The organism is Kitasatospora sp. NPDC005748 (assembly GCF_040630735.1).
GTDB lineage: Bacteria > Actinomycetota > Actinomycetes > Streptomycetales > Streptomycetaceae > Kitasatospora.
This window is the reverse complement of record NZ_JBEXYD010000020.1, coordinates 57,672-110,911: the sequence shown is the minus strand read 5'-3', so window position 1 is coordinate 110,911 and position 53,240 is coordinate 57,672. Positions and strand designations below refer to the sequence as shown.

At 72.9% G+C, this 53,240-nt stretch carries 48 protein-coding genes and 1 pseudogene (1 of these 49 only partly in view); 35 read left to right on the top strand and 14 right to left on the bottom strand.

All coding sequences use genetic code 11. The annotated features are described in order from the left end of the window. Both ABZ495_RS17660 and ABZ495_RS17655 read right to left on the bottom strand, forming a co-directional pair. Positions 1–1,462: DUF1906 domain-containing protein (locus ABZ495_RS17660; protein WP_359836696.1), on the bottom strand; the 1,462-nt coding region annotated here is incomplete at its 3' end. Positions 1,463–2,063: 601 nt separating this feature from the next. Beyond that, positions 2,064–2,267, bottom strand: coding sequence for a cold-shock protein (locus tag ABZ495_RS17655; protein WP_057227626.1), 204 nt, complete (start codon positions 2,265–2,267; stop codon positions 2,064–2,066). Positions 2,268–2,589: 322 nt separating this feature from the next. Here ABZ495_RS17655 and ABZ495_RS17650 point away from each other — a divergent pair, with 322 nt between their 5' ends. The 7 genes from ABZ495_RS17650 (at position 2,590) to ABZ495_RS17620 (ending at position 10,777) form a co-directional block, all read left to right on the top strand. Continuing rightward, positions 2,590–3,489, top strand: coding sequence for a menaquinone biosynthesis protein (locus tag ABZ495_RS17650; protein ID WP_359836694.1), 900 nt, complete (start codon positions 2,590–2,592; stop codon positions 3,487–3,489). A gap of 160 nt (positions 3,490–3,649) precedes the next feature. Then, positions 3,650–5,374 (top strand): serine/threonine-protein kinase, encoded by a 1,725-nt coding sequence (locus ABZ495_RS17645; RefSeq protein ID WP_359836692.1) that lies wholly within the window; start codon positions 3,650–3,652, stop codon positions 5,372–5,374. A 92-nt stretch (positions 5,375–5,466) separates the two neighbouring features. Then, entirely contained in the window at positions 5,467–6,690 is a 1,224-nt protein-coding gene (mqnC, locus tag ABZ495_RS17640; RefSeq protein ID WP_329489229.1) for a cyclic dehypoxanthinyl futalosine synthase, read from the top strand. Positions 6,691–6,753: 63 nt separating this feature from the next. Then, entirely contained in the window at positions 6,754–7,428 is a 675-nt protein-coding gene (locus ABZ495_RS17635) for a hypothetical protein (RefSeq protein WP_359836691.1), read from the top strand. A gap of 231 nt (positions 7,429–7,659) precedes the next feature. After that, positions 7,660–8,247: a hypothetical protein gene (locus ABZ495_RS17630; protein ID WP_329489231.1), complete on the top strand. Its 588-nt coding sequence runs from the start codon at positions 7,660–7,662 to the stop codon at positions 8,245–8,247. A gap of 122 nt (positions 8,248–8,369) precedes the next feature. Further along, positions 8,370–9,065 (top strand): demethylmenaquinone methyltransferase, encoded by a 696-nt coding sequence (locus tag ABZ495_RS17625; protein WP_329489232.1) that lies wholly within the window; start codon positions 8,370–8,372, stop codon positions 9,063–9,065. A gap of 422 nt (positions 9,066–9,487) precedes the next feature. Further along, complete coding sequence (locus ABZ495_RS17620; protein WP_329492213.1) at positions 9,488–10,777, top strand: geranylgeranyl reductase family protein; 1,290 nt, start codon at positions 9,488–9,490, stop codon at positions 10,775–10,777. 84 nt (positions 10,778–10,861) lie between these two features. Here the strand turns inward: ABZ495_RS17620 and ABZ495_RS17615 are convergent, their stop codons facing one another. Next, positions 10,862–11,569: a peptidylprolyl isomerase gene (locus tag ABZ495_RS17615; protein ID WP_329489233.1), complete on the bottom strand. Its 708-nt coding sequence runs from the start codon at positions 11,567–11,569 to the stop codon at positions 10,862–10,864. A gap of 270 nt (positions 11,570–11,839) precedes the next feature. On the opposite strand from ABZ495_RS17615, the gene ABZ495_RS17610 reads away from it, so the two are divergent. From ABZ495_RS17610 to ABZ495_RS17510, 21 genes and pseudogenes are all read left to right on the top strand, one after another. Further along, on the top strand, positions 11,840–12,769 hold the full coding sequence (locus ABZ495_RS17610; protein ID WP_359836689.1) for a DMT family transporter: 930 nt from the start codon (positions 11,840–11,842) through the stop codon (positions 12,767–12,769). A 536-nt stretch (positions 12,770–13,305) separates the two neighbouring features. After that, complete coding sequence (locus tag ABZ495_RS17605) at positions 13,306–13,665, top strand: NADH-quinone oxidoreductase subunit A (RefSeq protein ID WP_014137597.1); 360 nt, start codon at positions 13,306–13,308, stop codon at positions 13,663–13,665. A 116-nt stretch (positions 13,666–13,781) separates the two neighbouring features. After that, complete coding sequence (locus ABZ495_RS17600; RefSeq protein WP_329489235.1) at positions 13,782–14,336, top strand: NADH-quinone oxidoreductase subunit B family protein; 555 nt, start codon at positions 13,782–13,784, stop codon at positions 14,334–14,336. Beyond that, the gene (locus ABZ495_RS17595) at positions 14,333–15,052 is read left to right on the top strand and encodes an NADH-quinone oxidoreductase subunit C (RefSeq protein ID WP_359803772.1); all 720 of its coding nucleotides are present in this window, start codon (positions 14,333–14,335) and stop codon (positions 15,050–15,052) included. The genes ABZ495_RS17600 and ABZ495_RS17595 overlap by 4 nt, the downstream gene beginning before the upstream one ends. After that, positions 15,052–16,407 (top strand): NADH-quinone oxidoreductase subunit D, encoded by a 1,356-nt coding sequence (locus tag ABZ495_RS17590; protein ID WP_329489237.1) that lies wholly within the window; start codon positions 15,052–15,054, stop codon positions 16,405–16,407. Before ABZ495_RS17595 ends, ABZ495_RS17590 begins: the two co-directional genes overlap by 1 nt. After that, entirely contained in the window at positions 16,404–17,144 is a 741-nt protein-coding gene (gene nuoE, locus ABZ495_RS17585; protein ID WP_329489238.1) for an NADH-quinone oxidoreductase subunit NuoE, read from the top strand. The genes ABZ495_RS17590 and nuoE overlap by 4 nt, the downstream gene beginning before the upstream one ends. Next, positions 17,144–18,505, top strand: a complete 1,362-nt coding sequence (gene nuoF / locus ABZ495_RS17580; protein ID WP_329489239.1) for an NADH-quinone oxidoreductase subunit NuoF — start codon at positions 17,144–17,146, stop codon at positions 18,503–18,505. Before nuoE ends, nuoF begins: the two co-directional genes overlap by 1 nt. Further along, a complete protein-coding gene (locus ABZ495_RS17575) occupies positions 18,502–21,111 on the top strand; it encodes an NADH-quinone oxidoreductase subunit G (RefSeq protein ID WP_359836686.1) in 2,610 nt (869 codons plus the stop codon). The genes nuoF and ABZ495_RS17575 overlap by 4 nt, the downstream gene beginning before the upstream one ends. Continuing rightward, entirely contained in the window at positions 21,108–22,451 is a 1,344-nt protein-coding gene (gene nuoH / locus ABZ495_RS17570; RefSeq protein ID WP_329489241.1) for an NADH-quinone oxidoreductase subunit NuoH, read from the top strand. The genes ABZ495_RS17575 and nuoH overlap by 4 nt, the downstream gene beginning before the upstream one ends. A 5-nt stretch (positions 22,452–22,456) precedes the next feature. After that, positions 22,457–23,050: an NADH-quinone oxidoreductase subunit NuoI gene (nuoI, locus tag ABZ495_RS17565; protein WP_329489242.1), complete on the top strand. Its 594-nt coding sequence runs from the start codon at positions 22,457–22,459 to the stop codon at positions 23,048–23,050. 5 nt (positions 23,051–23,055) lie between these two features. Further along, positions 23,056–23,970 (top strand): NADH-quinone oxidoreductase subunit J, encoded by a 915-nt coding sequence (locus tag ABZ495_RS17560; RefSeq protein WP_359836700.1) that lies wholly within the window; start codon positions 23,056–23,058, stop codon positions 23,968–23,970. Next, entirely contained in the window at positions 23,967–24,266 is a 300-nt protein-coding gene (gene nuoK / locus ABZ495_RS17555; protein ID WP_209412994.1) for an NADH-quinone oxidoreductase subunit NuoK, read from the top strand. Before ABZ495_RS17560 ends, nuoK begins: the two co-directional genes overlap by 4 nt. Positions 24,267–24,280: 14 nt before the next feature. After that, a complete protein-coding gene (nuoL, locus tag ABZ495_RS17550) occupies positions 24,281–26,194 on the top strand; it encodes an NADH-quinone oxidoreductase subunit L (RefSeq protein WP_359836684.1) in 1,914 nt (637 codons plus the stop codon). A 37-nt stretch (positions 26,195–26,231) separates the two neighbouring features. Beyond that, positions 26,232–27,860 (top strand): NADH-quinone oxidoreductase subunit M, encoded by a 1,629-nt coding sequence (locus tag ABZ495_RS17545; RefSeq protein ID WP_359803771.1) that lies wholly within the window; start codon positions 26,232–26,234, stop codon positions 27,858–27,860. Beyond that, positions 27,857–29,494: an NADH-quinone oxidoreductase subunit NuoN gene (gene nuoN, locus ABZ495_RS17540; protein ID WP_329489246.1), complete on the top strand. Its 1,638-nt coding sequence runs from the start codon at positions 27,857–27,859 to the stop codon at positions 29,492–29,494. Before ABZ495_RS17545 ends, nuoN begins: the two co-directional genes overlap by 4 nt. 264 nt (positions 29,495–29,758) lie before the next feature. Continuing rightward, complete coding sequence (locus ABZ495_RS17535) at positions 29,759–30,769, top strand: polyprenyl synthetase family protein (RefSeq protein ID WP_329489247.1); 1,011 nt, start codon at positions 29,759–29,761, stop codon at positions 30,767–30,769. Positions 30,770–30,991: 222 nt separating this feature from the next. Then, a complete protein-coding gene (locus tag ABZ495_RS17530) occupies positions 30,992–31,654 on the top strand; it encodes a response regulator transcription factor (RefSeq protein ID WP_329489248.1) in 663 nt (220 codons plus the stop codon). Positions 31,655–31,962: 308 nt separating this feature from the next. Further along, a pseudogene (locus tag ABZ495_RS17525) lies at positions 31,963–33,915 on the top strand (2-oxoacid:acceptor oxidoreductase subunit alpha); the annotation flags it as partial. Positions 33,916–34,034: 119 nt separating this feature from the next. Beyond that, complete coding sequence (locus ABZ495_RS17520) at positions 34,035–35,087, top strand: 2-oxoacid:ferredoxin oxidoreductase subunit beta (RefSeq protein ID WP_359836683.1); 1,053 nt, start codon at positions 34,035–34,037, stop codon at positions 35,085–35,087. A gap of 145 nt (positions 35,088–35,232) precedes the next feature. Next, the gene (locus tag ABZ495_RS17515; RefSeq protein ID WP_359803769.1) at positions 35,233–35,583 is read left to right on the top strand and encodes a hypothetical protein; all 351 of its coding nucleotides are present in this window, start codon (positions 35,233–35,235) and stop codon (positions 35,581–35,583) included. A gap of 111 nt (positions 35,584–35,694) precedes the next feature. Continuing rightward, a complete protein-coding gene (locus ABZ495_RS17510; protein WP_359836681.1) occupies positions 35,695–36,321 on the top strand; it encodes a GNAT family N-acetyltransferase in 627 nt (208 codons plus the stop codon). Here the strand turns inward: ABZ495_RS17510 and ABZ495_RS17505 are convergent. Beyond that, entirely contained in the window at positions 36,290–36,670 is a 381-nt protein-coding gene (locus ABZ495_RS17505; protein WP_329489252.1) for a VOC family protein, read from the bottom strand. The two genes, ABZ495_RS17510 and ABZ495_RS17505, sit on opposite strands and share 32 nt — an antisense overlap. 239 nt (positions 36,671–36,909) lie before the next feature. On the opposite strand from ABZ495_RS17505, the gene ABZ495_RS17500 reads away from it, so the two are divergent. Then, positions 36,910–37,365 (top strand): carboxymuconolactone decarboxylase family protein, encoded by a 456-nt coding sequence (locus tag ABZ495_RS17500; RefSeq protein WP_359836679.1) that lies wholly within the window; start codon positions 36,910–36,912, stop codon positions 37,363–37,365. 44 nt (positions 37,366–37,409) lie between these two features. Here ABZ495_RS17500 and ABZ495_RS17495 read toward each other — a convergent pair whose 3' ends face one another. Both ABZ495_RS17495 and ABZ495_RS17490 read right to left on the bottom strand, forming a co-directional pair. Next, on the bottom strand, positions 37,410–37,613 hold the full coding sequence (locus ABZ495_RS17495) for a hypothetical protein (RefSeq protein WP_359803766.1): 204 nt from the start codon (positions 37,611–37,613) through the stop codon (positions 37,410–37,412). Between the two features lie 128 nt (positions 37,614–37,741). Continuing rightward, a complete protein-coding gene (locus ABZ495_RS17490; RefSeq protein ID WP_359836677.1) occupies positions 37,742–38,455 on the bottom strand; it encodes a hypothetical protein in 714 nt (237 codons plus the stop codon). A 301-nt stretch (positions 38,456–38,756) separates the two neighbouring features. Between ABZ495_RS17490 and ABZ495_RS17485 the strand changes: the two genes are divergently transcribed. Then, positions 38,757–39,617: a hypothetical protein gene (locus ABZ495_RS17485; RefSeq protein WP_359803764.1), complete on the top strand. Its 861-nt coding sequence runs from the start codon at positions 38,757–38,759 to the stop codon at positions 39,615–39,617. Positions 39,618–39,908: 291 nt separating this feature from the next. Here the strand turns inward: ABZ495_RS17485 and ABZ495_RS17480 are convergent, their stop codons facing one another. Further along, the gene (locus ABZ495_RS17480) at positions 39,909–40,118 is read right to left on the bottom strand and encodes a DUF6011 domain-containing protein (protein ID WP_359803763.1); all 210 of its coding nucleotides are present in this window, start codon (positions 40,116–40,118) and stop codon (positions 39,909–39,911) included. A 145-nt stretch (positions 40,119–40,263) separates the two neighbouring features. Here ABZ495_RS17480 and ABZ495_RS17475 point away from each other — a divergent pair, with 145 nt between their 5' ends. Next, positions 40,264–41,031: a TetR/AcrR family transcriptional regulator gene (locus ABZ495_RS17475; RefSeq protein ID WP_359836675.1), complete on the top strand. Its 768-nt coding sequence runs from the start codon at positions 40,264–40,266 to the stop codon at positions 41,029–41,031. A gap of 191 nt (positions 41,032–41,222) precedes the next feature. Here ABZ495_RS17475 and ABZ495_RS17470 read toward each other — a convergent pair whose 3' ends face one another. Then, positions 41,223–41,558 (bottom strand): helix-turn-helix domain-containing protein, encoded by a 336-nt coding sequence (locus ABZ495_RS17470; protein ID WP_352290672.1) that lies wholly within the window; start codon positions 41,556–41,558, stop codon positions 41,223–41,225. A gap of 309 nt (positions 41,559–41,867) precedes the next feature. On the opposite strand from ABZ495_RS17470, the gene ABZ495_RS17465 reads away from it, so the two are divergent. After that, positions 41,868–42,728: an SDR family oxidoreductase gene (locus tag ABZ495_RS17465; protein WP_359836673.1), complete on the top strand. Its 861-nt coding sequence runs from the start codon at positions 41,868–41,870 to the stop codon at positions 42,726–42,728. A 153-nt stretch (positions 42,729–42,881) separates the two neighbouring features. Then, positions 42,882–43,949: an EamA family transporter RarD gene (gene rarD / locus ABZ495_RS17460; protein ID WP_359803761.1), complete on the top strand. Its 1,068-nt coding sequence runs from the start codon at positions 42,882–42,884 to the stop codon at positions 43,947–43,949. A 51-nt stretch (positions 43,950–44,000) separates the two neighbouring features. Here rarD and ABZ495_RS17455 read toward each other — a convergent pair whose 3' ends face one another. The 3 genes from ABZ495_RS17455 to ABZ495_RS17445 all read right to left on the bottom strand — a co-directional run bounded on the left by ABZ495_RS17455 (position 44,001) and on the right by ABZ495_RS17445 (position 47,339). Next, positions 44,001–44,960, bottom strand: coding sequence for an ABC transporter permease (locus ABZ495_RS17455; protein WP_359836671.1), 960 nt, complete (start codon positions 44,958–44,960; stop codon positions 44,001–44,003). Then, the gene (locus tag ABZ495_RS17450) at positions 44,947–45,879 is read right to left on the bottom strand and encodes an ABC transporter ATP-binding protein (protein WP_329489261.1); all 933 of its coding nucleotides are present in this window, start codon (positions 45,877–45,879) and stop codon (positions 44,947–44,949) included. Before ABZ495_RS17450 ends, ABZ495_RS17455 begins: the two co-directional genes overlap by 14 nt. A 221-nt stretch (positions 45,880–46,100) precedes the next feature. Then, positions 46,101–47,339: a DUF2092 domain-containing protein gene (locus tag ABZ495_RS17445; protein WP_359836670.1), complete on the bottom strand. Its 1,239-nt coding sequence runs from the start codon at positions 47,337–47,339 to the stop codon at positions 46,101–46,103. Between the two features lie 179 nt (positions 47,340–47,518). Here ABZ495_RS17445 and ABZ495_RS17440 point away from each other — a divergent pair, with 179 nt between their 5' ends. After that, positions 47,519–50,125: a bifunctional FO biosynthesis protein CofGH gene (locus ABZ495_RS17440; protein ID WP_359836668.1), complete on the top strand. Its 2,607-nt coding sequence runs from the start codon at positions 47,519–47,521 to the stop codon at positions 50,123–50,125. Between the two features lie 276 nt (positions 50,126–50,401). Next, positions 50,402–51,517, top strand: coding sequence for an ADP-ribosylglycohydrolase family protein (locus ABZ495_RS17435; RefSeq protein ID WP_329489264.1), 1,116 nt, complete (start codon positions 50,402–50,404; stop codon positions 51,515–51,517). 146 nt (positions 51,518–51,663) lie between these two features. Here the strand turns inward: ABZ495_RS17435 and ABZ495_RS17430 are convergent, their stop codons facing one another. The 3 genes from ABZ495_RS17430 to ABZ495_RS17420 all read right to left on the bottom strand — a co-directional run. Beyond that, positions 51,664–51,873 (bottom strand): DUF397 domain-containing protein, encoded by a 210-nt coding sequence (locus ABZ495_RS17430; protein ID WP_329489265.1) that lies wholly within the window; start codon positions 51,871–51,873, stop codon positions 51,664–51,666. Then, entirely contained in the window at positions 51,870–52,733 is an 864-nt protein-coding gene (locus tag ABZ495_RS17425; protein WP_329489266.1) for a helix-turn-helix transcriptional regulator, read from the bottom strand. Before ABZ495_RS17425 ends, ABZ495_RS17430 begins: the two co-directional genes overlap by 4 nt. A 467-nt stretch (positions 52,734–53,200) precedes the next feature. Beyond that, positions 53,201–53,240, bottom strand: the 3' portion of a protein-coding gene (locus ABZ495_RS17420) for a GPP34 family phosphoprotein (RefSeq protein ID WP_329489267.1). It continues 716 nt past the right edge of the window; the window shows 40 of its 756 coding nt (coding positions 717–756); its start codon lies beyond the right edge, outside the window — the gene reads right to left on this strand; it ends in the stop codon at positions 53,201–53,203.

The window sequence follows — 53,240 nt, the reverse complement described above, 5'->3', positions numbered from 1 at the left end:
CGCCGGTGTCGCCGAACGGGACCGAGAAGGTGACGTTGGCGTTGTCGTTGGTCAGGTAGAACGCCCGGTCGCCCGGCCGGTAGATGCCGATGGTGTCCTTGCCGTCGCCGTTCCAGTCCCCGACCAGCGGGATGTCGCCGGTGTCGCCGAACGGGACCGAGAAGGTGACGTTGGCGTTGTCGTTGGTCAGGTAGAACGCCCGGTCGCCCGGCCGGTAGATGCCGATGGTGTCCCGGCCCGGCCCGCTCCAGTGCCCGGTGAGCGGGATGTCGTTCGCCGAGCCGAACGGCGCGGCGTGGGTGAGGTTGCCGACGCTGTCGGCCAGCGCGAAGGTCTGGCTCGCGGGGCGGTAGATGCCGGTCTGGGTGGGCTTGCCGGTCGGCCTGGTGGTGACCTGGACGTCGAGGTAGTCCCGGTCGATGCCGATCGTGACGCCGCCCCAGGTCTCGGTGGCGTTGCCGTCGTACTGGTGGGCCCGCTGGTGCCCGGCCCAGGCGGTGCTCGGGAGCGCCGGGTCGGCGGTGTCCGCGACACCGTTCCAGCGCGCGGTGAACAGCGCGTCGGGCATGGCGTAGCCCTTGCCGCTCGCGGCCGTGGCGACCAGGTCCGCCATGCCGGTGGCGGCACTGCTGTAGAGGCCCGAGTTGTAGCCCAGCGCGTGGAGTTCGGTCGTCCAGGCGGAGAGGAACGGCTGGACCACCCCGGAGTAGGCCGCGACGTTGTAGGACTCCATGTCGTAGTACAGGACGCTCCCGGGGCCGAGCCCGAGGGCGGCGGCCTGCGCCACGGCGTCGTCGGCCGCGGCGGTGCCCTGCGCGGCCGGCGAGGTGATCCGCGATGCCTGGGCACCGACGTACACCGGCAGGAAGCGCCAGCCGGCGGTGTACTGCTGCTGCATCCAGGCGGCCGTCAGGTTGGGCTGGGCGCAGGCCCGGGCCGCTCCGCCGATGTAGATGCCGACGGCCTGGTAGGGCGAGTCGGCGCGCCAGGCGCTCATCGCGGCGGAGTCGGGTGCGGTGCAGGCGTCGAAGCCCTTGCCGGTGTACCTGGTCGCGTCGGCCGGCAGCGCGGGCGCGGCGGCCGTGGTCGCGGCGGCGGACCCGGTGGCGGGCGCTCCCGCGGCCGGCGCCGCCGCGGCCGGACCCGGCTTCCGCGCCGGGCCGGCCGGGAACCCGGCCGAGGCGAGGATCGTCCGGACCAGCGCCTGGTCGTCGCCGTACACGCCGGTGGCCGTGACGCCCGGGGCGGTGGCGCGGACCTCGCGGTCGATCTCCGACACGGTCGTGGCGGACGGGGCGCCCTCGGCGCCGGGCTCCAGGAGCAGCGCCTCGGTCCGGCCCACCAGGTGGGCGGGGCAGTCCTGCCGGGCCCCCGGCGTGCCGAGGTAGACGGCGTGCTGGTCGAAGCGCACGCAGGCCGTCGGATCGGCCGTCAGGTCGATCACGGGCCAGTCGGCCGGCACCGTGAACGTGTGTCCGAGGTAGGAGACGTTCTTGCCGGGGGCCGGCGAGGTGCCGGGCGCGGCCTGCGCCGGTCCCAGAGCCGCGACGGACAGGACCGCCGTCGCGCCGAGGGCGGTGAGTATTCGGCGGCGGGCGCCGGAATGCGTGGTGATGACGTTCTCCCTGGGGAAACGGCCCCGGCGGTGCCGGGGCTCACGGCTGTGCCGCGCGCCCGGGCACCGGTGACCGGGCCGGGAGGCGGCAGCACAGCATAGGGATCACGTCTGACAGTCCGACAACACCTTTACGTTCCAGGCGGTGTCGCCACGAGCGGTGCCGGTCGGGCACCGGAGCCCGCCGTCCCGGGGCGGGCCGTCGGTCACGCCGTCGACCGGCGGCGGAACGGGGCCGGGCAGGGCCGGGAGAGGGTCGGAGGGGTCCGCGGCCGCCGGGAGTGGGCACCTGTGCGTGGTTCCGCGAGACCGGCGCCGGGCCGGGAAAGGCAGGGGGCCCGGCAGCTGGCCGGGCCCCCTTGGGTACTGCTCTTGTGCTCATGATGACGGCCGCGGGGGCCGTCTGCGGACCCGAGGGGTCCCGAGCGATCAGGTCATCAGAGGATGATCAGATAGCGGTAACGTTCTCCGCCTGCGGGCCCTTCGGACCCTGGGTGACGTCGAAGCTGACCGCCTGGTTCTCCTCCAGCGAGCGGAAACCGTTCGCGTTGATGGCGGAGTAGTGGACGAAGACGTCGGGGCCGCCGCCCTCCTGGGCGATGAAGCCGAAGCCCTTCTCAGCGTTGAACCACTTGACGGTTCCCTGAGCCATGCCGTTCTCCTTGCGAGGGACGTATTGGGGGCCACACCGTGTGGCACCCGGTCCGCTGCGCTGATCGCCCTGCCTCCGGACGGGTCCGGAGTTTTTCGATATTGCTGAAAAACTACAAAAAGCCTGCGGTTACATGCTCCGCAGGCTTCAAGTACTGCAAGGGGAATCAAACTGCAACTGAGGGCAACGCTAGCATGCGGTCGCGGTGACGACCAGGGGTGACTTACGGGCCGGACAGGGCGTGTCGCAAGGCCGGTGCGGGGCTTCCGGAAGGGCGGGCATACCCTGCCTGGAGGCCCACGAACAGCAAGGGAGCGGCGCAGTGGCGGTACCGGATGCGGAAACGCACGAGCCCCGGCAGAACCCCCCGGTCAGGCCGCGGGTCGGACACATTCAGTTCCTGAACTGCGTACCCCTCTACTGGGGGCTGGCCAGGACGGGCAATCTGCTCGATCTCGACCTCACCAAGGACACTCCGGAGAAGCTCAGCGACCAGTTGGTCGGCGGCTCCCTCGACATCGGCCCGATCACCTGCGTCGAGTACCTGCGGCACGCGGACGAGCTGCTGGTGCTGCCCGACATCGCGGTCGGCAGCGACGGACCGGTGATGTCCTGCGTGATCGTCAGCAAGGTCCCGCTGGCCGAGCTGGACGGCCGCCGGGTCGCCCTCGGCTCCACCAGCCGGACGTCGGTGCGGCTGGCCCGGCTGCTGCTGGAGGAGCGCGAGGGGGTGCGGCCGGAGTACTTCAGCTGCCCGCCCGACCTGGACGCGATGCTCGCCGAGGCCGACGCCGCCGTGCTGATCGGCGACCCGGCGCTGCGGGCCTACCTGGGACAGGCGGCCGACCAGGGCCTGACCGTGCACGACCTCGGCGCGATGTGGAAGGAGTGGACCGGTCTCCCCTTCGTCTTCGCCGTCTGGGCCGCCCGCCGCGACTTCGCCGACCGCAGCCCCGAGCTGACGGCGGCGGTGCACCGGGCCTTCCTGGAGTCCCGCGACCTCTCACTGGTCGAGGCCGGCGCGGTGGCCGAGCACGCGGCCCGCTGGGAGGAGTTCGACGCCGGGGTGCTGGAGCGCTACTTCAGCGAGGCGCTGGACTTCTCGCTCGGCGAGCGGCAGCTGGCCGGCATGGCCGAGTTCGCCCGCCGGGTCGCCCCGGACAGCGGCTTCGCCCCGGACGTCACGGTCCGGCTGCTGGAGCCGGCACCGGCGGTGGTCTGACCCCGCCGGGAGGTCCGACCGCGGGGGAAGGGGTGCGCCGGTCCTTCCGCGCCACCCCTCCCGCCCCGCGCGGCCCGGTAGCGTCTGCACGCGAGATCCGTGCGGTCGGCGGTGCCTGGAGGGCGCCGGCGACGCCGGGCGGTCGAGGGGAGCGTGCGGGATGCAGGCACTGGGGGCGGACGACCCGCGACAGGTCGGCGGGTACCGGCTGCTGCGGCGCCTCGGCGCGGGCGGGATGGGCCGGGTCTACCTCGGCCGGACGGCCGGCGGCCGCACGGTGGCCGTCAAGCTGGTCCGCGGCGAGCTCGCGGAGGACGCCGAGTTCCGGGCGCGGTTCCGGCAGGAGGTCGCCGCCGCCCGCCGGGTCGGCGGTGCCTGGACGGCGCCCGTGCTGGACGCCGACACCGAGGGCGAGCACCCCTGGGTGGCCACCGGCTACGTGGCCGGTCCCGCGCTCGGCACCGCCGTCCGGGACTTCGGCCCGCTGCCCGAACAGGCCGTACGGACCCTCGGCGTCGGGCTCGCCGAGGCGCTGGGCCATGTCCACGGCCTCGGACTGGTGCACCGGGACGTCAAGCCCTCCAACGTCCTGCTGACGCTGGACGGGCCGCGTCTGATCGACTTCGGCATCGCCCGCGCGCTGGACGCGACCAGCGGCTTCACGCAGTCCGGCTACGTGGTCGGCTCGCCCGGCTTCATGTCGCCCGAACAGGCGAACGGGCAGCCGGCCGGGCCGCCGAGCGACGTCTTCTCGCTGGGCGCGGTGCTGGCCTTCGCGGCCACCGGGGTGCAGCCCTTCGGCGAGGGGGTGAGCGTGGCGGTGCTGCTCTACCGGGTGCTGCACGAGGAGCCGGACCTCTCCGGGCTGGCCGGGCCGCTGCGCCCGATCGTGCTGGACTGCCTGGCCAAGGACCCGGCCGCCCGCCCGGCCCCGTGGCAGCTCCGGGAGCGGCTGGACGCCGACGGCGCGGCCACCGTACGGCTCGGGCGGGGCGGCTGGCTGCCGCCCGCGCTGGCGGCGGGGGTCGGCCGCAGCGCGGTCGAACTGCTCGACCTGGAGGGGGAGGTGGAGGCCGGGGGAGCCGGCGCCCCGCGGCGCCCGGCCGCGGCGCCGGACCTGCCGGGCGGTCGGACCCCGACCGACCGGGTGCCGGCCGGTCACCCGCAGGCCGGCCACCCGCAGGCCGGTCACCCGCAGGCCGGCCACCGGTCGTACGACGATCCGCCCCGCGACGCCGTGCCGCAGGACCGGGCGCCGACCGGGCCGGAGCGGCCGGGGCACCGGGTGCGGAACGCGGCGCTGGTCGCGGTGGCCGTCCTCCTGGTGCTCTCGGCCGGCGGCTACGGCGCCTACCGGGGCTTCCGGGGCGAGGCGGCGGTGGAGCACCCGCCCACCGACGGGCCGACGGTCACGTCCTCGTTCAGCTGGTCGGCCAGTTCGACCTCCACCACCTCCTCGTCCACGACCTCCTCCTCCACCACGCTGCCGCCCGGCCCGGTGCCGCCGGGCACCGGCGGCCCGAGCGTCGTGCCGGCCGGCTTCCTCGGCACCTGGCGCGGGGAGATGACCACCGACAAGGGGCTGCCCGCCGGTACCACCACGCTGGTGATCGGCCCGGCCGCGGTCGGACAGGAGAACACCACCAGCCGCAACGCCGTCACCGGGCTGATCTCGGTCAGCTGCGAGGGCGCCTGGACGCTGGACTCGGCGTCCGAGGGGAAGCTGGTGTTCACCTCCCGGCTGGTCCGCTCCTCGCTGCCGGGGGCGTGCAGTGGCGGCTCCAACGCGGAGACGCTCACCCTGCAGAAGGACGGCACGATCCGGTTCTCCTCCGCCGATCCGGCGGCCGGGAACCCGACCGGGACGATGCGGAAAGCGGCCTGACGCCGACGCGCGAAAGCGCTGGCGTAGGCTGGTTCGGCCGTACCCGGAAGCACTGAAACGCACAGCAGTACCGAGAGAGAGAAGGCCGCCAGGTGTCCGAGCTCGCAGCGACCACCCTCGATGCGCCCAGCACCGACCTGCAGGCCGTGCTCGACCGGGCGGCCGGCGGTGGCCGGATCAGCCCGGAGGAGGCCCTGGAGCTGTACCGCTCGGCGCCCCTGCACGCGCTCGGCTCGGCGGCCGACGCGGTGCGCCGCCGCCGCTACGCCGGCACCGAGCACATCGCGACGTACATCATCGAGCGGAACATCAACTACACCAACGTCTGCGTGACGGCGTGCAAGTTCTGCGCCTTCTACGTGCCGCCGAAGAGCGACAAGGGCTGGTCCCGCGACCTCGACGAGATCCTGCGCCGCTGCGCGGAGACGGTCGAGCTGGGCGGCACCCAGATCATGTTCCAGGGCGGCCACCACCCGGACTACGGCGTGGAGTACTACGAGCGCGCCTTCGCGGCGATCAAGGCGGACTTCCCGCAGCTGGTGATCCACTCGCTGGGCGCGTCCGAGGTCGACCACATGGCCCGGCTGTCCGGGGTGTCGGTCGAGGAGGCCATCACCCGGATCCACAAGGCGGGCCTGGACTCCTTCGCGGGCGCCGGCGCCGAGCTGCTGCCGGCCCGGCCGCGCAAGGCGATCGCACCGCTCAAGGAGTCCGGCGAGCGCTGGCTGGAGATCATGGAGGCCGCGCACGGCCTGGGCGTGGAGTCCACCTCCACCATGCTGATGGGCACCGGCGAGACCAACGCCGAGCGGATCGAGCACCTGCGGATGATCCGCGACGTGCAGGACCGCACCGGCGGGTTCCGCGCCTTCATCCCGTACACCTACCAGCCGCAGAACAACCACCTCAAGGGCTCCACCCAGGCGACCGTCTTCGAGTACCTGCGGATGATCGCGATCGCCCGGCTGTTCCTCGACAACGTCGCGCACATCCAGGGCTCCTGGCTGACCACCGGCAAGGAGGCCGGCCAGCTGTCGCTGCACTACGGCGCGGACGACCTCGGCTCGGTCATGCTGGAGGAGAACGTGGTCTCCGCGGCCGGCGCCAAGCACCGGTCCAACCTCACCGAGCTGATCCACCTGATCCGGGCCGCCGACCGCGTCCCGGCCCAGCGCTCGACCACCTACGAGCACCTGCGGGTGCTGGACGACCCGGCCAACGACCCGGTCGACCCGCGGGTCGCCTCGCACATCGCCTCCACGGCGATCGCGGGCGGCACCGCGCACCCCGAGCTGAAGATCCTCGACAACGGCTGACGCCGGCGTCCGGGGCGCCCGCCGCAGGGGCGCCCCCGCCGGCCCCGCAACGGTGACCTCGCCATGCTGACGCTGCACCGGGCCGCCCTCGTGCTGCCCGACCCCGCCGACCCCACCGCCCCGTCCGTCGCCGACGGGGCGGTGCTGGTGCACGGCGAACTGATCGCCGCCCTGGGTCGCCACGCCGAGCTGGCCGCCGCCCACCCCCGGGCCCGGCTGCGCGACTGGGGCGACGCCCTGCTCACCCCCGGGCTGCGCAACCCGTACGGGCACTGGCTGCTGGAGAGCGCGTACCACCCGGACCCGCGCGAGGAGCTCGGGGACGCGCCGGTGCCCGGTGGACTGCTGGGGGAGGCCGACGAGGCGCGCTGCGGCGCGAGCGCCCGGCGCGGGCTGCAGCGGATGCTCGGCTCCGGGGTGACGGCGGTGGCCGGCCCGTTCGAGCGGGCCTCGGTGCGGACGGCGGTGGCCCGGTCCGGGCTGGCCGCGCTGCCCGGTCCGGCCGGTCCCCCCGGTGCGGAGGGGCCGCTGGACCCGCTCGCCGTGCTGCCGCTCGCGGCGGCGGTGCACGGGCGGCTGGCCGTGGGCGGGCGGGCCGACTTCGCGGTGTTCGCGCCGGCCGGCGCCGCCGGTGCGTCCGGTGCCGGTGTCTCCGACGGCGCTCGCGGGCCGGCCCCGCGGCCGGCCGGCTGCCTGGCGACGGTCCTGGCCGGGCGGTTGGTGTACCGCCGACGCTGAGCCCCGGCTACTCGCGGGTAGCCGGACTCCCGTGCGACGTACGATCGTTCCTTCGTGTGCCGCCGAACTGCGGTGTCGGCCATATTGTCTGATTCACCCTTCGCCGTGACCTGAGGGCCCGCCAGCGGATACGATCCCGGCAGCTCAGTCCGTACCCTCACCACGCACCACCCGTCCCCACGGGTGGCGGGGCCCCGTCCCAGGCCCCGAAGGCTAGCCAGGACAGGAACCATGCGATCCGCGACCGTCCCCCCGCCGCGCTTCCCGCGGTTGGGCCGTGGCTGGTACCTCACCGCCGTGCTCAGTGCCGTGCTGGCCGTCGGCATGTGCCTGCTCGGCTGGCGCCAGACCGAGCAGGCCGACCGGATCGGCGCGCACCCGGTGAGAGTGGACGGCGTCGTCACCCAGATGCCCTCCGGCGGCGGCTCCTACAGCACCGTCAGCTACCGGGCCGCCGGCCAGCAGCACACCGCCGCCGCGCTGCCGCTGGCGGACGGCGCCAAGGTCGGTGACGCGGTCTGCCTGGAGCACGCCGCCGACGACCCGGGCGCGGTCCGGATCTGCGGCGCCACCTACCCGCAGCCGGTCGGTGTCGGACTGGCCCGGTTCAGCGTGCCGGTGGCCGTCGTGCTCTTCCTGGTCTGCGTGCTGAGGATCCGCCGGCACCGCCGGGCGGTCGCCATCCGCAGCGGCACCGGGCGGTTCGCGACCACCGTCGCGCTGGCGACCGGCGCGCTGGCCGAGGGGATGCCCGCGATAACGCAGGGCAAGCGCTCGCGCCGCAGGCGGCGTTCGGGCGGGCGGCGCGGCCTGCACTGAGGCCGCGCGCCCTCCGGGGCACGCCCCGGCCGGGGCGGTGACGGGCCGCGCGGAGCGACCGCGACGGGCGGGCGGCGTGCCCCCTTGCCGAACCCGCCGGTGGCAGGGTGAACAATGGGGACGTGACCCGAGCCTCTCTGGACAAGCAGCCGCACGAAGTCGCCGCCATGTTCGACGACGTCGCGGCCAAGTACGACCGCACCAACGACGTGCTTTCCCTCGGCCAGGCCCGTGCCTGGCGCCGGGCGGTGGCCGAGGCGGTGGCCGCCGGTCCGGGCGACGTCGTGCTCGACCTCGGGGCCGGTACCGGCACCTCCTCGCTGCCCTTCGCCGAGGCGGGCGCCACGGTCGTCCCGTGCGACTTCTCGGTCGGCATGCTCGCGGAGGGCAAGCGCCGCCACCCCGAACTGCCGCTCACCGCGGGGGACGCGACCAGGCTGCCGTTCGCCGACGGCACCTTCGACTCGGTGACGATCTCCTTCGCGCTGCGCAACGTGCAGGACACCGACGCGGCGCTGAGCGAGATGTTCCGGGTCACCAAGCCCGGCGGAAAGCTGGTGATCTGCGAGTTCTCGACGCCGACCTGGACGCCGCTGCGGACGGTCTACACCGAGTACCTGATGCGCGCGCTGCCGCCGGTGGCCACCGCGGTCAGCAGCAACCCGGACGCCTACGTCTACCTCGCCGAGTCCATCCGGGAGTGGCCGGACCAGCCGGAGCTGGCCGCGAAGCTCCAGGAGGCCGGCTGGTCCAAGGTCGCCTGGCGCAACCTGACCGGCGGGATCGTCGCCCTGCACCGGGCGTACAAGGTCTCCTAGGGCCCGGTCCGACGGTCCGCGCGCTGGTGCGGCGCGAACGGTCGGCCCGGCTACGGCCTGGGCCGCTCGATGGTGGTGCACCTCCTTCGCCAGTGCCGTCATCGGTGCGGTGCTCGCGCGCACGGCGGTCCCCTCCGGGCCGGCGCAGGTGCCCTCGCTCGGCGGCTTCCGGGCGACGTTCGCGATCGGGTGCCGGGGCGGCGGCGCTCGGGGTGCTGGTCATCGCGGTGGTGCCGGACGGCGCCGGCGCGGACCGAGGGGACACCACCGGGGGCACCACCGGGGTCGCCGCGCGCGGCGGACGCCGCGGACGCCGCCCTCGGACCCCGTCCCGGGGCGGCAACTAGACTGCCGGGGTCAACGCCTCCGTCCCCAGCCGTAGCTCCAGGAGAGTGCCCACCGTGTCCGAGACCGCAGCCGACCTGACGAAGCCGGACAGCCCCGTGGAGAGCACCGCGGACGTCATCGTGGTCGGCGCGGGCCCGGCCGGCGCCACCACCGCGTACTACCTCGCCCAGGCCGGGCTGGACGTGCTGCTGCTGGAGAAGACGTCGTTCCCCCGCGAGAAGGTCTGCGGCGACGGTCTGACGCCCCGTGCCACCAAGCAGCTGGTCGACATGGGGATCGACGTGTCGACCGGGAACGGCTGGCTGCACAACAAGGGCCTGCGGATCATCGGCGGCGGGGTCCGGCTGGAGCTGGACTGGCCGGAGCTGTCCGCGTTCCCCGACTACGGGCTGGTCCGCAAGCGCGCCGACTTCGACGAGCTGCTCGCCCGTCAGGCGGAGAAGGCCGGCGCCCGGCTGTACGAGCGGTGCAACGTCAGCGGCCCGGTGCTCGACGACCGGACCGGCCGGATCGTCGGCGTCACCGCCCGGCTCGGCGACGAGAAGCGTGCGGTGACCTTCCGCGCCCCGCTGGTCGTCGCGGCCGACGGCAACTCCACCCGGCTCTCGCTGGCCATGGGCCTGCACCGCCGGGAGGACCGTCCGATGGGCGTCGCCTACCGGACGTACTTCAACTCCCCGCGCCACGACGACGACTACCTGGAGTCCTGGCTGGAGCTGTGGGACACCCGCGCCGGGGAGCGCAAGCTGCTGCCCGGCTACGGCTGGATCTTCGGCATGGGCGACGGCACCTCCAACGTCGGCCTCGGCATCCTCAACTCCTCGCCCGCCTTCGGCGAGCTGGACTGGCGCGACGTGCTCAAGGCCTGGTGTGCGAGCATGCCGGCGGAGTGGGGCTACACCCCCGAGAACATGACCGACCCGATCCGCGGCGCCGCCCTGCCGATGGCCTTCAACCGGCAGCCGCACTACACCCGCGGCCTGCTGCTGGTCGGTGACGCGGGCGGCATGGTCAACCCGTTCAACGGCGAGGGCATCGCCTATGCGATGGAATCCGGCCAGATCGCGGCCGGCGTCATCGTCCAGGCCAACGCCCGGGTGACGGAGGGCGGCCGCGAGCGCGCCCTCCAGGCGTACCCGCGCATCCTCAAGGACGTCTACGGCGGCTACTACACCCTCGGCCGCGCCTTCGTGAAGCTCATCGGCAACCCCAAGGTGATGCAGCTCGCCACCCAGCGCGGCCTGACCCACCCGATGCTGATGAAGTTCGTGCTCAAGATGCTGGCCAACCTGACGGACCCGCAGGGCGGCGACGCCATGGACCGCATCATCAACGGCCTCGCCCGGGTCGCCCCGAACGCCTGATCCGCCGCCGTCCGGAGCTCCGGGCTGCGGCGGGGGCGCTCCCGTACGGTTCCGGTGACGCCGGCCGCCGTACGGGAGCGGGGTTCAGCGGGCGCTGATCCGCACGTTCCGGAACTTCACCGGGAGGGTCGGGAAGCCGTCGCCGGGGCCGTTCTGGTCGTCCTCGCCGCCGGCCGCGATCTTCTGCAGGACGTCCAGGCCGGCGGTCACCCGGCCGAACGGGGTGTAGGCGGGGGAGAGCTTGGTGTCCTTCCAGACGATGAAGAACTGGCTGCCGTTGGTGTTCGGCCCGGCGTTGGCCATGGCCACGGTGCCGGCGGGGTAGGTGGCACCGGTGAGGTTCTCGTCGGGGAACGAGTAGCCCGGGCCGCCGCTGCCGGTGCCGGTCGGGTCGCCGCACTGCAGGACGAAGATCCGCTGGGTGGTGAGCCGGTGGCAGTGGCTCTTGTCGAAGTAGTCGTGCTCGGCGAGGAAGCGGAACGAGAACGTCGTGCAGGGCGCCTCGGCGGTCAGGGCCCGGAAGGTGATCGCGCCCTGGCCGGTCTTCAGGGTCGCCTGGTAGGGCTTGGCGGCCTTCTTGGCGTCGAAGACCGGGATGCCCTTGAAGTTGTCGGCGGGCACGGCCGGGGTGTACGCGCAGCCGGGGGCCGCGGGCGGGGCCGGCGCGGGGTCCGCCGCGGCGGTGCCGGTGGTCGCGGCCAGCAGGAGGACGGTGGCGGCGGCGGGCAGCGCCCAGTGCTTGCGCCTCATGTGACGGGCCTTCCGGGGGGTGGTGGACGGCTGGATTGTCATGGCGACATCATCCATGGTCGGGCGGGGATCCGGTAGACGTCGGGGGCCGGTGGTGGGCGGTGGGTGGCAGGGGCGGGTGGCGCCCCGTCGCCGTGGGCGTCCGGATGGGAGGAGTGCGCCGAAAGCCGTTGATCGCGGGCGGGGCGGTGCGCGAGGATGGCGGACCTTGGCGCGGGTCCGTCCGAGCGGGCCCGCGGTGCTCCGAGATCCGTCCGACGTCGTACGGGAGTCTCCTCGTCCGCCCCGTTCGCCTTCGGAGAGGTCCCGCCCATGCGCCCGTCACCCGCCCTGCTCCGTGATGTACCCGTGCTGCTGGTGGCGGTGGTGTGGGGGTCGAGCTTCCTCGCGGTGCAGCAGGTGGCCGGGCCGGGGACGGTGGTGGCGATGCTGGTGCTGCGCTTCGGGCTGGTGCTGCCGCTGCTGGGGGTCCTCGCCCGGCGGGCGCTGCGGGGGATGGGCCGGGCCGAGTGGCTGGGCGGGGCGGTGCTGGGCCTGGTGCTCGGCGGGGTCTTCCTGCTGGAGACCTACGGCGCGGTGCACACCTCCGCCACCAACGCCGGGCTGATCATCAGCCTCACGATGGTGTTCACCCCGCTCGCGGAGAGCGCGCTCACCCGGAAGCCGCTGCCGCGGGCCTTCCTCGCGGCGGCCGGCCTGGCCGTGCTGGGCGTCGCCCTGCTCACCGGCGGCGGCGGGCTGAAGGCGCCCACCTCCGGCGACCTGCTGGTGCTCGGCGCCGCCGTGGTGCGGACGGCGCACGTGCTGGCGATGTCCCGGGTCCGGGCCATCCGGGACACCGACAACCTGGGTCTCACCTGGGTCCAACTCGCCACCGCCACGGTGGTGTTCGCCCTCGCCGCGCCGTTCGCCGGGCCGCTGCCGTGGACCGTCGCCGCCTCGTACGGGCCGACCGAGTGGGCCTGGCTGCTGCATCTGGCGCTGCTCTGCACGCTGTTCGCCTTCCTGGTGCAGATGTGGGCGGTCCGGGCCACCTCGCCGTCCCGGGTCAGCCTGCTGCTCGGCACCGAGCCGCTCTGGGCCGCCGTCTTCGGGATCGCCCTGGCCGGCAACCACTTGGGCCCGGTGGCGCTGGCCGGGGGCGCGCTCGTCCTGGTCGCCACCGAGTGGGGGCGCCGCTCCGCCACCGGCGCCGCGCGGCCCGAACCCCGGCCGGTGGAGCCGGCCCCGGCGTCGGTCTGACCGACCGCCCGCGACCGCCCGGCGTCACAGCCCTGTGCGACGACCCTGGGCGACGACCCTGGGCGGCAGTTCGTCGAGCCTTGGTCCCGGGTCGTGGAAACGGACGCTCGCGCGCTTGTGAACGAAGGGTCAAGCGGGCGTTCGGAGCCCCGCCACCCCTGCGGGTGAGACGCCATAACACGTCAACATGACGCCCGGAAATTTGCTCTGGGCGCTGCGTAGTTGATATAGGAGCGAAGCTCTGACCTGCCAGTTCGCAGATGAATGCGACTTGTTGTGACCATTTGACTGCTTTGCGTCGACAACTCTGGTCATGTTCACTTTCGACAGCATTCCAGGGGTGGCGTAGATCACAAAGATCGCCCTGAACTGCGTGTCGCAGATCACAAGCCGACGGGCATAGGATGCGCTCGTTCCAGGCTTTGTGAACTGCCTCACATGGGGTGGATCTCGGGAACTGGAACGCGGGCCACCACAGCGTGACCCGGCGGTTCCGATCTGCAGTCAAGGACGACTGGACGGAGGGAGCGGGGGCTATGAATGCCTACGCGCCGATCCTCGTACTCGGTGCCATCGCGGCGGCGTTCGCGGTCGGCTCCGTCGTGATGGCCTCACTGACCGGGCCCAAGCGGTACAACCGGGCCAAGTTGGAGGCGTACGAGTGCGGCATCGAGCCGACCCCGCAGCCCGTGGGCGGCGGTCGGTTCCCGATCAAGTACTACCTGACGGCGATGCTCTTCATCGTCTTCGACATCGAGATCGTCTTCCTTTATCCGTGGGCGGTGAGCTTCGACGCCCTGGGGATCTTCGGGCTGGTCGAGATGCTCCTGTTCATCGCCACCGTCTTCGTCGCGTACGCCTACGTCTGGCGCCGCGGCGGTCTGGAGTGGGACTGAGGGCGGGGCGGCCGCTGACTTTGTGAACGGGCGGACAAGCCCGGGCGCGCGCAGAGGCCCGAACCAGCGCACGGACCACCGGACTTGAGGGCACTGAGGGCATTGAGAGGGATCTGATGGGAATCGAGGAGAAGCTGCCGAGCGGCTTTCTGCTCACGAGTGTGGAGACGGCCGCGGGCTGGGTGCGCAAGGCGTCGCTCTTCCCGGCCACCTTCGGACTCGCCTGCTGCGCGATCGAGATGATGACCACCGGGGCCGGCCGCTACGACCTGGCCCGGTTCGGGATGGAGGTCTTCCGGGGCTCCCCCCGGCAGGCCGACCTGATGATCGTGGCAGGCCGGGTGAGCCAGAAGATGGCGCCGGTGCTGCGCCAGGTGTACGACCAGATGCCCAACCCGAAGTGGGTCATCTCGATGGGGGTCTGCGCCTCCTCGGGCGGGATGTTCAACAACTACGCGATCGTGCAGGGCGTCGACCACATCGTCCCGGTGGACATCTACCTCCCCGGGTGTCCGCCCCGCCCGGAGATGCTGCTGGACGCCATCCTGAAGCTCCACGACAAGATCCAGCACGAGCCGCTGGGCGCGAACCGGCGCCGGGCCGAGGAGCTGGGCGAGGCACTGGCCCTCACGGCCACCCCGGTGAGCGAGATGCGGGGGCAGCTGCGATGAGCGACCAGGTACCCGGAACCCGCAGCGACCCGGAGCAGCCGCGCCGGGAGATCCCCGTCGAGGTGGTCGGCCGGCGCCAGGGCATGTTCGGCGCCCAGGGCAGCGGCGACACCTCCGGCTTCGGCGGGCTCAACACCACGGTCGTCCTGCCGTCCGCGAGCGAACGCCCCTACGGCGGCTGGTTCGACGAGGTCGCGGACGAACTGGAGGGCGCGCTGGAGGAGCAGGGCCTCGACCCGGCGGACGTGATCGAGAAGACCGTCGTCGACCGCGCCGAGCTCACCTTCCACGTCGCCCGCGAACACCTGCTGCGGACGGTGCGCATCCTGCGCGACGACCCCGCGCTCCGCTTCGAGCTCTGCCTCGGCGTGAGCGGCGTGCACCACCCCGGCGACCGGGGGCGGGAACTGCACGCGGTCTACCACCTGCGGTCGATCACCCACGGCCGGCTGATCAGGGTGGAGGTCAGCGCGCCGGACGCCGATCCGCGGATCCCGTCGGTGGTCACCGTCTACCCGACCAACGACTGGCACGAGCGCGAGGCCTACGACTTCTTCGGCCTGGTCTTCGAGGGCCACCCCGCGCTCACCCGGATCATGATGCCGGACGACTGGCTGGGCCACCCGCAGCGCAAGGACTACCCGCTCGGCGGCATCCCCGTCGAGTACAAGGGCGCCCAGATCCCGGCACCCGACCAGCGGAGGTCGTACAGCTGATGAGTACTCGGCACTACGAAGAGGCGGCGGCCGGCGAGGCCGCCCACGCCGGCGCCCGCGAGACCACCGAGGGCCGGGTCTTCACCGTCACCGGGGGCGACTGGGGCGAGGTGGTCGAAGCCGTCGGCCGGGCCGACGACGAGCGCATCATCGTCAACATGGGCCCCCAACACCCCTCCACCCACGGGGTGCTGCGGCTCATCCTGGAGATCGACGGCGAGACGGTGAAGGAGGCCCGCTGCGGCATCGGCTACCTCCACACCGGCATCGAGAAGAACATGGAGTTCCGCAGCTGGGTCCAGGGCACCACCTTCGTGACCCGGATGGACTACCTGACGCCGCTGTTCAACGAGACCGCGTACTGCCTCGCGGTCGAGAAGCTGCTCGGCATCACCGACGACGTCCCGGACCGGGCCAGCGTCATCCGCGTCCTGATGATGGAGCTCAACCGGATCTCCTCGCACCTGGTCTGCCTGGCCACCGGCGGCATGGAGATCGGCTCCACCACGCTGATGATCTACGGCTTCCGGGACCGCGAACTCATCCTGGACGTCTTCGAGCTGGTCACCGGCCTGCGGATGAACCACGCGTACGTCCGCCCCGGCGGCCTCGCCCAGGACCTCCCGCCCGGCGCCGTCGACCAGATCCACGAGGCGGTGAAGACCCTCCGCTCGCGGATGCACGAGTACGACAAGCTCGCCACCGGCAACCCGGTGTTCAAGGCCCGGCTGGTCGACGTCGGCTTCCTCGACCTGGCCGGCTGCCTGGCCCTCGGCGCCACCGGCCCGATCCTGCGCGCCACCGGCCTGCCGAACGACCTGCGCAAGAGCGACCCGTACTGCGGCTACGAGGACTACGACTTCGAGGTCGCGACCGCCGACAGCGCCGACTCCTACGGCCGGTTCCTGATCCGGCTGGAGGAGATGCGCCAGTCGCTGCGGATCGTCGAGCAGTGCCTGGAGCGGCTGCGCCCCGGCCCGGTCATGGTGGCCGACAAGAAGATCGCCTGGCCGGCCCAGCTGGCCGTCGGCCCGGACGGCATGGGCAACTCGCTCGACCACATCCGCAAGATCATGGGCACCTCGATGGAAGCCCTGATCCACCACTTCAAGCTGGTCACCGAGGGCTTCCGGGTCCCGGCCGGCCAGGCGTACACGGCGGTCGAGTCGCCCAAGGGCGAGCTGGGCGTGCACGTGGTCAGCGACGGCGGCACGCGCCCGTACCGGGTGCACTTCCGGGACCCGTCGTTCACCAATCTGCAGTCGATGGCGGCGATGTGCGAGGGCGGCCAGGTCGCCGACGTGATCGTCGCGGTGGCCGGGATCGACCCGGTGATGGGAGGCGTGGACCGGTGACAGACGTCCAGTTGGGGATGCCGGCACTGCCGGCCAGGCCGTATCCCGAGGAGGTGCGTGCCCGCCTCGCCGCCGACGCGGAGGAGCTGATCGGCCGCTACCCGGTGGCCCGGTCCGCACTGCTGCCGCTGCTGCACCTGGTGCAGGCCGAGGAGGGCTTCGTCAGCACGACCGGCATCCGGTTCTGCGCCGAGCAGTTGGACCTCACCACCGCCGAGGTCACCGCCGTCGCGACCTTCTACACCATGTACCGGCGCCGGCCGGCCGGGAAGTACCACGTCGGGGTCTGCACCAACACCCTGTGCGCGGTGCTCGGCGGCGACCAGATCTTCGACGAGCTCCAGCAGCACCTCGGGGTCGGCAACAACGAGACCACCGAGGACGGCGAGATCTCGATCGAGCACATCGAGTGCAACGCCGCCTGCGACTACGCCCCCGTGGTGATGGTGAACTGGGAGTTCTTCGACGACCAGACCCCGGAGAGCGCCCGGCGGCTGGTCGACGACCTGCGGGCCGGCCGGGAGGTCCACCCCACCCGCGGCGCCCGGCTCTGCAGCTTCAAGGAGTCCGCCCGCATCCTGGCCGGCTTCCCCGACGAGCGCCCCGGCGCCGTCGACGAGTCCGGTGCCGGCGGCGCGCCCTCGCTGGCCGGCCTGCGCCTCGCCAAGGGCGAGGCCCTGCCCGGGACCGGTGGCACCCGGGTCGTCTCGCCCCGTCACGAAGGGACCGAAGCGTGATGACCTCCGCCGAGCCGGCCGAGAAGTTGCTCACCCCCGTGCTCTCCGCGTCCTGGGACGACAGCCGCCCCTGGACGCTCGCCACCTACCGCCGCCACGCGGGGTACGAGGGGCTGAAGGCCGCCCTCGCGATGCCCCCGGACGACGTGATCGCGCTGGTCAAGGACTCCGGGCTGCGCGGTCGCGGCGGCGCCGGCTTCCCCACCGGCATGAAGTGGCAGTTCATCCCGCAGAACGACGGCAAGCCGCACTACCTGGTGGTCAACGCGGACGAGTCCGAGCCGGGCACCTGCAAGGACATCCCGCTGCTGTTCGCCAACCCGCACGCGCTGATCGAGGGCATGATCATCGCCTCCTACGCGATCCGCTGCGACCACGCGTTCATCTACCTGCGCGGCGAGGTCGTCCCGGTGCTGCGCCGGCTCCAGGCCGCGGTCGCCGAGGCGTACGGGGCCGGGCTGCTCGGCAAGAACATCCTGGGCTCCGGCACCGACCTCGACATCACCGTGCACGCCGGCGCCGGCGCCTACATCTGCGGCGAGGAGACGGCTCTGCTGGACTCGCTGGAGGGGCGCCGCGGCCAGCCCCGGCTGCGCCCGCCGTTCCCGGCGATCGCCGGCCTCTACGCCTGCCCGACGGTGGTCAACAACGTCGAGTCGATCGCCTCGGTGCCGCCGATCCTGGCCCGCGGCAAGGAGTGGTTCAAGAGCCTGGGCACCGAGAAGTCCCCCGGCTTCACGCTCTACTCGCTCTCCGGCCACGTCACCAACCCCGGCCAGTACGAGGCCCCGCTCGGCGTCACGCTGCGCCAGCTGCTGGAGATCAGCGGCGGCGTCCGGACCGGGCACCGGCTGAAGTTCTGGACCCCGGGCGGCTCCTCCACCCCGATGTTCACCGACGAGCACCTCGACGTCCCGCTCGACTACGAGGGCGTCGGCGCGGCCGGCTCGATGCTCGGCACCAAGGCCCTCCAGGTCTTCGACGAGACCACCTGCGTGGTCCGGGCCGTCACCCGCTGGACGGAGTTCTACGCCCACGAGTCCTGCGGCAAGTGCACGCCCTGCCGCGAGGGGACGTACTGGCTCGTCCAGCTGCTCAAGCGGATCGAGGCCGGCGAGGGCGTCGACGGCGACCTGGAGAAGCTGCTCGACATCGCCGACAACATCAACGGCAAGTCCTTCTGCGCGCTGGGGGACGGCGCGGCCAGCCCGATCGTCTCCTCGCTCCAGCACTTCCGGGCCGAGTACGAGCAGCACCTGGCCGAGCGCCGCTGCCCGTTCGACCCGGCCGCCTCCACCGTCTGGGCCGACGGCCCCCGCCCCGGCCACCAGTCCGCCACCGAAAGGGAGGTGCACGCGTGACGATCACAGAACCAGCCACCTCCAAGGCCGCGGTCGACCTGGTCACGCTCACCATCGACGGCATCGAAGTGCAGGTCCCCAAGGGGACGTTGGTGATCCGGGCGGCCGAGCAGATCGGCACCCAGATCCCGCGCTTCTGCGACCACCCGCTGCTCGACCCGGCCGGCGCCTGCCGGCAGTGCATCGTCGAGATCGAGGGCCAGCGCAAGCCCGTCGCCTCCTGTACCATCCCGGTCGCCGAGGGCATGGTGGTCCGCACGCAGGTCAGCTCGCCGGTCGCCGAGAAGGCCCAGCGCGGCGTGATGGAACTGCTGCTGATCAACCACCCGCTGGACTGCCCGGTCTGCGACAAGGGCGGCGAGTGCCCGCTGCAGAACCAGGCGATGTCCACCGGGGACACCGACTCCCGCTTCGAGGGGATGAAGCGGACGTACCAGAAGCCGGTGCCGATCAGCACCCAGGTGCTGCTGGACCGCGAACGCTGCGTGCTCTGCGCCCGCTGCACCCGCTTCTCGCAGCAGATCGCCGGGGACCCGTTCATCGACCTGGTCGAGCGCGGCGCCCTCCAGCAGGTCGGCACCGGCGCGGGGGACGACTTCGAGTCGTACTTCTCCGGCAACACCATCCAGATCTGCCCGGTCGGCGCGCTCACCTCGGCGGCTTATCGTTTCCGCTCGCGCCCGTTCGACCTGGTCTCCTCGCCGAGCGTCTGCGAGCACTGCTCCTCCGGCTGCGCGCAGCGCACCGACCACCGGCGCGGCAAGGTGCTGCGGCGCCTCGCCGGCGAGGACCCGGCGGTCAACGAGGAGTGGAACTGCGACAAGGGCCGGTTCGCCTTCCGCTACGCGCAGCAGCGCGACCGGCTCGCCACCCCGCTGGTCCGCGACCCGGCGACGGGTGAACTCGTCGCCGCCTCCTGGCCGGAGGCGCTGGCCCGGGCCGCCGAGGGGCTGCGCGGCGCCCGCGCCGGAGTGCTCACCGGCGGCCGGGTCACCGTCGAGGACGCCTACGCCTACGCCAAGTTCGCCCGGGTGGTGCTCGGCACCAACGACGTGGACTTCCGGGCCCGCCCGCACAGCGGCGAGGAGGCGGACTTCCTGGCCGCCGCCGTCGCCGGCCGGGGCACCGACCTCGGCCCGGGCGGCGTCGACTACGAGCAACTGGAGGCCGCCCCGGCGGTGCTGCTCGCGGGCTTCGAGCCCGAGGAGGAGTCGCCGATCGTCTTCCTGCGGCTGCGCAAGGCCACCCGGGCCACCGGCCTCAAGGTGTTCTCGATCGCCGCCTACGGCTCCCGGGGCCTGGGCAAGCTGCGCGGCGCCCTGCTGCCGGCCGCCCCCGGCACCGAGGCCGAGTGGCTCGGCGCCCTCGCCGCCGACGAGCCGCTGAACGACGACGCGGGCCGCGCCGCCGAACTGCTCCGCACCCCCGGCGCCGTCATCCTGGCTGGCGAGCGGCTGGCCGCCGCCCCCGGCGCGCTGACCGCCGCGCTGCGCCTCGCGCACGCCACCGGCGCCCGGCTCGCCTGGATCCCGCGCCGGGCCGGCGAACGCGGCGCCGTCGAGGCCGGCGCGCTGCCCGGGCTGCTGCCCGGCGGCCGCCCGGTCGCCGCCCCGGCCGCCCGGGCCGAGGCCGCCGCCGCCTGGGGCGTGGCCGAACTCCCCACCCGGCTCGGCCGGGACACCGACCAGATCCTCGCGGCCGCCGCCCACGGCGACCTGGACGCGCTGCTGGTCGGCGGCGTCGACCCGGACGACCTGCCGGACCCGGTGCTCGCCGAGGAGGCGCTGGCCACCGCGCGGTTCGTGGTCTCGCTGGAGCTGCGCCCGTCCGCCGTCACCGCCGTGGCCGACGTCGTCCTGCCGGTCGCCGCGGTGGCCGAGAAGGCCGGGACCTTCCTGGACTGGGAGGGCCGGGCGCGGATGTTCGAGGCCGCGCTCAAGCCCGACCAGCAGATGGGCCGGCACCTGTACCCGGACCTGCGGGTGCTGAACATGCTGGCGGACGCGCTGGGCCACCGGCTGGGCCTGCCCGACGTCCGGGCAGCCCGGCTGGAGCTGGACCGCTTCGAGCCGTGGACCGGGGACCACCCGGCCGCCCCCGCCGCGCACCCCGGACTGCTGCCCCGGCCGGCCACCGGCCAGGCGGTGCTCGCCGGCTGGCGCCAGCTGCTGGACAACGGCTCGCTCCAGCAGGGCGACCCGCACCTGGCCGGCACCCGGCACCCGGCGGTCGCCCGGATCTCACCGGCCACCGCCGAGGAGGTCGGCGCCACCGGGGTGCCCGCCGGGGCGCTGCGCCCGGCCCTGCGGCTGACCGGCCCGGCCGGGTCGCTCACCCTGCCGCTGGAGATCACCAAGGACATCCCGGACCGGACGGTCTGGATCCCGCTCAACTCCACCCCGGGCGGCGCCCACCGCACCCTGGGCACCGCCGTGGGCCACCTGGTCACGATCGCGGCCGACACGATCGCCGTCGCCACCGCGGACGCCACCCCGGCCGCCGGTGCCGACGCCGGTGCGGAGCCCCCGGCGACCACCGGCGCGGCGACGGCCGGCACCCCGACCACCGCCCCGACCGCCCCGACCGCCGAGGGGGAGCACCGATGAACCTCGCCGCGTACGAGACCCTGGGTTTCTTCGGCCGCGACCCCTGGTGGCTGGTCCTGCTCAAGGCCGTCTTCTGCTTCGCGTTCCTGGTCGGCACGGTGCTGATCGCGATCGTCTGGGAGCGCAAGGTGGTGGCCTGGATGCAGCTGCGCATCGGCCCCAACCGGCACGGCCCCTGGGGCATGCTGCAGTCGCTCGCCGACGGCGTGAAGCTGGCGCTCAAGGAAGACCTGGTGGTCAAGGGCGCCGACAAGGTGGTCTACATCCTGGCCCCGATCGTCTGCGCCATCCCCGCGTTCATGGCCTTCGCGGTGATCCCCTTCGGCCCGGCCGGTGACGAGGTGTCGGTCTTCGGTACCCGCACCCCGCTGCAGCTGACGGACTTCCCGGTGGCGCTGCTGTACATCCTGGCCACCGCCTCGGTGGGGATCTACGGCATCGTGCTGGCCGGCTGGTCCTCCGGCTCGACCTACCCGCTGCTCGGCGGGCTGCGCTCCTCGGCCCAGATGATCAGCTACGAGATCGCGATGGGCCTGTCCTTCGCGGCGGTGTTCATCTACTCGGGGTCGATGTCCACCTCGGAGATCGTCTCCTCGCAGCAGCCGACCTGGTTCGCGGTGCTGCTGCCGGTCTCCTTCATCGTCTACATCATCGCCATGGTCGGCGAGACCAACCGGGCGCCGTTCGACCTCCCGGAGGCCGAGGGCGAGCTGGTCGGCGGCTTCAACACCGAGTACTCCTCGCTGAAGTTCGCGATGTTCATGCTGGCCGAGTACGTCAACATGGTCACCGTCTCGGCCGTCGCCTCCACGCTCTTCCTGGGCGGCTGGCGGGCGCCCTGGCCGGTCTCCACCTTCTGGGAGGGGGCCAACCACGGCTGGTGGCCGATGCTCTGGATCACGCTGAAGATCCAGCTGCTGCTCTTCTTCTTCATCTGGCTGCGCGGCACGCTGCCCCGGCTTCGCTACGACCAGTTCATGAAGCTCGGCTGGAAGGTCCTGATCCCGGTCTCGCTGGTCTGGCTGGTCATGGTGGCCAGCGTCCGGGCGCTGCGCAACGAGGGCTACGACTTCGGCGAGGTGGTGCTGTACGTCGGTGCGCCGGCCGGCGCCGTCCTGCTGCTGGCGCTGCTCCGGGACACCCTGAAGAAGGGGCCCGAACCGGCCGGCCCGGAGGCCGAGGGCGCGCCGCCCGGCGGCGAGTTCGACCCGATGGCCGGCGGCTACCCGGTGCCCCCGCTGCCCGGCCAGCAGCTCCCGCCGGTCCCGCGCCGGCCCAGCCGCGCCCCGAAGCAACTCCAGGACGCCCTCAACGGGTCCGACCATTCCGAAGGGAGCTGACCGCGATGTCGTCCGACCAGAACGACAGGACCGACAAGCCGTCCGTCCTCGGGCCGGCCGCCGGCTTCGGCGTGACCTTCAAGGCCATGTTCAAGAAGCGGCTCACCGAGCAGTACCCGGAGCAGAAGAAGCCCACCGCTCCGCGCTTCCACGGCCGCCACCAGCTGAACCGGCACCCGGACGGCCTGGAGAAGTGCGTCGGCTGCGAGCTCTGCGCCTGGGCCTGCCCGGCCGACGCGATCTACGTGGAGGGCGCCGACAACCGCGAGGACGAGCGCTACTCGCCGGGTGAGCGGTACGGGGCGGTCTACCAGATCAACTACGCCCGCTGCATCCTCTGCGGCCTCTGCATCGAGGCCTGCCCGACCCGCGCGCTCACCATGACCAACGAGTACGAACTCGCGGACTCCTCGCGCCAGGACCTCATCTTCACCAAGGACCAGCTGCTGGTCGGCCTCTCCGAAGGCATGGTCGACAGCCCGCACTCGATCTTCCCGGGCGCCGACGAAGGCGCCTACTACCGGGGCGAGATCACCGCGGCGGCGCCCGGGACGGTCCAGCAGGAGAGCACCGACCGGGACAAGGAGGCCCAGCAGTGACCGCCCTGAACCTCGCCGGACACGGCGCGGCCCTCGCCGCCACCGGGACGGCCTCCACCGGTGAGGCCGTCCAGTTCTGGGTGCTCGCGGTGATCGCCGTCGGCGGCGCGCTCGGCATGCTGCTGATGAAGAAGGCCGTGCACAGCGCGCTCTGCCTGGCCGCCACCATGCTCGCCCTGGCGGTCTGTTACATGGCCCAGGGCGCGGTCTTCCTGGGCGTGGTGCAGATCGTCGTCTACACCGGCGCGATCATGATGCTCTTCCTGTTCGTGGTGATGCTGGTCGGTGTCACCAGCGCGGACTCGCTGAAGGAGCAGCTGAAGGGCCAGCGGTTCGCCGCCGTCCTGTGCGGGCTCGGGTTCGGCGTGCTGCTGGTGGCCGGCATCGCCAACGCCAGGCTGGACACCTTCACCGGCCTCGCCGAGGCCAACGCCGAGGGCAACGTCCAGGGCCTGGCCCGGCTGATCTTCACCAAGTACGTCTGGGCCTTCGAGGTCACCGGCGCGCTGCTGATCACCGCCGCGATCGGCGCCATGGTGCTGACCCACCGCGAGCACGTGACGGCCCCGAAGACCCAGCGCGAGCTGGCCGCCCAGCGGGTCAAGGACAACATCCAGCTGCCGCCGCTGCCCGCGCCGGGCGTCTACGCCCGGCACAACGCGGTCGACGTCCCCGGCCTGTTGCCGGACGGCACCGTCGCCGAGGACTCGGTGATGGGGACCCTGCGCGACCGCGGCCAGATCCGCGACGTCAGCCAGGAGATGCTGCGGCGGATGGCCGAGCTGGAGAACACCACCGCCGACTGGCTGGGCCGCCCGTCGTCCGAGCGCCCGCCGGTCGCCGGCCCGCGCAAGGAGCTGGAGCCGGTCCCGCACGACCGGCCGGCGTCGGCCGGCCACGACGAGGAGGGCGCGGAGTGAATCCGGTCAACTACCTCTATCTCTCCGCCCTGTTGTTCACCATCGGCGCCTCCGGCGTGCTGATCCGGCGGAACGCGATCGTGCTGTTCATGTGCGTGGAGCTGATGCTCAACGCCTCGAACCTGGCCCTGGTCACGTTCTCCCGGCTGCACGGCAACCTGGACGGCCAGATCATCGCGTTCTTCACCATGGTGGTCGCGGCGGCCGAAGTAGTGGTCGGTCTCGCCATCATCGTGTCCATCTTCCGGACCAGGCACTCGGCTTCGGTCGATGACAGCAACCTGATGAAGCTGTAGGCGGAGGGCCTTCGGTGAACTCTCTCATTCCGCTGCTGGTGGCAGCGCCGCTGGCCGGCGCCGCCCTGCTGCTCCTCGGTGGCCGCCGCTTCGACCGGTTCGGCCACTGGCTGGCCACCGCTCTGGCCGCGCTCTCGTTCGGCTTCGGGCTCGCGCTGTTCTCGGAGCTGCTGGGTCGCGAGGCCGAGGACCGCTCGATCACCGAGCACCTGTTCAGCTGGATCCCGGTCAACGGGTTCCAGGCCGACGTCGCGTTCCAACTCGACCAGCTCTCGATCACCTTCGTCCTGCTGATCACCGGTGTGGGCACGCTGATCCACCTCTACTCGGTGGGGTACATGGCGCACGACGAGCGCCGGCGCCGCTTCTTCGCGTACCTGAACCTCTTCCTGGCGGCCATGCTGCTGCTGGTGCTCGCCGACAACTACCTGCTGCTGTACGTCGGCTGGGAGGGCGTCGGGCTCGCCTCGTACCTGCTGATCGGCTTCTGGCAGCACAAGCCGAGCGCCGCGACGGCCGCCACGAAGGCGTTCATCGTCAACCGGGTCGGCGACATGGGCCTCTCCATCGCGATCATGCTGATGTTCGTGGAGTTCGGCTCCTTCGCCTTCGGCCCGATCCTCGGCACCGAGGGCGCGGCCGGTGCGGCCGGCCAGGCCAGTGAGGGCAAGCTGACCGCCATCGGGCTGATGCTGCTGCTGGCGGCCTGCGGCAAGTCCGCCCAGGTCCCGCTGCAGTCCTGGCTCGGAGACGCCATGGAGGGCCCGACCCCGGTCTCGGCCCTGATCCACGCGGCCACCATGGTGACCGCCGGCGTCTACCTGATCACCCGTTCCGGTGCCATCTTCAACCTGGCGCCGGACGCCCAGACCGCCGTGGTGGTGGTCGGCGCGGTCACCCTGCTGTTCGGGGCGATCGTCGGTTGCGCCAAGGACGACATCAAGAAGGCGCTGGCCGGCTCGACGATGTCGCAGATCGGCTACATGATCCTGGCGGCGGGCCTCGGCCCGATCGGCTACGCCTTCGCGATCATGCACCTGGTGACCCACGGCTTCTTCAAGGCCGGGCTCTTCCTCGGCGCCGGGTCGGTCATGCACGGCATGAACGACGAGGTGAACATGCGGCACTACGGCGGTCTGCGCAAGTACATGCCGATCACCTTCGTCACCTTCGGCCTCGGCTACCTGGCCATCATCGGGTTCCCCGGCCTGTCCGGCTTCTTCTCCAAGGACAAGATCATCGAAGCGGCCTTCGCCAAGGGCGGTACGGAGGGCTGGATCCTCGGCCTCTGCACCCTGGTCGGCGCCGCGATCACCGCGTTCTACATGACCCGGGTGATGATCCTGACCTTCTTCGGCGAGAAGCGCTGGCAACCGGACGCGGACGGCAACGACCCGCACCCGCACGAGTCGCCCAGGACCATGACCATCCCGATGATCGTGCTCGCGTTCGGCTCGGTCTTCGCCGGCGGACTGTTCGCCCTGAACAGTTCCTTCGTCACCTGGCTGGAGCCGGTCACCGGGCACTCCGAGGGGGACTCCCCGCTCAGCCCGCTGGTGGTCACCCTGCTCACCATGGTCTGCATGCTGGCCGGTGTCGCGCTGTCGTACCTGATGTACGGCCGCTCCACCGTCCCCGTGGTGCCGCCGGTCGGCTCCCCGCTCACCCGGGCGGCCCGCCGGGACCTCCTCCAGGACGACTTCAACCACGCCGTCCTGGTGCGCCCCGGGTCCGCGCTCGCCGCGGCGCTCGTCTACTTCGACAGCCGCGGTCTGGACGGCTTCGTCAACGGCCTGGCCGCCACCATCGGCGGGATCTCCGGCCGGCTGCGGCGGATCCAGAACGGCTACGTCCGCACCTACGCACTCTCCATGTTCGGCGGCACGCTGGTGCTGGTCGCCACGACTCTCCTGATGAGGTCCGTCTGATGGACAGGGATTACACAGACCTTCGGGGAGGCGCGGCATGAGTGCCCTGCTGACCGCCACCTGCGCCGTCCCGGCGGCCGGCGCGGTGCTCACCGCCGCGCTGCCCGCCGGGACGACCGGGACCCGGCGGCGGACCACCAAGCTCGTCGCCCTCGGCGTCTCGGCCGTCACGCTGGCCCTGGCGGCCACCGCGGCGGCCCGGTTCGACCCCGACGGGGCCCGCTACCAGCTGACCGAGTCCTACAGCTGGATCCGCTCCTTCGGCATCACCTTCTCGCTCGGCGTGGACGGCATCGGCGCCGTGCTGGCCCTGCTCACGGCCGTCCTGGTGCCGATCGTGATGCTCGCCTCCTGGCACGACGCCGACCCGCCCGCCGAACCGGCCCCCGCGCCGGACGGCAGCTTCGAGAACCGGCGCCGCACCCAGGGCTACTTCGCCCTGATCCTGGCCGTCGAGGCGATGGTGATCGTCTCCTTCTACGCCACCGACGTCTTCCTCTTCTACGTGTTCTTCGAAGCCATGCTGATCCCGATGTACTTCCTCATCGGCGGCTTCGGCGACAAGGCGGGCGGCCCCGAGTCGGCCCGCCAACGGTCCTACGCCGCGGTGAAGTTCCTGCTGTACAACCTGCTCGGCGGCCTGGTCATGCTGGCCGCCGTGATCGGGCTGTACGTGATCGCGCAGGACCAGGGGTTCGGCACCTTCGACCTCCGGACGCTGACCTCGGCGATCGCCGACGGCAAGCTGGTCCTCAGCGGCACCGCCGAGAAGGCGCTGTTCCTCGGCTTCTTCTTCGCCTTCGCCGTGAAGGCCCCGCTCTGGCCGCTGCACACCTGGCTGCCCAACGCGATGGGCGAGTCCACCGCCGGCACGGCCGTGCTGATCACCGCGGTGGTCGACAAGGTCGGTACCTTCGCGATGCTCCGCTTCTGCCTCGGGCTCTTCCCGGACGCCTCGAAGACCTTCGCCCCGGCGATCCTGGTCCTCTCGGTGATCGGGATCATCTACGGCGCCCTGCTGGCCATCGGCCAGAAGGACATCAAGCGGCTGGTCGCGTACGCCTCGATCTCGCACTTCGGCTTCATCATCATGGGCATCTTCGCGCTGACCAGCCAGGGCCAGAGCGGCGCCACCCTCTACATGGTCAACCACGGCATCTCCACCGCCGCGTGGATGCTGGTGGCCGGCTTCCTGATCTCCCGCCGCGGCTCGCGCCTGATCGCCGACTACGGCGGCGTGCAGAAGGTCGCCCCGGTGCTCGCCGGGACGTTCCTGATCGGTGGCCTGGCCACGCTGTCGCTGCCCGGGCTGGCGCCCTTCGTCAGCGAGTTCCTGGTCCTGGTCGGCACGTTCACCCGGTACCCGGCGATCGGCATCGTCGCCACCTTCGGCATCGTGCTCGCCGCGCTCTACGCGCTGCTGCTCTACCAGCGCACCATGACCGGACCGGTCAAGGAGGGCGTGCGCGGCATGCACGACCTCAAGGCGCGCGAACTCGCGGTCGTCGCCCCGCTGGTGGCCCTGACCATCCTGCTCGGCGTCTACCCCAAGCCGCTCACCGACATCGTCAACCCTTCGGTGGACGCGACGCTCTCGCAGGTCCACGAGACCGACCCGGCGCCGGCCCACCCGGTCGCCGCCACCTCAGGAGGTGAGCACAAGTGAGCACCACCGGTTGGCTCGCCGCCGCGGGCGGCAACACGTCGAGCATCCCGGCCCCGCACGTCGAGTACGGCCAGCTCTCCCCGATGCTGGTGGTGTTCGGCGCCGCCGTGCTCGGCATCCTGCTGGAGGCCTTCCTGCCCCGCCGGTACCGGCACTGGGCCCAGGTCTCGGTGGCCCTGCTCGGCCTGGCCGGGGCGTTCACCGCCGTGGTGGTGCTCGCCGCCCAGGGCTACGGCTCCACCAAGGTCGACCTGCTCGCCATGGGCTCGGTCGCCCTGGACGGCCCCGCGCTGTTCCTGCAGGGCGTGATCCTGCTGGCCTCCGTGGTCGCCGTGCTCACCTACGCGGAGCGGAAGCTGGAGCCCAAGGCCGGCGGCGAGCCGGCCGACGCGTTCGCCGCGCAGGCCTCCGCCACGCCCGGCGGCGAGCAGGAGCGCGCCGCCGTCCGGGCCGGCTTCGCCACCAGCGAGGTCTTCCCGCTCACCATGTTCGCGGTCGGCGGCATGCTGCTGTTCCCCGCCGCCAACGACCTGCTGACCATGTTCGTGGCGCTGGAGGTCTTCTCCCTCCCGCTCTACCTGCTCTGCGCGCTGGCCCGCCGCCGCCGGCTGCTCTCCCAGGAGGCGGCGGTCAAGTACTTCCTGCTCGGCGCCTTCGCCTCGGCGTTCTTCCTGTTCGGCACCGCCCTGCTGTACGGGTACGCGGGCAGCGTCCGGCTCGGCGAGATCTCGGACGTCATCTCCGGCAAGGCCCTGGCCACCCCGGCGCTGCTCTCCACCACGCAGAACGACGCCCTGCTCCTGATCGGCCTGGCGATGCTCGCGGTCGGCCTGCTCTTCAAGGTCGGCGCGGTGCCCTTCCACTCCTGGACCCCGGACGTCTACCAGGGCGCCCCGACCCCGGTCACCGGGTTCATGGCGGCGGCGACCAAGGTGGCCGCCTTCGGGGCCATGCTCCGGCTCTTCTACGTCGCCTTCCCCGGCCTGCGGCTGGACTGGCGGCCGGTGATGTGGGGCGTGGCCATCCTGACCATGGTGGTCGGCGCGATCCTGGCCGTCACCCAGCAGGACGTGAAGCGGCTCCTCGCCTACTCCTCCGTCGCGCACGCCGGGTTCATCCTCACCGGCGTGATCGCCACCAACAAGCAGGGCCTCGGCTCGGTGCTGTTCTACCTGCTGGCGTACTCCTTCGTGACCCTCGGCGCCTTCGCCGTGGTCACCCTGGTGCGCGACTCCAAGGGCGAGGCCACCCACCTGTCCAGCTGGGCGGGGCTCGGCCGGCGGTCCCCGCTGGTCGCGGCGGTCTTCGCGCTCTTCCTGCTGGCCTTCGCGGGCATCCCGCTCACCTCGGGCTTCACCGGGAAGTTCGCGGTCTTCCAGGCCGCGGCGGCCGGCGGGGCGACCCCGCTGGTGATCGTGGGTGTGCTCAGCTCGGCGGTGGCCGCGTTCTTCTACATCCGGGTCATCGTGCTGATGTTCTTCTCGGACCCGCAGCCCGGCGGCCCCACCGTGGCCATCCCGAGCGCCTTCACGGCGACCGCGATCGGCATCGGCGTGGTGGTCACCATCGGCCTCGGGGTGCTGCCGCAGTACTTCCTGGACCTGGCGTCGAAGGCCTCGCTCTTCGTCCGCTGAGCCCGCCGTCCGGGCGCCGCCCGGACCCGCTCCACCGGCCGGAACCGCTCCGGCCGCGCCCCACCGTCCGGGCCGCGCACTCGTCCGCGCGGCCCGGACGTGTCGTCTCCGGACCGGCTCCCACCAGCGGGTCCGGCCCGATCATGACAGGATCCGCACGCCCGTGCAGTGATCCACTCGCGACCGGATACCCTGCCTGTATGGCCAGCGGCGGCACTCAGGGACCAGGCCGCTAGATCGACCAGGGACAGAGGAGTGGTCTTCGTGACCGTCGTGGGACCCTTTGGGCTCAACGTGCAGGACCGCGATCTGACCCGCGATGTCCAGTCCGGGATGGACGCGGTGGAGGTCGCGCTCACCGAGGCCGTGAAGAGTGACGTCCCGTTCATCACCGTCACCGCCAGCCACCTGATGGAAGCCGGCGGCAAGCGCTTCCGCCCGCTGCTGGTGATGCTCGCCGCGCAGTTCGGCGACGCCAACGCCCCGGGCGTGGTCCCGGCCGCCGTGGTGGTCGAGCTGACCCACCTCGCGACGCTCTACCACGACGACGTCATGGACGAGGCCCCCGTGCGCCGCGGCGCCCCCAGCGCCAACTCGCGCTGGGACAACTCGGTCGCCATCCTCACCGGCGACTTCCTGTTCTCCCGCGCCTCCCAGGTGCTCGCCGACCTCGGCCCGGAGGCCGTCCGGCTGCAGGCCGACGCGTTCGAACGGCTGGTCACCGGCCAGATCCTGGAGACCGCCGGCCCCCGCCCGGAGGACGACCCGCTCGACCACTACCTCGCCGTGCTGGCCGGCAAGACCGGCTCGCTGATCGCCGTCTCCTGCCGGATCGGCGCGCTGATGGCCGGCGCCGAGCCGTGGGTGACCGACATCCTCAGCGCGTACGGCGAGCGGATCGGCATCGCCTTCCAGCTGGCCGACGACGTGCTCGACATCGCCAGCGACGGCCACGAGTCCGGCAAGACCCCCGGCACCGACCTGCGCGAGGGCGTGCCGACGCTGCCCACGCTGCTGCTCCGGCAGATGCCGGTCGACGAGTCCGACCCGGCCGACCTGCGGCTGCGCGAGCTGGTCGAGAGCGACCTCGCCGACGACGACCTGCACGCCGAGGCGCTGCGCCTGCTGCGCCGCCACCCGGCACTGGAGCGCGCCCGCCGGGAGACCCTGCGGCACGCGGAGGAGGCCCGCGCGCTGCTCGACCCGCTGCCCGACAGCGCGGCCAAGGCGGCCCTCCAGGGCCTGTGCGACGCGGTGGCCATCCGCACCATGTGACCGGCGGCCCGTCGCATGTGCCCGGCCGTGCACCGGAGGTGACCGGCCGTCCGCCGCCTGTGACCGGCCGTCCGGGCCCTGCTCCGACCGGCCGGGCGCACCCGCCCGGCGGTCGGCGACCGCGGCCGGCGGGATTCTCCGCCCGGCGGACCGGGGCGTCCGCGGATAGGGAAGACTGACCTCGTCAGCACCGTCCGCAGCGCCGCCAACCGGAAGGCCACCATGCTTCGCGTCGTCATCGCCGAGGACTCCGTCCTGCTTCGGGAGGGTCTGACCAGGCTGCTGACCGACCGCGGTCTGGAGGTCGTGGCGGGGGTCGGCGACGGCGAGGCGCTGCTGAAGGCCGTCCACGACCTGGCCGGCGCCGGCGCCCTGCCCGACGTGGTGGTCGCCGACGTCCGGATGCCCCCGACCCACACCGACGAGGGGGTGCGCGCCTGCGTCACGCTGCGCGGCCTCTACCCCGAGGTGGGTGTCCTGGTGCTGTCGCAGTACGTCGAGGAGCGCTACGCCTCCGAGCTGCTGGCCGGCTCCACCCGGGGCGTCGGGTACCTGCTGAAGGACCGGGTGGCCGAGGTCCGCGAGTTCGTCGACGCCGTGGTGCGGGTGGCCGGGGGCGGCACCGCGCTGGACCCCGAGGTCGTCCAGCAGCTGCTCAGCCGCAGCCGCAAGGGCGATGTCCTGGCCGGGCTGACCCCGCGCGAGCGCGAGGTGCTCGGGCTGATGGCGGAGGGCCGGACCAACGCGGCGGTGGCCAAGCAGCTGGTGGTCTCGGACGGCGCGGTGGAGAAGCACGTCAGCAACATCTTCCTCAAGCTGGGCCTGGCCCAGAGCTCCGAGGACCACCGGCGGGTGCTCGCGGTGCTCACCTACCTGAACTCGTAGCGGGGCCGCCCGCGGGCCGACGGCGGGGGTGACAGCGGGGCGCGGGCGGTCTCCGGCCCGCCGGACGGCCTCCGGCCCGCGTTCGCGCCCCTGTCCGCGACACGCGGGGGGCAGGGCGCGCGGAACCCGTCCGGGCGCCCGATCAGGGGCGTTCCCGCCGGTGTCCGGCCGGTCACCTACCGTGCTTCCGTGACATCCGGCGGTGATTTCCCGCCGCATCGGGTAGTTCCGTCCAAGGCAATCCTTACCCGCATAGGATGCGAGAGGTGCACCAGGCGGACGGGGCACACGGCTCACGCCCGCGGCTGGTGCCCACGAGGAGGTCCGCGGCAGTGACCAGTCAGGTCGATCAGTCAGAAGCGGTGGACGGTCCGGACGGCGACGAGGGCCGTTCCGGGCCCGGCGAGGGCCGCTCCGGCCCCGCCGTGCCGGCCGGTCCGCAGCCCAGGCGAGCCAAGCCGATCCGCAGATTGGACCGGGTGATCATCCGCTTCGCCGGGGACTCCGGCGACGGCATGCAGCTCACCGGTGACCGCTTCACCTCGGAGACGGCGTCCTTCGGCAACGACCTCTCCACCCTGCCCAACTTCCCGGCCGAGATCCGGGCCCCCGCCGGCACGCTCCCGGGGGTCTCGTCCTTCCAGCTCCACTTCGCCGACCACGACATCCTGACCCCGGGGGACGCGCCCAACGTCCTGGTGGCGATGAACCCGGCCGCCCTGAAGGCCAACGTGCCGGACCTGCCGCGCGGCGCGGAGATCATCGTCAACACCGACGAGTTCACCAAGCGCGCCCTGGCCAAGGTCGGCTACCCGGCCGACCCGCTGGGGGACGGCTCGCTGGAGGCCTACCACCTGCACAAGGTGCCGCTGACCACGCTGACCCTGGAGGCGCTCAAGGACAGCGGGCTGACCCGCAAGGACGCCGAGCGCGCCAAGAACATGTTCGCGCTGGGCCTGCTCTCCTGGATGTACCACCGGCCCACCCACGGCACCGAGTCCTTCCTGCGTACCAAGTTCGCCAAGAAGCCGCTGATCGCCGAGGCCAACATCAGCGCCTTCCGGGCGGGCTGGAACTTCGGGGAGACCACGGAGTCCTTCGCCGTCTCGTACGAGGTGCCGCCGGCCAAGCTGCCACCGGGCCGCTACCGCAACATCTCCGGCAACCTGGCCCTGTCGTACGGACTGATCGCCGCCTCCGAGCGCTCCGGGCTGCCGCTCTACCTCGGCTCGTACCCGATCACCCCGGCCTCGGACATCCTGCACGAGCTGAGCAGACACAAGAACTTCGACGTGCGGACCTTCCAGGCGGAGGACGAGATCGCCGGCATCGGCGCGGCGCTCGGTGCCTCGTTCGGCGGCGCGCTGGGCGTGACCACCACCTCCGGCCCGGGCGTCGCCCTGAAGAGCGAGACCATCGGCCTGGCCGTCTCGCTCGAACTGCCCCTGCTGGTGGTCGACATCCAGCGCGGCGGTCCGTCCACCGGCCTGCCGACCAAGACCGAGCAGGCGGACCTGCTGCAGGCGATGTTCGGCCGCAACGGCGAGGCGCCGGTGCCGATCGTCGCCCCGGCGACCCCGGCCGAGTGCTTCGACGCGGCCCTGGAGGCGGCCCGGATCGCCGTCACCTACCGCACCCCGGTGTTCCTGCTGTCGGACGGCTACCTGGCCAACGGGTCCGAACCCTGGCGGATCCCCGAGGTCGGCGAACTGCCCGAGATCACCCCGGACTTCGCGACCGGCCCGAACCGCGAGGACGGCGCGTTCTGGCCCTACCAGCGGGACCCGCAGACGCTGGCCCGCCCCTGGGCTGTGCCCGGCACGCCGGGCCTGGAGCACCGGATCGGCGGGATCGAGAAGCAGGACGGCACGGGGAACATCTCCTACGACCCCGCCAACCACGACTTCATGGTCCGCACCCGCCAGGCGAAGGTGGACGGCATCGCGGTGCCGGCGCTGGAGGTCGACGACCCCGGCGGCGAGGCACGGGTCCTGGTCCTCGGCTGGGGGTCGACGTACGGGCCGATCACCGCCGCCGTCCGCCGGGTCCGGGCCGACGGCGGGCAGGTCGCCCAGGCGCACCTGCGCAACCTCAACCCGTTTCCGGCCAATCTCGGTGCGGTGCTGAAGGGTTACGACAAGGTCATCGTTCCCGAGATGAACCTCGGGCAGCTGGCGCTGCTGCTGCGGGCCAAGTACCTGGTGGACGCGCAGTCCTACAACCAGGTGCGTGGACTGCCGTTCAAGGCGGCCCAGTTGGCGGACGTGCTGGGGGCGGCGATCGGCAGCCTGGACGCGGCGGGTGCTGCCTCGGGTGCTGCCTCGGGTGCTGCTTCGGAGGCGGCCTCGGAGGCTGCTTCGGCGAACGAGGAGGACAACCGATGAGCGAGAAGTTCCCCTCCTTGAAGCTGGTGCCGAAGGCCGAAGGGCCCCAGACCGCCAAGGAGTTCAAGACCGACCAGGAGGTCCGCTGGTGTCCCGGCTGCGGGGACTACGCGATCCTGGCGGCGGTGCAGGCCTTCATGCCGGAGCTGGGGATCAAGCGGGAGAACACCGTCTTCGTCTCCGGCATCGGGTGTTCCTCCCGTTTCCCGTACTACATGAATACCTATGGGGTGCACTCGATCCACGGGCGCGCACCGGCCATCGCCACCGGGCTGGCGTCCTCCCGGCAGGACCTGAGCGTCTGGGTGGTGACGGGTGACGGCGACGCCCTCTCGATCGGCGGCAACCATCTGATCCACGCGCTACGGCGGAACGTCAATCTGAAGATCCTGCTGTTCAACAACCGGATCTACGGCCTCACCAAGGGCCAGTACTCGCCGACCAGCGAGGTCGGCAAGATCACCAAGTCCACGCCGATGGGCTCACTGGACGCGCCCTTCAACCCGCTCTCGCTGGCCATCGGCGCGGAGGCCTCCTTCGTCGCCCGGACCATCGACTCCGACCGCCAGCACCTCCAGTCCGTGCTGCGGGCGGCGGCGGAGCACGAGGGCACCGCGCTGGTGGAGATCTACCAGAACTGCAACATCTTCAACGACGGCGCCTTCGAGATCCTGAAGGAGTCCGGCACCCGGGACGAGGCCCTGATCCGCCTGGAGCACGGCCAGCCGATCCGCTTCGGCGCCGACGGGGCGCAGGGCGTCTTCCGGGACGCCGGCGGCGAGCTGTACGTCGACACCGTCACGGCCGACAACGAGGCCTCGGTGGTGGTCCACGACGCCCACGCCGCAGGCTCCGCGGCGGCGTTCGCGCTCTCCCGGATCGCCGACGCCGACACCCTGCACCACACCCCGATCGGTGTCCTGCGCAGCGTCCGCCGGCCGGTCTACGACGAGCTGATGGCCGCCCAGCTGACCACCGCCGTGGCGCAGCGCGGCACCGGCGACCTGGCGGGTCTGCTGGCCGGCAGCGACACCTGGACGGTCGACTGACCGTCACTGGGCGGACGACGGCGCCCCGGCGGGAGCGATCCCTCCCCGCCGGGGGCCACCGCCGGGTCGATATGACAGGTGTCATCCCGAAGAGCTGCCCCCGGGCACTACGGGCCGACGCCCGCCCGGGCCTACCGTTCTTGCCATGACGAACACGAAGCTCGTTGACACCAGGACCGACGTCCACGTGAGCATCATCGGTGGCACCCGGCTGGCGGGCCGGGAGGTCCACCGCCGCACCGTGACCGCCTCGCTGATCGGCGGTGCGGACATCGACCTGACGGATGTGGAGATCCCCGACGGCGCCGAGCTCCGGATCACCAAGCTGAGCCTGATCGGCGGGGTGAGGCTGAGGGTCCGCCCGAACGTGCGCGTCGTGGTCAGCGGTCTGCGCCTCGGCGGCGTCCGCGACGACGGCCGTACCGAACTCGGCGGTCCGACCGTGCACGTGAGGGCCTGGGGCCTGCTCGGCGGTGTGAGCGTCCGCCGCCCGTGAGCACCCGGGGTCGTGAGCGTCCGGTCGGTCGGAGGGAGGTCGGTCGGGGGGAGGTCGGTCGGGGGGAGGTCGGCCGGTCCGTGGTCCGGTGCGGCTGGGTATCGTCCGGGTATGGCCGAACTGATCGCACCGACCACCCGCCTGCACGCCAACTGGCTTGAGGCGCACAAGGAATGGGGCCCGGGGAGCCACGAGGACGGCTTCGGGCTCACGCCGGGCGACGAGGTCGACTCCCCGGCCGGCTTCGCCGCCTGGATCTCCCGGCTGGCCGCCGAGGAGGCGCCGTCGCACCCGGCCGAGGCCGGGGCACTGGCCTTCCGCTACCGCTGGATCGTGGAGGACGGCCGGGTCCTGGGCGGCATCGTCCTGCGGTACGGAGTGCACGGCTTCGTCCCGTACTTCGGCCACATCGGCTACGGCATCCGGCCCTCCGCCCGCCGCCGCGGACTGGCGGCGTGGGCGTTGGGCCGGATGCTCGACGAAGCCCGCACGGTCGGCCTGGACCGCGTCCTGGTCGCCTGCGCGGTGGACAACATCGCCTCGGTCCGGACCATCGAGGGCCGGGGAGGTGTTCTCGAAAGCGTCCAGGACACCAAGTTCGGTGCCGTTCGCCGCTACTGGATCGGGCTCCAGGGTGACCCGGCGCCCGTCGCCCGGCCGACGGCCGGGGTGTCGTCGCGGACGTCCGGTTCCTGTCGCCGGACTCCTACTGCTGGACCCACTCGACCAGCTGGATGACCACCCCGTTCGGGTCGGTGACCTGGAACAGCCGCTCGCCCCACGGCTCGTCGCGCAGCGGCATGGTGATCTCCACGCCGGCGGCCCGCAAGCGGGCCTCCTCGGCTGCCACGTCCGCCACGGTGAACGCCAGGATCAGCCCGGCGGCGTGCTGGTCCCGGAAGCCCTCGGGCAGCACGTCGAGGCCGCGGCGCAGGTAGACGACGTTCATCCCGGAGTCCGGGCGCCCGAGCGAGGCGAAGCCGTCGGCCGCCATCTGCTCGGCGAACCCGAAGTGCTGCTGGAGGAAGGCGGCGGAGGCGGTGACGTCCTCGACGGTGAGTGAGACGGCGGCGCCGGTGATCTGCATGGAGGAGTGCCCTTTCGTCGGCGATTATCCCGTACGCAGTACACTATACATAGTACAGAGAATTGCGCCAGAGGTCTGCGAGGGGGAGTGGGCGGGGAGCGCGCGGGATCGGGGCTTGTGTTGGAGTGAACTCCAACTCATACCGTCGTCATGTCGGCCGGGGAGGACTCCTCCCGGGGCCGGAAGCCCGATCGCCCGTCCCTGATTGCGGCCGTCCCGACGGCAGAAACGGATCACCCATGACGAACGCCATCGCCACCGCCTCCACCATCGCCGCCGCCACCGCGGCTGTCCGGCAGGAGCGCTTCGACCACGGCATGGGCGTCCTGGCCCGGATCGACGGCGAGAGCGGCCAGAAGGTCATCGAGGCGCTGGCGGACGTCTCGCCGGAGCTCGGCCACCAGGTCGTCGCCTGGGCCTTCGGCGACATCTACGACCGCCCGGGCCTGGCGCCGCGCGACCGGCAGCTGGTGACCCTCGGCATGCTCACCGCGCTCGGCGGCTGCGAACCCCAGCTGGAGGTGCACATCAACGCGGCCCTCAACGTCGGGCTCGGTCGGGAGGAGATCGTCGAGGCGCTGCTGCACTCGGCCGTCTACTGCGGGATGCCCCGCGCCCTCAACGCGACGTTCGTCGCCAAGAAGGTCTTCGGGGAGCGCGGCCTGCTGCCCGTCGCAGTGCCGGCCGAGGGCTGACCCCGAGTGGGGCCGGGGGGTGGGGGTGGGGGTGCGGCGGGGCTTCAGGAGTCGGAGGCGCCCGGGTCGGAGCGGCGGGACGACTTGGCAAAGGCCTTGAAGGCGGCGAGGAGCCCGTCACGGGCGACCCCCGCGAACAGTACGGCGACCCGCAGCGGGTAGTTCCGGGCGTACCGGGCCCGAACGGAGCGGACGGCACGCGGGGCCGCGGGGTCCTGGCGGAGCGTCGGGCGGTGGGGCTCGTTCATGAGGGGACGGTACCTCGGGGGGTCGGCGTGCGGCCGCGGCTGGCGGGGTTGGTGAAGTCGGTGGGGTCGGAGCGCGAGGTGCGGTCGCCGGGCCGGTGGGACCGGCCCGGCGACCGCACCTCGCACCACTACTTCCAGAAGATGGCGCCCTTGCCCAGGCTGTAGGGCGCGCCCCAGTATTCGGCGCCCGAGACCTTGGTGGCCGCCGGGGCGAGGGCGACGGCGCAGCCCTGGGCGGTCTGGCCGTTGGTGAAGCCCTTCGGCAGCGAGGGGTTCGCGCACTTGGCGAAGCCGCCGATGATCATCAGTTCCTGGGCCTCGCTGCCGTCCGGCAGGAGGCCCTTGACGTGGTCCACGCTGGTGTAGGCCAGGTCGGTGGTGCCGGTGTTGGTGACCGAGTACCGCACGTAGTACGGGACGAGCCCCTTGGCCTTGTCACCGAGCTTGAGTGCGGCCAGGTCGGCCGGGTCGCCGGTCTCGATCGCGGTGACCGACAGGGCGATGACGCCCTTGGTGCTGCCGGAGCTGAACTGCACCTGGGCGGGCTGGCCGATCTTGAAGGTCTGCCCGGGGGTGGCGTCGGTGCCGCCGCCGGCCGCGGGAGCGGCTGCGGGCGCGCTGGTGGCCGCGGTGGTGGGAGTGCCGGTGGCGGCACCCGACGGGCTGGCCGCGGCCGGCGTGCTCGCGGAGGCGGCCGGGGTCGTCGGCGCGGCGGCCGGTGGCGGAGTGCTGCTCGCCGTGTCGGCCGCCGGGTCGTCGTTGCAGGCGGTGAGGGTCAGGGCGCCGACCGCTGCGAGACCGACGAGCGTCCACATGCGCTTGCGGGTGTGGATGCCGTTCATAGGAGGTTCCCCCGTGTTCCGGGCCGTCAGGCGGCGGCCCTGCTGAGATCTTGATAGCGGGGCCGGGGGGTCGGGGGCCATGGCTTCGGCGCGGTTCGGCCCGAATGTGACGTGACCGCGTCGGAGTTGTCGACGAGCCGGTACAGTAGCGCCCCTTGCGCCCGGCCGCCCGGCTGCCGAACCGCAAGGCGCTGAACCGGCCCTGACGGAGGGACGCGGCGGGTACCGGGCCCGTTGCGGAGGCGTCTCGGAGGCGTCTCGACCGGACGCCCCGCCCGCGCGCCTGGCTACGGTGGTGGCCATGAGTACGGGGGGCGGATCGGCCTGGGCCGGGGTACGGCGGGTCTTGCTGACGTTGTCGGGCGTGGTCGTGGCCGGGGCGGTGATCCTCGTCGCGGCCGTCCTGTGGCAACTGCACGACCTCACCACCGTGCCCCCCGCACCGGACGCGAGCGCGCTCGCCCGGGCCGCCGACACGCGTGCGGCCCGCGACCGGGCGGTGGCGTTCGCCGACGAGCAGACCGGACTGGTCCGGGCGGCCGCGCCCTGGGCGGAGGCGCTGGACAGCTCGGTCGCCGACCTGTGCGAGGCCCGGGCCGCCTCCGGCAGCTTCGGCAGCAAGCCGGTGTGGTCGGGGGTGATGTGCCGGCGGACGACGGTGCTGTACGCCGCGTTCGACGGTGAGATCGAGCCCCGGCTGGCCGAGCTGGACCGGGCGCTGGCCGGCGTCGGCTGGAAGCCGCGCAGCGGCGGCAGGGACTTGGTGCGGGAGCTGCACTACCAGCACAGCCCGGGTGGCGACGCCTCGGCCGAGCAGACGGCCGAGGCGCTGGCCCGGCCGAACTCGGTCGCCGTCGACCACACGCGCGGCGCCGGGCAGAACTCCGTCACCCTGACCGTCGCGGTCGCGGACGGCAAGGGTCTGCCCAGGATCAGGGGCAGTTGGGACGACTCGTCAACCCTGCGCGGGCCGGACGCGAAGCCCTACGCGGACGGTGAGTCCGAGCGGGTCGTGTACCAGGACTGGCGGCGCGTGGACGCCGAGGCACTTCAGGCGAAGGCCTACGCGAACCACCGGTACCTGCTGGCGATCGGCGTGACTCAGCTCTACGCCGCCGGCTGCCCGGGCGCCACGTGCAACGGGAGCGCACCGAGCTGGTGACGGCCGGCCCGGAAGGCCCCGGGTCGGAGTGGGAAGTCGGCCGGTCCGACGCCCTGCTCCGCGACTCATTGCCCCTGCGGCGCCTCGGGATGTGGTGACTGGGGCGGCTCGTTCGTGGTGTGTTCCGGCTGGGGCCGGCGCCCTCGGCCGGCCTCGGGTCGGAGTGGGAAGTCGGCCGGTCCGACGTCCCGCTCCGCGCGTTAGCGCCCCTGCGTCACCTCAGGAGGCGGCGTCGGAACGCTGCGGGGTGGAGGCGGAGCCGGGTGTTGCGGTTCCGGCCGATGCGGCCGGTCACCGGGACGGGCCGAACCCGGGCAACGGGTCCTGGTCGACCTCGTGGCGGGCGACCCGTTCGGTCGGGTCCCGGCACTCCGGGCCCAGCCGCAGGATGCGGGATTCCGGGTCGCGCAGCGGGCGGTGGCAGCGGCGGCAGGTGACTCGGGAGCGGACGACCTCTGCCGAGTCGGTGCCGGGGAGTGGCTCGGGGGTGCGGTCGGTCATGGGTCGACCCTAGAGCTTGCCCGACGGTGCCCGCCGGGGGCCCGCCCGGCCCCGCAGTCCGGACGCGCCGCTGTTCTCCTCCGGGTGCGCTCCGGCGGTGCGCCCGGCGGGCCCTGTCCGGGCGGGCGCGTGAAAGGATTCCCCCATGGCGAGTGAACGCAGCAGTGCGGGGGATCCGGCGCGGACGCTGGCACTGCTCTGGGGCGTGTCGACCGAGGAGAAGCCGGGCCGTCGTGGTCCCCGGCAGGCGAAGTCGCCCGCGGAGATCGCGGCCGTGGCGATCGCGCTGGCCGACGCCGACGGCGTGGACGCGGTGACGATGCGGCGAGTGGCGCAGGAACTGGGCGTCTCCCCGATGGCGCTCTACACGTACGTCCCCGGCAAGGCCGAGCTGCTCGACCTGATGCTGGACACCGTCTACGCGACCATGCCGCGCAGCGCCCCCTCCGACGAGGGCTGGCGGGCCAGGGTCGCCGCGGTCGCGGACGACAACCGCGCGCTCTACCGCGCCCACCCCTGGGTGGCAAGCATCTCGACCAGCCGTCCGCCGCTGGGGCCGGGGCTGATGGCCAAGTACGAGTACGAGTTGTGCGCCCTGGAGGGCACCGGGCTGCCGGACGTGGAGCTGGACGCCGCGCTCACCCACCTGCTGGGTTTCGTCCAGACCTGTGCCCGCATGGGTGCCGACGACCGCGCCGCGCAGCAGGACAGTGCGATGACCGACGAGCAGTGGTGGGCGGCCAACGCGGACCTGCTGGCCCGGGTCTTCGACGCCGAGCGGTACCCGGTCGCCGCCCGTGTCGGTGCGGCCGCCGGCGAGGCGCACGGCGGCGCGTACAGCGCGGACCACGCGTACGCCTTCGGCCTGGCCCGAGTGCTGGACGGGTTCGCGGCGCTGATCGCGGAGCGGTAGCCACCCGGCGGGGCCGCGAATCTGTAGACCGGTCGGTTGATTCTCGACGCCTTAGGTAGACCGGTCTGCATATTCGCCAGCTGCACGGGCCCGGAATCGCTAGACCGGTCTACAGAAACACCCCTTGAGGCCCATCTCTGTAGACCGACCGACATAAAACGCGTCGGCCCCACCCCCGAGCCCGCCCCGCCTCAGCGCGGGCGGGCGTCGTACCCGGCGCGGGCCTCCTGGACGACGGGGACGCGCTGCTCGGACCAGCGGGCGAGGGCCGCCACCAGGTGGGCGGCCTCCCGGCCGAGCGGGGTGAGGCTGTAGTCCACCCGTGGCGGGATCACCGGATGGGCCTCGCGGAGGACGAAGCCGTCGCGCTCCAGGGTCTGCAGGGTCTGCGCGAGCATCTTCTCGCTCACCCCGGACACCCGTCGGCGCAGCTCGCTGAACCGGTAGCCGCGTTCGTCCAGCGCCGCCAGCACCAGGACGCCCCACCGGCTGGTGACGTGCTCCAGTACGCCGCGGGAGGGGCACATGCGGTCGTAGACGTCCGGCGGCGGCAGCTCGCCGAGCGGCGCGGCCGGCCGGGCCGTGGAGGGGGTGGCGGCGTCGGAAGCGGCGGGGGCAGCAGGGGCGGCGCCCTGGGCCATTACCTGCATGTCATTACCTGCATGTCAGTACCCTACTTTGAAGTGCGTACTTTCGAGAAGTAAGTGCCCCTCCTAGGGTGAGTGTCGAGGCCGAGATGGATCGGCCGTCCGACCGGGAGTTCAACGGGCAATGGCCCGAACCGAACCGAACCGAACCGACCTGACCCGAACCGACCCGACCCAGGGAGCAGCAACATGTACGTCGTCACCGGTGCCACCGGACAGCTCGGCCGGCTGGTCGTCGAGGGCCTGCTGGCCGAGGTCCCCGCCGGCGAGGTGGCGGTGGTCGTCCGCGACGCCGAGAAGGCCGCCGACCTCGCCGCCCGCGGCGTGACCGTCCGGGTGGCCGACTACGACCGTCCGGAGAGCCTGGCGGGCTCCTTCGCGGCCGGCGACCGGGTGCTGTTCATCTCGGGCAGCGAGGTCGGCCGCCGCATCCCGCAGCACACCGCCGTGATCGAGGCGGCGCGCGCCGCCGGCGTCGCGCTGCTCGCGTACACCAGTGCGCCCGGCGTGGCCACCTTCCGGCTGGCGGACGAGCACAAGGCCACCGAGGCGGCGATCCGGGAGTCCGGGCTGCCCTTCTCGTTCCTCCGCAACGGCTGGTACACCGAGAACTACCTGGGCGACGCCGCCGGCACGGTGGCGCGCGGCATGGTGATCGGCAGCGCCGGGCAGGGCCGGGTGGCCACCGCCCCGCGTGCGGACTACGCCGCCGCGGCGGTCGCGGTGCTGCTCGGCGAGGGGGACGAGGGTGGTCACGCGGACACCGTGTACGAGCTCAGCGGTGACGTCGCGTGGAGCCTGCCGGAACTGGCCGCCGAGCTGGCGCGGGTCTCGGGCCGACCCGTCGAGCACCGCGAGGTGACCCCGGCCGAGCACCGCGCGGTCCTGGTCGGCGCGGGCCTGCCGGAGGGTTTCGCCGACGTCCTGGTGGACGTGGACGCCGGTATCGCACGCGGCGAACTGGCCGGCACCCCGGGTGACCTGGCCCGGCTGATCGGCCGCCCGACCGTCCCGCTGGCGGAGAGCGTGCGCACGGCGCTGAGCGCCTGACGCACCGGAGCGCCGCCCGGGCCGACCGCGAAACCGCAGGTCGGTCGGGCGGCGTCTCATGTCATGAGCAAAATGCGAATACGGAGATGACAGTCGGCCCCCGCGCCCGCTACCGTCGGCACGACATTGGTGCGCGCGGAGGGCAGGCCGTCGATGGCGGAGACAACCCAGCAGGAGGCCGGCCGGGGCCTTTGGTACGGCCTGGCGGCGTACGGGATGTGGGGGCTCTTCCCGTTGTTCTGGCCGCTGCTGGAGCCGGCCGCCGCCGACGACATCCTCGCCAACCGGATGGTCTGGTCACTGGTCGCCGTCGTCGTACTGCTGCTCGCCCAGCGGCACTGGGGCTGGATACGCCCGCTGCTGCGCCAGCCCCGCCGGCTCGCCATGCTGGGCGGGGCCGCCGCCGTGATCTCGGTCAACTGGGGCGTCTACATCTGGGGGGTCAACGCCGGTCACGTCGTCGAGACCAGCCTCGGCTACTTCATCAACCCGCTGGTCACCATCGCCTTCGGCGTGGTGGTGCTCAAGGAGCGGCTGCGGCCCGCCCAGTGGGCTGCCGTCGGCATCGGCGCCCTCGCGGTGGCGGTGCTGACCGTCGGCTACGGACGGCTTCCCTGGATCGCGCTGACCCTGGCCTTCTCCTTCGGGACGTACGGGCTGCTCAAGAAGACGGTCGGGCTGAGCGGGCTGGAGAGCCTGGCCGCCGAGAGCGCCTTCATGTTCCCGTTCGCCCTCGGGTACCTGGTCTACCTGGCACTCGTCGGCCGCGGCACCTTCGGGCACACCGTGGCGGGGTCGTTCGGCTGGGGGCACTCCGGGCTGCTGATGCTCAGCGGGGTGATCACCGCGATCCCGCTGCTCTGCTTCGGCGCGGCGGCGGTCCGGGTGCCGCTCACCGTGCTCGGGCTGCTGCAGTACCTGGCGCCGTTGTTCCAGTTCCTGATCGGTGTCACGGTGTTCCACGAGTCCATGCCGCCCGCCCGCTGGGCCGGCTTCTCGCTGGTCTGGGCCGCGCTGGCGCTGCTGACCTGGGACGCGCTGCGCCGGGTGCGGAGCGATCGGGCGGAGCGGGCCGCCGTCCTGGCCCGGTCGGCCGCCGCCGTCCCGGCCGACGCCCTGGGCCCGGCCGACGCCCCGACTGCCAGCCCGGCCGACGCCCCGACCGCCCCGGCCACCGCACCCACCCCGCCCCTCGACGCGGCCCCGGCGCCCACCCGCTGACGGGGGCGCGCAGGGCCGGCCGGCGGGGCGGCCCCGGCCCCCGCCGGCCCGCTACGCGGTGATGTCCCGGCTGGTGAAGCGCGACCACGCGGCCGAGCCGAAGACGGCCACGTACGCGGCCTGCAGCCCGAGGTTCTCCAGCACGCCGTCCCAGTACATCGGTTCGCGCAGCAGGTCCCCGAAGCTCAGCCAGTGGTGGGTGAAGAGGAACGGCTGGATCGCGTGCAGCTGGGGGAAGCTGTCGAGGATCTGGACGGTGATCACCAGGCTGACGGTGGCGGCCATCGCCGCGATGCCGCTGCCGGTGAGCGTCGAGATGAAGAGCCCGATCGCGACCAGTCCGGACAGCGAGGCGGCCACGACCAGCGCCACCAGCACCGCCCGCAGCAGCGCCGGGCCGAGCCCGATGGTCTCCCCGGAGATCAGCGTGACCTCCCCGAGCGGGAACAGCGCGGCGCCGGTGGCGAGCGCCGCCAGCGCGACCGTCGCCGTCGCCGCCAGGCAGAACGCCAGACCGGCCGTGAACTTGGCGGCCAGCAGCCTGGTCCGCCCGGCCGGCGCGACCAGCAGGTAGCGCAGGGTGCCGCCGGCCGCCTCGCCGGCCACCGAGTCGCCGGCGACCACCCCGACCGTCATCGGCAGGAAGATCGGCAGGGCCACCGCGAGCGAGGTGAAGACCAGGAAGAGGCCGTTCTGCGTCACCTGCGCGATGAAGGCCGGGCCCCCGCCGCCCTGCGACCCGTCGGTCTCGATCCTGACCACCACACCGATCAGGACCGGCAGCACCCCGAGGATCCCCAGCAGCACGATCGTCCGCATCCGGCGGAAGGTCAGCAGCAACTCGCTGCGGAACAGCGCCAGGAACCCGGCCGTCGTCTGCGCCCGGCGCCCGGTCACCCCGGGAACGCCCGGCAGGCCCGGCGCACCCACCGCGCCCGGCGCACCCGCCGCACCCGCCGCACCCGCTGTCCCCACCGTCTCCGGTACGGCCGGAGCCTCAGCCCGCGACATCGAAGCCCTCCCCGGTCAGCGCCACGAAGGCGTCCTCCAACGTGCCCCGCTCCACTCCGAAGCCCCGCACCCGCACCCCGGCCGCGACCAGCGCCGCGCAGAGCTCCGGCAGGCCGTCCTCGGCGAGCGCGTCCGGCGCCCCCTCGACCCGGTCCTCGCCCGGCAGCACGTCGCGGACCCGGTGCGCCGCCAGCACCCCGGCGGCCAGCGCCACGTCGGGGGTGCGGACCACCAGCCGCCCCTGGGCCCGGGCGGCCAGCTCGGCCACGGTGCCCTGCACCAGCAGCCGGCCGCGCGACATCACCGCGGCGTGCGTGCAGACCTGCTCGATCTCGTCCAGCAGGTGGGAGGAGAGGAAGACCGTGGTTCCCTCGGCCGCGACCTCCCGGATCAGCGCCCGGATCTCCCGCATGCCCTGCGGGTCGAGGCCGTTGGTCGGCTCGTCCAGCACCAGCAGCTCGCGCGGCTGGAGCAGGGCCGAGGCCAGGCCGAGCCGCTGCTTCATGCCGAGCGAGTACGCCCGCGCCTTCTTCCCGGCCGCGGCGGTCAGCCCCACCCGGTCCAGCGCCTCGGTGACCCGCTGCCGGCGGGTGCGCGGGTCGGCGGTCGGATCGGCCGCGTCGAACCGGGCCAGGTTGTCCCGGCCGGAGAGGAAGCCGTACAGCGCCGGGCCCTCGATCAGCGCGCCGACCCGCGGCAGCACCGCGGTGACGGACTGCGGCATCGACGCGCCGAGCACGGTGGCCACCCCCGAGGTGGGCGCGATCAGGCCCATCAGCATGCGGATGGTGGTGGTCTTGCCGGAGCCGTTGGGCCCGAGGAAGCCGAAGACCGAACCGCGGGGGACGGTCAGGTCCAGCCCGTCCACGGCGAGCTGCCCGCCCCGGAAGCGCTTGGTCAGCCCCCGGGTGCTGATCACGGCGTCGGACGGGGACCAGGACGGAGCGGCGGACCCGTACGGAGCGACGGACCCGGAGGGAGCGGCGGACCCGGAGGGAGCGGCGGACCCGGACCGGCCGTCGCCGGTGGCGGGAGCAGTGGACGGGGCGACGGCGGGTACGGCCGCGGGGGCCGGGCGCACCTCGGCGCCCCGGCCCCCGGCCGGCTCCGTAACGTCCCCCGTTACAGGAGCCCGGGTCATTACTTCACCCCGGCCGCACTCTGCAGCACCGGCAGCGTCACCGCACCGGCGAACACCCGGCCGTCATCCGTGACCAGCACGTTCAGCACCTTGGTGCTGATCAGGCTGCCGCCCTGGACGGGCTTGCCGAGCGACTTGACCAGGCCCTGCACGCTCTGGCCCGGCGCCCGGCCCTCGCCCCCGTGCCGGCCCTGCTTGCCGGACTCCGCCGGTGCCGGGGCGGCGTCGCCGCTGGGCAGCCGGGTGCTCAGCACCGTCGTCCAGCCCTCGCCGACGACGTTCAGGCCGTCGGCGCCCGCCTGCTCCGGCGCGCCGCCGGGGGCCTGCCGGCCCTCGCCACCGGCCTCCGCCCGCTGCTCCGTCACCTTGGCGCCCTTGGGGGCCGAGAACTCGAAGGACTTGGCGGCCGGCCTGGCGAAGGAGACGTCCTTGAAGTGGACGTCCAGCACGGCGGAGCCGTCCGTCCCCTTGACCACCACCGCGAGCGGCACGCCGTTGTCGGCGGCCACCGCGATCCGCACCTCGCCGATGGTGGAGCCGGACTGGGTGGGCTTGACGCTGAGCTGGTACGCCTTCTGCCCGGCGACGTTCGCCGTGCCGTCGACGGTGACGGCGGTGGTGCCCGCGCCCGCCGCGAGGAACTCCTTGGCCGCCTCGGCCGGCGTGGTCGGCACCCCGGTGAGCGGCGCCCCGCCCCGGTGGCCCTCGGGCCGGCCACCCTGCGGGGCCGTCAGGTGCACGGCCTCGTTGGTGGAGCTGTCCCAGGCCCAGACCTGGTCGCCGTTGTGCACCAGCTCGTACTCGGAGAGGTTCTCGATCAGGCCGACGCGCTGGCGGTCCGGACCGTCCACCGCGACCCGCAGGGTGTGGTCCCCGCCGAGCAGGCCGGTCAGCTTGGCCTCCGGCGCGGCCGAGGAGCCCTGGCCGGCGCCGCCGGAGCCGAGTCCGCCGCCCGCGGCCGAGAACAGCTGGCTGGGCACCCCGAGGTCCGCGGAGACCGAGACCGTCCCCGAGAGCGTCTGGGCCTGCGAGCCGAGCGCCTTCGCCACCACCTGCTCCGCCGTCAACGCGGGCAGGTTCGGCGGGGCGTCGTCCGCCAGCGCGGGCACCAGCCCGATGCCCGCGGCGATCGTGCCCGCCACCGCCAGCGGCACCGCCACCCGCACCGCGGTGCGCCGGCCCGAGCGGTAGGGCGCGCCGCCGCCCGGGTGTCGTTCAGTCGTCGTGTCGTCCGTCATAGCGTCCAACCCCTCCGTAACCGTGACCGACTGCCTGTCCGCTCCATTACACGGCCCCGGGGCGCCCGAGTCATCGCTCTGCAGGGCCAGATCGGGGTCGGTCTCCCGGCGCAGACGACCCTGACAGGCCCTCAGGGTCACCTCCTCCGGAGGTACCGGAACTGGCGTAGGGTCGCGCCATGGACGCAACCTTCACCCCGACTGCGAACGCGATGCGGCGCGCCCTGCGCCGTGCCCGGGACGGTGTCGCGCTGGACGCGGCAGAGGCTGCGGTGCTGCTCCGGGCCAGAGGCGCGGACCTGACGGACCTCTGCGCTAGTGCGGCCCGGGTGCGCGACGCGGGCCTCGCGACGGCGGGCCGGCCCGGCGTCATCACCTACTCCAAGAGCGTGTTCATCCCGCTCACCCGGCTCTGCCGCGACAAGTGCCACTACTGCACCTTCGCCACCGTCCCCGGCAAGCTGCGCCGGGCCGCGCAGGGCACGGCGCGGGAGCTCCCCGGGCGCAGCCACGGGATGTTCATGTCGCCCGACGAGGTGCTGGAGGTGGCCCGGCGCGGGGCCGAACTGGGGTGCAAGGAAGCGCTGATCACCCTCGGGGACAAGCCCGAGGACCGCTGGCCCGAGGCTCGCGAGTGGCTGGACGCGCACGGCTACGACGACACCATCGCCTACGTCAGGGCGATGTCCATCCGCATCCTGGAGGAGACCGGCCTGCTGCCGCACCTCAATCCCGGGGTGCTGAGCTGGACGGACTTCCAGCGGCTCAAGCCGGTCTCGGCCTCCATGGGCATGATGCTGGAGACCACCGCGACCCGGCTCTGGAGCGAGCCCGGCGGCCCGCACTACGGCTCGCCGGACAAGGAGCCGGCCGTCCGGCTCCGGGTCCTGGAGGACGCCGGACGCAGCTCGGTGCCGTTCACCAGCGGGCTGCTGATCGGCATCGGCGAGACGTACGAGGAGCGCGCGGAGTCGCTCTTCGCGCTGCGCCGGGTCTCCCGGGCCTATCACGGCATCCAGGAGCTGATCCTGCAGAACTTCCGCGCCAAGCCGGACACGGCGATGCGCGGCATGCCCGACGCCGAGCTGGACGAGCTGGTCGCCACCGTCGCGGTGGCCCGGCACATCATGGGCCCGGCGGCCTGCCTCCAGGCGCCGCCGAACCTGGTGGACGGCGAGTACGAGCGGCTCATCGGCGCGGGGATCGACGACTGGGGCGGCGTCTCGCCGCTGACGCCCGACCACGTGAACCCCGAGCGCCCCTGGCCGCAGATCGACCGGCTGGCGGAGCGTTCGGCGGCGGCCGGCTTCGCGCTGCGCGAGCGGCTCGCCGTCTATCCCGAGTACGTCCGGCACGGCGAGCCGTGGCTGGATCCGCGGGTGCTGCCGCACGTCCGGGCGCTGTCCGACCCGGAGACCGGGCTGGCCCGCCCGGACGCCGTGGTCCAGGGCCTCCCCTGGCAGGAGCCGGAGGACCTGCCCACCTCGTACGGGCGGACGGACCTGCACGCCACCATCGACACCGAGGGCCGCACCGGCGACCGCCGGGCCGACTTCGAGGACGTGTACGGGGACTGGCAGGTGCTGCGCGAGCAGGTGCTCGCCAAGGGCGCCCCGGAGCGCCTCGCCGGCGATCTGCGCGGGGCACTGGCGACGGCCGCCGACGACCCCGCCCGGCTGACGGACGACCAGGCGCTGGCGCTGTTCCACGCGGACGGCCCGGCCCTGGACGCGCTCTGCCGGATCGCCGACGACGTGCGCCGCGCCGCGGTCGGCGAGGACGTCACCTACTGCGTCACCCGGAACATCAACTTCACCAACGTCTGCTACACCGGCTGCCGGTTCTGCGCCTTCGCCCAGCGCCGCACCGACGCGGACGCCTACACCCTCTCCCTGGAGCAGGTGGCCGACCGGGCCGCGCAGGCCTGGGAGGTCGGCGCCACCGAGGTCTGCATGCAGGGCGGCATCCACCCCGACCTGCCCGGGACGGCCTACTTCGACATCGCGCGCGCGGTGAAGGAGCGGGTGCCCGGCATCCACGTGCACGCCTTCTCGCCGATGGAGGTGGTCAACGGCGCGACCCGGACCGGCCTCTCGATCCGCGACTGGCTCCAGGAGGCGAAGGCGGCGGGGCTGGACAGCATCCCGGGCACGGCGGCCGAGATCCTGGACGACGACGTCCGCTGGGTGCTGACCAAGGGCAAGCTGCCCGCCGCGACCTGGGTGGAGGTCGTCACCACCGCGCACGAGTTGGGCATCCGCTCCTCTTCCACGATGATGTACGGCCACGTGGACAACCCGGGCCACTGGCTGGGCCACCTGCGGCTGCTGGCGGAGATCCAGCAGCGCACCGGCGGGTTCACCGAGTTCGTGACGCTGCCGTTCATCCACACCAACGCCCCGGTCTACCTGGCCGGCATCGCCCGGCCCGGGCCGACCGCGCGGGACAACCGGGCGGTGGTCGCGATGGCGCGGCTGCTCCTGCACCCGCACATCCCCAACATCCAGACCAGCTGGGTGAAGCTGGGGGCCGAGGGCGCGGCCGAGATGCTCCGCTCGGGCGCCAACGACCTGGGCGGCACGCTGATGGAGGAGACCATCTCGCGGATGGCCGGGTCGGCGTACGGCAGTTACAAGTCGGTCCGGGACCTGCGGGCGATCGCCGAGGCGGCGGGGCGCCCGCACCGGCAGCGCACCACCACCTACGGCGAGGTCCCCGCCGAGCGGCTGGCCGCGGCCCTGGCCTCGGACGGCCACCTGCCGGAGCTGCTGCCGGTCCTGGACTGACCTCCCCACCCGGTACCGGTGACGGCCCGCCGGGCTCCCCTGCCCGGCGGACCGCCGGCGGCACAGCCTGCCGGCCCGGAGACGGGCACGGCCCGGCACGGCAGGGAGCCCGGGGTGGCCGGCCGCGGCCTGCGCGTGGCGGTCGGCACCATCGTGTCGACGTGTGGTGTTCGAGGGAATCGCTCGACTTGTTCGGTCATTCGAATACAGTGCGAGGGCGCGCGGCCGGCCGAGCGTCGCGCTCCCCGGTTCCCGGACGAAAGGCGCTCCGTCGTGATGCCACTGTGGTCACGAGCCCAGCAGCAGGACTTCCGCAGCCGGGTGCGGGGCTGTCTGCTCGGCGGGGCGATCGGTGACGCGCTCGGCGCGGGCGTCGAGTTCGAGTCGCTGGAGAAGATCCGGGCCGCGCACGGCCCGCTCGGCGTGACCGGCTACATACCCGCCTACGGGCGGCTCGGGGCGGTCACCGACGACACCCAGATGGTGCTCTTCACCGTGGACGGGCTGATCCGCGCCCACATCCGGCGGGACACCGGCAGCTGGCACCCGCCCACCGACCTCCATCTCGCCTATCTGCGTTGGGCCGCCACCCAGCGGGACTGGGGCCCGGACGAGCGCCGCACCGACCTCGGCTGGCTCGGCCGCGAGGAGTGGCTGTACGCCCAGCGCGCCCCCGGCCAGGCCTGTCTGTCCGGCCTCTCCGGCCCGGACGCGGACCGCCTCGGCACCGTGGAGGTGCCCAAGAACCCGCACTCCAAGGGCTGTGGCACGGTGATGCGGGCGGCGCCGTTCGGGCTGCTCACCACCTGGGAGCCGGGCCTGGTGTTCCAGCTGGCCGTGGAGTGCTCGGTGCTGACGCACGGCCACCCCACCGGCTACCTCTCGGCCGGCGCCCTGGCGGTGATCGTCCAGACGGTGGCCCGCGGCGGCACCCTGGAGGAGGGCGTCCACCTGGCGCTCGCCCTGCTCTCCGAGCGTCCGGCGCACGAGGAGACCACGGCGGCCCTGCGGGCGGCGCTGGACGCGGTACGGGCCGGCGAGCCGTCGGCGGAACGGGTCGAGGCGCTGGGCGAGGGCTGGGTCGCCGAGGAGGCGCTGGCGATCGGGGTGTACTGCGCGCTGGTCGCCCACGACGTGCGCTCGGGCCTGCTGCTGGCGGTGAACCACTCGGGGGACAGCGACTCAACCGGCGCCATCTGCGGCAACCTGCTCGGGGTGCTGCACGGGGACAGCGCCCTGCCGCCCGGCCTGGTGGCCGCGCTGGAGGGGCGCGGCGCCCTGCTCGAACTGGCCGACGACTTCGTCCTGGAGCTGATGCACGGGCCGGAGCTGCACGGCCTGGACACCCCGGAGGGCGCCGCCTGGGCGGACCGCTACCCGGTGCTGCGCTGACGTTCCACCCGGCCCGGTGGGCCCTGGGCCCGATCGGCCCGGTCCGCCGGCGCGCGGCCGCGTAGGTGCCGGTAGCGGCGCCCGCGGCCCCGGGGGAGGGCGGCGGACACCGCTACGGGCGACTGCGCCGAGAACGGCGCGGTGGCTCAGAAGCCGCCGAACACCCCTGCTCCGGCATCGACGGCGAACGCCTTCCAGGCCTCGGCCGAGAAGTTCAGCTGAGGACCCTGGGGATCCTTGGAGTCCCGCACCGCGACGGCGCCCGCAGCCGGCGTGGCGATCTCCACACAGGCGCCGTTGCCGCCGCTGTGGGTGCTCTTCCGCCAGGTCGTCCCGTTCTCGAAGGTGGTGCTCATGCGTGGTATCCCTCTTCAATCGTGGCTATCAGTGACCGGCTCTCGACCACTCCGAGCGCCGCTGCCCGCAGGTGGTCGTAGAGACTGGTATAGCGGCGCACGTCGGCTTCCTTCTCCAGGTAGAGATCGCTCGTCACCCCTTCGAAGTAGACAACCGTGGAATCGGCTGACTCGGGGAACTCCAGCAGGGAGAATGTCCCGGTCATGCCGGGGTGGGCGCCGTGCGAGAAGGGGATCACCTGGATCGTGATGTTCGGGCGCTGGCTCAGCTCCAGCATGTGCTTCAGCTGATCGGCCATCACCGCCCGGTTGCCCACTTCGCGGCGCAGCACCGCCTCGTCTATGACGGTCCAGAGGCTGCCCAGCGGGTTCTCGCCGTGGACGCGGTCCTGGCGCTTCATCCGGACCTGCACCCGCCGCTGGACGGAGAGCGCGTCGGTGTCCGGCTGGGTGCCCTCCACGACGGCCTGGGCGTACTGCTCGGTCTGCAGCAGCCCCGGGACGAACGAGGACTCGTAGGCGCGGATCGACGAGGCCTCGGCCTCCAGGCCGATGTACACGCTGTACGGGGTCGGCATGTCGTTGAAGTCGTGCCACCAGCCGCGCTGGCGGGACTCCCGCGCCATCTCCATCAGGCTGGCCCGCATGGCCTCGTCGGTCACGTTGTAGACGTCGCAGAGGTCGCGCACGTCGCGCTGGCTGATGCTGCGGCGCCCGTTCTCCAGTCGGCTGATCTTCGACTGGGAGACCATCAGCCGGCCGGCCACCTCCTCCGCCGTCATGGCCAGGCCCTCCCGCAGCTTGCGGAGTTCGGAGCCCAGGCGCCTGCGGCGCACGGTGGGGTTGATGTTCGCGGACACGTCGACCTCCGGCCGGACCTCTGGTGATCGTTGGAACGGCAGTCCTCGGAACACAGTGGAAATTGGGACCAACCCCCCTGACTTGGAGCAGCATGACACCTTGGATCAGGTCGGCGCCGGGGAATCGCAGGAGCGCAGTAGAACACATCATCGGAAAAGCGCTTTGGCGAGACGGCGGGCCTCCCCGCGTGGTAAGGCGACGGTGCGGCTCGATCCGGTAGTGCTGCGGTGGCGGTGCGATGGGTCGTACGGGCGCGGCAGGCGCCCGTACACGTGCCGGTGGCACGTGCTCGGGCGGGCGGGGGCGGGGCCGCCGCACGGGTGCGCGGCCCCGCCCCCGGGGTACGGCGGAGGGGCGGCCGCCCGGCGACTTCCGTCGCGGGCGACCGCCCCTGCTTCCTGCCGGCTGTTCACCGCCGGGTGGCGGCGTGAGCTGTGCGGCGTGCGCCGCGCGTGGTGGGTCCGGGTCAGCGGACGCCGACGCGGGGCGGTGCGACCCGGCCACCG

Excerpts from the sequence above, each read along its gene's own strand:
- ABZ495_RS17610 (WP_359836689.1), top strand. The coding sequence starts at position 11,840 with ATGCGCCCGTCACCCGCCCTGCTCCGTGATGTACCCGTGCTGCTGGTG.
- ABZ495_RS17520 (WP_359836683.1), top strand. The coding sequence starts at position 34,035 with ATGAGCGAGAAGTTCCCCTCCTTGAAGCTGGTGCCGAAGGCCGAAGGG.
- ABZ495_RS17590 (WP_329489237.1), top strand. The coding sequence starts at position 15,052 with ATGAGTACTCGGCACTACGAAGAGGCGGCGGCCGGCGAGGCCGCCCAC.
- ABZ495_RS17465 (WP_359836673.1), top strand. The coding sequence starts at position 41,868 with ATGTACGTCGTCACCGGTGCCACCGGACAGCTCGGCCGGCTGGTCGTC.
- ABZ495_RS17630 (WP_329489231.1), top strand. The coding sequence starts at position 7,660 with ATGCGATCCGCGACCGTCCCCCCGCCGCGCTTCCCGCGGTTGGGCCGT.
- ABZ495_RS17430 (WP_329489265.1), bottom strand. The coding sequence starts at position 51,873 with ATGAGCACCACCTTCGAGAACGGGACGACCTGGCGGAAGAGCACCCAC.
- ABZ495_RS17605 (WP_014137597.1), top strand. The coding sequence starts at position 13,306 with ATGAATGCCTACGCGCCGATCCTCGTACTCGGTGCCATCGCGGCGGCG.
- ABZ495_RS17655 (WP_057227626.1), bottom strand. The coding sequence starts at position 2,267 with ATGGCTCAGGGAACCGTCAAGTGGTTCAACGCTGAGAAGGGCTTCGGC.
- ABZ495_RS17470 (WP_352290672.1), bottom strand. The coding sequence starts at position 41,558 with ATGTGCCCCTCCCGCGGCGTACTGGAGCACGTCACCAGCCGGTGGGGC.
- ABZ495_RS17510 (WP_359836681.1), top strand. The coding sequence starts at position 35,695 with ATGGCCGAACTGATCGCACCGACCACCCGCCTGCACGCCAACTGGCTT.
- ABZ495_RS17475 (WP_359836675.1), top strand. The coding sequence starts at position 40,264 with ATGGCGAGTGAACGCAGCAGTGCGGGGGATCCGGCGCGGACGCTGGCA.
- ABZ495_RS17490 (WP_359836677.1), bottom strand. The coding sequence starts at position 38,455 with ATGAACGGCATCCACACCCGCAAGCGCATGTGGACGCTCGTCGGTCTC.
- nuoH (WP_329489241.1), top strand. The coding sequence starts at position 21,108 with ATGAACCTCGCCGCGTACGAGACCCTGGGTTTCTTCGGCCGCGACCCC.
- ABZ495_RS17495 (WP_359803766.1), bottom strand. The coding sequence starts at position 37,613 with ATGAACGAGCCCCACCGCCCGACGCTCCGCCAGGACCCCGCGGCCCCG.
- ABZ495_RS17600 (WP_329489235.1), top strand. The coding sequence starts at position 13,782 with ATGGGAATCGAGGAGAAGCTGCCGAGCGGCTTTCTGCTCACGAGTGTG.
- ABZ495_RS17515 (WP_359803769.1), top strand. The coding sequence starts at position 35,233 with ATGACGAACACGAAGCTCGTTGACACCAGGACCGACGTCCACGTGAGC.
- ABZ495_RS17545 (WP_359803771.1), top strand. The coding sequence starts at position 26,232 with ATGAGTGCCCTGCTGACCGCCACCTGCGCCGTCCCGGCGGCCGGCGCG.
- ABZ495_RS17455 (WP_359836671.1), bottom strand. The coding sequence starts at position 44,960 with ATGTCGCGGGCTGAGGCTCCGGCCGTACCGGAGACGGTGGGGACAGCG.
- ABZ495_RS17480 (WP_359803763.1), bottom strand. The coding sequence starts at position 40,118 with ATGACCGACCGCACCCCCGAGCCACTCCCCGGCACCGACTCGGCAGAG.
- ABZ495_RS17485 (WP_359803764.1), top strand. The coding sequence starts at position 38,757 with ATGAGTACGGGGGGCGGATCGGCCTGGGCCGGGGTACGGCGGGTCTTG.
- rarD (WP_359803761.1), top strand. The coding sequence starts at position 42,882 with ATGGCGGAGACAACCCAGCAGGAGGCCGGCCGGGGCCTTTGGTACGGC.
- ABZ495_RS17445 (WP_359836670.1), bottom strand. The coding sequence starts at position 47,339 with ATGACGGACGACACGACGACTGAACGACACCCGGGCGGCGGCGCGCCC.
- ABZ495_RS17440 (WP_359836668.1), top strand. The coding sequence starts at position 47,519 with ATGGACGCAACCTTCACCCCGACTGCGAACGCGATGCGGCGCGCCCTG.
- ABZ495_RS17505 (WP_329489252.1), bottom strand. The coding sequence starts at position 36,670 with ATGCAGATCACCGGCGCCGCCGTCTCACTCACCGTCGAGGACGTCACC.
- ABZ495_RS17615 (WP_329489233.1), bottom strand. The coding sequence starts at position 11,569 with ATGACAATCCAGCCGTCCACCACCCCCCGGAAGGCCCGTCACATGAGG.
- nuoI (WP_329489242.1), top strand. The coding sequence starts at position 22,457 with ATGTCGTCCGACCAGAACGACAGGACCGACAAGCCGTCCGTCCTCGGG.
- ABZ495_RS17595 (WP_359803772.1), top strand. The coding sequence starts at position 14,333 with ATGAGCGACCAGGTACCCGGAACCCGCAGCGACCCGGAGCAGCCGCGC.
- ABZ495_RS17500 (WP_359836679.1), top strand. The coding sequence starts at position 36,910 with ATGACGAACGCCATCGCCACCGCCTCCACCATCGCCGCCGCCACCGCG.
- ABZ495_RS17530 (WP_329489248.1), top strand. The coding sequence starts at position 30,992 with ATGCTTCGCGTCGTCATCGCCGAGGACTCCGTCCTGCTTCGGGAGGGT.
- ABZ495_RS17635 (WP_359836691.1), top strand. The coding sequence starts at position 6,754 with ATGCTGACGCTGCACCGGGCCGCCCTCGTGCTGCCCGACCCCGCCGAC.
- ABZ495_RS17645 (WP_359836692.1), top strand. The coding sequence starts at position 3,650 with ATGCAGGCACTGGGGGCGGACGACCCGCGACAGGTCGGCGGGTACCGG.
- ABZ495_RS17435 (WP_329489264.1), top strand. The coding sequence starts at position 50,402 with ATGCCACTGTGGTCACGAGCCCAGCAGCAGGACTTCCGCAGCCGGGTG.
- nuoF (WP_329489239.1), top strand. The coding sequence starts at position 17,144 with ATGACCTCCGCCGAGCCGGCCGAGAAGTTGCTCACCCCCGTGCTCTCC.